The organism is Enterobacter sp. MGH 16 (assembly GCF_000493175.1).
GTDB classification, from domain to species: Bacteria; Pseudomonadota; Gammaproteobacteria; order Enterobacterales; family Enterobacteriaceae; genus Enterobacter; species Enterobacter roggenkampii.
In genome coordinates, this window is record NZ_KI535695.1 from 4142173 (window position 1) to 4199843 (window position 57671).

Consider the following 57671-nt stretch of genomic DNA (forward strand, 5'->3'; position numbering starts at 1 on the left):
GAAAGTGCCTGAGCGAATTCGACGATACCGGCTTTATCAGAAACACTGAGCAGAGCGCGGCGGACTGGACGACGTTGTTGCATGGTAAATCCCCTGGATTTCACGATTACAGAGAGCGTTAGATGAATTTTCCTGTGAAAAACTCATCTAACACACCTGACGAGGCATCCTTGTAAAGCGCGAGCATTTTAACGAAAACGTTTGCGCAACGCTCGCACATTTTCACTTTTTCGTATCATTGTGGATAAGTCTGTGCGTAAAAAGGTATAAGGCGGGGTTTTGCTGTGGAATGCAGCAGTCAATCATTTTTCTGTCATTTAGCGGTTGCGGCCTGCGGAGAACTCCCTATAATGCGCCTCCATCGACACGGCGGATGTGAATCACTTCACACAACAAGCGGTTCGGTTGAAGAGAAAAAATCCTGAAATAACGGGTTGACTCTGAAAGAGGAAAGCGTAATATACACCACCTCGCAACGGTGAGCGAAAGCCGCGTTGCACTGCTCTTTAACAATTTATCAGACAATCTGTGTGGGCACTCAAAGTGACATGGATTCTTAACGTCCTCGGACGAAAAATGAATACCAAGTCTCTGAGTGAACATACGTAATTCATTACGAAGTTTAATTCACGAGCATCAAACTTAAATTGAAGAGTTTGATCATGGCTCAGATTGAACGCTGGCGGCAGGCCTAACACATGCAAGTCGAGCGGTAACACAGGGAGCTTGCTCCTGGGTGACGAGCGGCGGACGGGTGAGTAATGTCTGGGAAACTGCCTGATGGAGGGGGATAACTACTGGAAACGGTAGCTAATACCGCATAACGTCGCAAGACCAAAGAGGGGGACCTTCGGGCCTCTTGCCATCAGATGTGCCCAGATGGGATTAGCTAGTAGGTGGGGTAACGGCTCACCTAGGCGACGATCCCTAGCTGGTCTGAGAGGATGACCAGCCACACTGGAACTGAGACACGGTCCAGACTCCTACGGGAGGCAGCAGTGGGGAATATTGCACAATGGGCGCAAGCCTGATGCAGCCATGCCGCGTGTATGAAGAAGGCCTTCGGGTTGTAAAGTACTTTCAGCGGGGAGGAAGGCGTTGAGGTTAATAACCTCAGCGATTGACGTTACCCGCAGAAGAAGCACCGGCTAACTCCGTGCCAGCAGCCGCGGTAATACGGAGGGTGCAAGCGTTAATCGGAATTACTGGGCGTAAAGCGCACGCAGGCGGTCTGTCAAGTCGGATGTGAAATCCCCGGGCTCAACCTGGGAACTGCATTCGAAACTGGCAGGCTAGAGTCTTGTAGAGGGGGGTAGAATTCCAGGTGTAGCGGTGAAATGCGTAGAGATCTGGAGGAATACCGGTGGCGAAGGCGGCCCCCTGGACAAAGACTGACGCTCAGGTGCGAAAGCGTGGGGAGCAAACAGGATTAGATACCCTGGTAGTCCACGCCGTAAACGATGTCGACTTGGAGGTTGTGCCCTTGAGGCGTGGCTTCCGGAGCTAACGCGTTAAGTCGACCGCCTGGGGAGTACGGCCGCAAGGTTAAAACTCAAATGAATTGACGGGGGCCCGCACAAGCGGTGGAGCATGTGGTTTAATTCGATGCAACGCGAAGAACCTTACCTACTCTTGACATCCAGAGAACTTTCCAGAGATGGATTGGTGCCTTCGGGAACTCTGAGACAGGTGCTGCATGGCTGTCGTCAGCTCGTGTTGTGAAATGTTGGGTTAAGTCCCGCAACGAGCGCAACCCTTATCCTTTGTTGCCAGCGGTTCGGCCGGGAACTCAAAGGAGACTGCCAGTGATAAACTGGAGGAAGGTGGGGATGACGTCAAGTCATCATGGCCCTTACGAGTAGGGCTACACACGTGCTACAATGGCGCATACAAAGAGAAGCGACCTCGCGAGAGCAAGCGGACCTCATAAAGTGCGTCGTAGTCCGGATTGGAGTCTGCAACTCGACTCCATGAAGTCGGAATCGCTAGTAATCGTAGATCAGAATGCTACGGTGAATACGTTCCCGGGCCTTGTACACACCGCCCGTCACACCATGGGAGTGGGTTGCAAAAGAAGTAGGTAGCTTAACCTTCGGGAGGGCGCTTACCACTTTGTGATTCATGACTGGGGTGAAGTCGTAACAAGGTAACCGTAGGGGAACCTGCGGTTGGATCACCTCCTTACCTTAAAGAACCTGCCTTTGTAGTGCTCACACAGATTGTCTGATGAATGATGAACTTCTGAATGTACTTTTGAGTGCATTAAGAAGTTTTGCTCTTTAAAAATCTGGATCAAGCTGAAAATTGAAACGACACATCTTAATGGTGTGTTCGAGTCTCTCAAATTTTCGCAATCAGAAGTGAAACATCTTCGGGTTGTGAGGTTAAGCGACTAAGCGTACACGGTGGATGCCCTGGCAGTCAGAGGCGATGAAGGACGTGCTAATCTGCGAAAAGCGCCGGCGAGGTGATATGAACCTTTGACCCGGCGATGTCCGAATGGGGAAACCCAGTGTGATTCGTCACACTATCGTTAACTGAATACATAGGTTAACGAGGCGAACCGGGGGAACTGAAACATCTAAGTACCCCGAGGAAAAGAAATCAACCGAGATTCCCCCAGTAGCGGCGAGCGAACGGGGAGCAGCCCAGAGTCTGAATCAGCTTGTGTGTTAGTGGAAGCGTCTGGAAAGTCGCACGGTACAGGGTGACAGTCCCGTACACGAAAGCACACAGGTTGTGAACTCGAAGAGTAGGGCGGGACACGTGGTATCCTGTCTGAATATGGGGGGACCATCCTCCAAGGCTAAATACTCCTGACTGACCGATAGTGAACCAGTACCGTGAGGGAAAGGCGAAAAGAACCCCGGCGAGGGGAGTGAAATAGAACCTGAAACCGTGTACGTACAAGCAGTGGGAGCACCTTCGTGGTGTGACTGCGTACCTTTTGTATAATGGGTCAGCGACTTATATTCTGTAGCAAGGTTAACCGTATAGGGGAGCCGAAGGGAAACCGAGTCTTAACTGGGCGTTAAGTTGCAGGGTATAGACCCGAAACCCGGTGATCTAGCCATGGGCAGGTTGAAGGTTGGGTAACACTAACTGGAGGACCGAACCGACTAATGTTGAAAAATTAGCGGATGACTTGTGGCTGGGGGTGAAAGGCCAATCAAACCGGGAGATAGCTGGTTCTCCCCGAAAGCTATTTAGGTAGCGCCTCGTGAACTCATCTTCGGGGGTAGAGCACTGTTTCGGCTAGGGGGCCATCCCGGCTTACCAACCCGATGCAAACTACGAATACCGAAGAATGTTATCACGGGAGACACACGGCGGGTGCTAACGTCCGTCGTGAAGAGGGAAACAACCCAGACCGCCAGCTAAGGTCCCAAAGTCATGGTTAAGTGGGAAACGATGTGGGAAGGCACAGACAGCCAGGATGTTGGCTTAGAAGCAGCCATCATTTAAAGAAAGCGTAATAGCTCACTGGTCGAGTCGGCCTGCGCGGAAGATGTAACGGGGCTAAACCATGCACCGAAGCTGCGGCAGCGACACTATGTGTTGTTGGGTAGGGGAGCGTTCTGTAAGCCGTTGAAGGTGGCCTGTGAGGGTTGCTGGAGGTATCAGAAGTGCGAATGCTGACATAAGTAACGATAAAGCGGGTGAAAAGCCCGCTCGCCGGAAGACCAAGGGTTCCTGTCCAACGTTAATCGGGGCAGGGTGAGTCGACCCCTAAGGCGAGGCCGAAAGGCGTAGTCGATGGGAAACAGGTTAATATTCCTGTACTTGGTGTTACTGCGAAGGGGGGACGGAGAAGGCTATGTTAGCCGGGCGACGGTTGTCCCGGTTTAAGCATGTAGGCGGAGGTTCCAGGTAAATCCGGTACCTTATTAACGCTGAGGTGTGATGACGAGGCACTACGGTGCTGAAGTAACAAATGCCCTGCTTCCAGGAAAAGCCTCTAAGCATCAGGTAACATCAAATCGTACCCCAAACCGACACAGGTGGTCAGGTAGAGAATACCAAGGCGCTTGAGAGAACTCGGGTGAAGGAACTAGGCAAAATGGTGCCGTAACTTCGGGAGAAGGCACGCTGATATGTAGGTGAAGCCCCTGCGGGTGGAGCTGAAATCAGTCGAAGATACCAGCTGGCTGCAACTGTTTATTAAAAACACAGCACTGTGCAAACACGAAAGTGGACGTATACGGTGTGACGCCTGCCCGGTGCCGGAAGGTTAATTGATGGGGTTAGCGGCAACGCGAAGCTCTTGATCGAAGCCCCGGTAAACGGCGGCCGTAACTATAACGGTCCTAAGGTAGCGAAATTCCTTGTCGGGTAAGTTCCGACCTGCACGAATGGCGTAATGATGGCCAGGCTGTCTCCACCCGAGACTCAGTGAAATTGAACTCGCTGTGAAGATGCAGTGTACCCGCGGCAAGACGGAAAGACCCCGTGAACCTTTACTATAGCTTGACACTGAACACTGGTCCTTGATGTGTAGGATAGGTGGGAGGCTTTGAAGTGTGGACGCCAGTCTGCATGGAGCCGTCCTTGAAATACCACCCTTTAATGGCTGGTGTTCTAACGTAGACCCGTGATCCGGGTTGCGGACAGTGTCTGGTGGGTAGTTTGACTGGGGCGGTCTCCTCCCAAAGAGTAACGGAGGAGCACGAAGGTTAGCTAATCCTGGTCGGACATCAGGAGGTTAGTGCAATGGCATAAGCTAGCTTGACTGCGAGAGTGACGGCTCGAGCAGGTGCGAAAGCAGGTCATAGTGATCCGGTGGTTCTGAATGGAAGGGCCATCGCTCAACGGATAAAAGGTACTCCGGGGATAACAGGCTGATACCGCCCAAGAGTTCATATCGACGGCGGTGTTTGGCACCTCGATGTCGGCTCATCACATCCTGGGGCTGAAGTAGGTCCCAAGGGTATGGCTGTTCGCCATTTAAAGTGGTACGCGAGCTGGGTTTAGAACGTCGTGAGACAGTTCGGTCCCTATCTGCCGTGGGCGCTGGAGAATTGAGGGGGGCTGCTCCTAGTACGAGAGGACCGGAGTGGACGCATCACTGGTGTTCGGGTTGTCATGCCAATGGCACTGCCCGGTAGCTAAATGCGGAAAAGATAAGTGCTGAAAGCATCTAAGCACGAAACTTGCCCCGAGATGAGTTCTCCCTGAGACTTTAAGTCTCCTGAAGGAACGTTGAAGACGACGACGTTGATAGGTCGGGTGTGTAAGCGCAGCGATGCGTTGAGCTAACCGATACTAATGAACCGTGAGGCTTAACCTTACAACGCCGAAGGTGTTTTGGCGACGAGACAAATTTTCAGCCTGATACAGATTAACAGAATTTGCCTGGCGGCTTTAGCGCGGTGGTCCCACCTGACCCCATGCCGAACTCAGAAGTGAAACGCCGTAGCGCCGATGGTAGTGTGGGGTCTCCCCATGTGAGAGTAGGGAACTGCCAGGCATCAAACAAGAAGAACCCCGTACCGAAAGGTGCGGGGTTTTTTGCTTTTGTTTTTCTTCCTCTCCCTCTCCCTGAAACTTTCTCACCTTCGCCTTGCAGACTCGACATTCCGATCATTTCTGGGTATCGTTAGCTGTCTGGATGTCTAAACGTTTATACGTATGTTGTGAGGATATAAAGTTATGCCGATTCGGGTGCAGGACGAGCTACCAGCCGTCAATTTCTTGCGTGAAGAAAATGTCTTTGTGATGACGACTTCACGTGCGACAGGTCAGGAAATTCGCCCGCTGAAGGTGCTTATTCTCAATCTGATGCCCAAAAAGATCGAAACAGAAAACCAGTTCCTGCGTCTGCTGTCGAACTCCCCGCTGCAGGTTGATATTCAACTGCTGCGGATCGACGCTCGTGAGTCTCGCAACACGCCTTCTGAGCACCTGAACAACTTCTACTGCAACTTTGATGACATTCAGGGTGAAAACTTCGACGGATTGATTGTGACCGGCGCGCCGCTCGGCCTGGTGGAATTTAACGATGTCGCTTACTGGCCGCAGATCAAACAGGTGCTGGAATGGGCAAAAGATCACGTCACGTCCACGCTGTTTGTCTGTTGGGCGGTACAAGCCGCACTGAATATTCTGTATGGCATCCCCAAGCAAACCCGCACTGAAAAGCTCTCCGGCGTATACGAACATCATATTCTCCATCCCCATGCGTTGCTGACGCGCGGGTTTGATGATTCTTTCCTGGCTCCGCATTCTCGCTACGCCGATTTCCCGGCCCAGCTGATTCGTGATTACACCGATCTGGAGATCCTGGCCGAAACGGAAGATGGGGACGCTTACCTGTTTGCCAGTAAAGATAAGCGCATTGCCTTTGTGACCGGACATCCTGAGTACGATCCGCACACCCTGGCGTCAGAGTATTTCCGTGATGTTGAAGCGGGTCTTAACCCGGATGTCCCTTACAACTATTTCCCGAAAGACGATCCGCAAAACAAACCGAGAGCGACCTGGCGCAGCCACGGGAATTTGCTTTTTACTAACTGGCTCAACTATTACGTCTACCAGATAACACCATACGATCTGCGTCACATGAATCCAACGCTGGAGTAATCGTCTGCACTAAACGATCCTAAAGCGTTTCAGCTATTCAAATCAGGCACCTTCGGGTGCCTTTTTTATTTCCGAAATGTCACTCATCATTCTTTAAAAATTTAATTTCAATAAAATCAATCAATTAATTGCAATTTACAATTAAAATGGAAATTGTTTTTGATTTTAGAAAAAATAGAGATAGTCTTAATTCTGCTGAGCGAAAACTACCCAACGATCTTTCGTTCGCGTCGGGAGCGTGATTTTGGATCTTTGATGAGGAGCAGAGTAATGACTCAACAGGCAACGACGGTCGATGAACTGGCCTTTACCCAGCCGTATGGCGAGCAAGAACAGCAAGTATTAACGGCAGAAGCGGTAGAATTTCTGACTGAACTGGTGACCCGCTTTACGCCGCAGCGCAATAAGCTGCTGGCGGCACGTATTCATCAGCAGCAGGAAATTGATAACGGCAAGTTGCCTGGTTTTATTTCGGAAACTGCTTCCATTCGTCGTGGTGAGTGGAAAATCCGCGGCATCCCTGAAGATTTACAGGATCGTCGCGTTGAGATCACCGGTCCGGTAGAACGCAAAATGGTGATCAACGCCATGAACGCCAACGTTAAAGTCTTTATGGCCGATTTTGAAGACTCGCTGGCGCCGGACTGGCGTAAGGTCATCGAGGGGCAAATCAACCTGCGCGACGCCGTAAACGGCACCATCAGCTATACCAATGAAGCCGGCAAAATATACCAGCTCAAACCGAACCCGGCGGTGCTGATCTGTCGCGTGCGCGGCCTGCACCTGCCCGAAAAACATGTCACCTGGCGTGGAGAAGCCATTCCAGGAAGCCTGTTTGATTTTGCACTCTATTTCTTCCACAACTACAAAGCCCTGCTGGCGAAAGGCAGCGGCCCGTATTTCTACCTGCCTAAAACGCAGGCCTGGCAGGAAGCGGCCTGGTGGAGCGAGGTCTTCAGCTATGCGGAAGATCGTTTCAACCTGCCGCGCGGCACCATCAAAGCCACCCTGCTGATTGAAACGCTGCCCGCCGTATTCCAGATGCATGAAATCCTGCATGCGCTGCGCGACCACATTGTCGGTCTGAACTGTGGACGCTGGGACTATATTTTCAGCTATATCAAAACCCTGAAAAATTATCCCGATCGCGTGCTCCCCGATCGTCAGGTTGTCACCATGGACAAACCGTTCCTGAGCGCCTATTCGCGTCTGCTGATCAAAACCTGCCACAAGCGCGGTGCCTTTGCGATGGGCGGCATGGCAGCCTTTATCCCGAGCAAAGACGCAGAGCGCAACAATCAGGTACTCAACAAGGTGAAAGCCGACAAAGAGCTTGAAGCACGTAACGGCCACGACGGGACGTGGATCGCCCATCCGGGTTTGGCCGATACGGCGATGGAGGTCTTTAACCGCGTGCTCGGCGACAACAAAAACCAGCTGTTTGTCACCCGTGAAGATGATGCACCAATCGCAGAAGAACAGCTGCTGGCGCCGTGCGCGGGCGAACGGACGGAAGAGGGGATGCGGGCCAACATTCGCGTCGCGGTGCAGTACATCGAAGCGTGGATCTCCGGCAACGGCTGCGTGCCGATCTACGGCCTGATGGAAGATGCTGCGACGGCGGAGATCTCACGTACCTCTATCTGGCAGTGGATCCACCATCAAAAAACGCTCAGCAACGGCAAACCGGTGACCAAGACCCTGTTCCGCCAGATGCTGGCCGAAGAGATGCGGGTGATCCAGGACGAACTGGGCGAACACCGCTTCAGCAGCGGGCGTTTTGACGACGCTGCCCGCCTGATGGAGCAAATCACCACATCAGATGACTTAATCGACTTCCTGACCCTGCCGGGCTACCGCTTCCTGGCGTAACTCACCACATAACAATATGGAGCATCTGCACATGAAAACCCGTACCCAACAAATCGAAGAATTAAAGAAAGAGTGGACACAACCTCGCTGGGAAGGCATCCGCCGCCCGTACAGCGCGGAAGACGTGGTGAAATTACGCGGCTCGGTCAATCCGGAATGTACGCTGGCGCAAAATGGCGCGGCGAAAATGTGGAAGCTGCTGCACGGTGGCTCTAAAAAGGGCTACATCAACAGCCTCGGCGCGCTGACCGGCGGTCAGGCGCTGCAGCAGGCGAAGGCCGGTATTGAGGCTATCTACCTCTCCGGCTGGCAGGTCGCGGCGGACGCCAACCTGGCCTCCAGCATGTACCCGGATCAGTCGCTCTATCCGGCTAACTCCGTGCCGTCGGTCGTGGATCGGATCAACAACACCTTCCGTCGTGCAGATCAGATCCAGTGGGCGGCGGGCATCGAACCTAACGATCCGCGCTTTATTGACTATTTCCTGCCGATCGTTGCAGATGCGGAAGCGGGCTTCGGCGGCGTGCTGAACGCCTTCGAGCTGATGAAATCGATGATTGAGGCCGGTGCAGCGGCCGTTCACTTCGAAGATCAGCTGGCGTCAGTGAAGAAATGCGGACACATGGGCGGTAAGGTGCTCGTTCCGACTCAGGAAGCCGTGCAGAAGCTGGTTGCCGCGCGTCTGGCTGCTGACGTGCTCGGCGTGCCAACGCTGGTCATTGCCCGTACCGATGCGGACGCGGCTGACCTGATCACCTCTGACTGCGATCCGTACGACAGCGAGTTCATCACCGGCGAGCGCACCAGCGAAGGGTTCTATCGCACCCATGCGGGCATTGAGCAGGCGATCAGCCGCGGTCTGGCGTACGCGCCGTACGCGGACCTGGTCTGGTGTGAAACCTCTACGCCGGATCTGGCGCTGGCAAAACGCTTTGCCGACGCCATTCATGCGAAGTACCCGGGCAAACTGCTGGCCTACAACTGCTCGCCGTCCTTCAACTGGCAGAAAAAGCTGGATGACAAAACCATCGCCAGCTTCCAGCAGCAGCTGTCCGACATGGGCTACAAATACCAGTTCATTACGCTGGCAGGCATCCACAGCATGTGGTTCAACATGTTCGACCTGGCGCACGCCTATGCGCAGGGTGAGGGCATGAAGCACTACGTTGAGAAGGTGCAGCAGCCGGAATTTGCGGCGGGGAAAGATGGTTACACCTTCGTCTCACACCAGCAGGAGGTGGGCACCGGCTACTTTGATAATGTGACCACGATTATTCAGGGCGGCACCTCCTCCGTCACCGCCTTAACGGGTTCAACGGAAGAAGCACAGTTCTAATCTTTTCCCCCTCTCCCCCCTGGGGAGAGGGTTGGTGGTGAGGGGGAATATATGTCGCGTGGCCTGGAATTACTGATTGCCCAAACTATTTTGCAGGGCTTCGATGCCCAGTATGGTCGTTTTCTGGAAGTAACCTCCGGCGCCCAGCAGCGCTTCGAACACGCAGACTGGCATGCGGTTCAGCAGGCCATGAAGCAGCGTATCCATCTTTATGACCACCACGTGGGTCTGGTGGTGGAGCAGCTGCGCTGTATTACCGACGGTAAAAGTCCGGACGCGGAATTTTTACTGCGCGTAAAAGAGCATTACACCCATCTGTTACCCGACTACCCGCGCTTCGAGATTGCGGAGAGTTTTTTCAACTCCGTCTATTGCCGGTTATTTGACCACCGCTCATTATCTCCTGAGCGGTTATTTATCTTTAGCTCCCAGCCCGAGCGGCGCTTTCGTACCATTCCGCGTCCGCTGGCGAAAGATTTCTTTCCCGAGCACGGATGGGAAAAGCTCCTGCATCGCGTGCTGACGGATTTGCCGCTGCGTCTGCCCTGGGAGAATAAAGCCCGGGATATCGGGTATATCCACGCCCATCTCAAAGAAGCATTCGGCGCGGAGGTGCTCAGCCACAGCCATTTGCAGGTGGCCAACGAGCTTTTCTACCGCAATAAAGCCGCCTGGCTGGTGGGCAAACTGGTTACGCCGACGGCCATTGTGCCGTTTCTGCTGCCCATTCATCGTACCGACGACGGGGAACTGTTTGTCGATACCTGCCTGACTACCAGCGCCGAGGCCAGCATCGTGTTTGGCTTCGCCCGTTCCTATTTTATGGTGTACGCTCCGCTGCCCGCCGCGCTGGTGGAGTGGCTGCGCGAGATCCTGCCGGGTAAAACCACCGCCGAGCTGTATATGGCCATTGGCTGCCAGAAGCACGCTAAAACGGAAAGCTACCGGGAGTACCTGCGCTATGTCACCACGGCCGATGAGCAGTTCATCGAAGCGCCCGGCATTCGTGGCATGGTGATGCTGGTGTTTACCCTGCCGGGCTTCGACCGGGTCTTTAAGGTGATTAAGGACAGATTCGCGCCGCAGAAAGAGATGACCGCCGCGCACGTCCGCGCCTGCTACCAGCTGGTTAAGGAGCACGACCGCGTCGGGCGCATGGCGGATACTCAGGAATTCGAAAACTTTGTGCTGGATAAGCAGCAGATCGATCCGGCGCTCATGGCGCTTTTACTGCAGGAAGCACCCGCCAAAATCACCGATCTTGGCGATAAAATCGCGATCAGCCATCTCTACATTGAACGTCGCATGGTGCCGCTGAATATCTGGCTGGAGCAGTCCGACGGTCAGGCTTTAAGAGATGCGATTGAAGAGTACGGCAACGCGATTCGCCAGCTTGCCGCCGCCAATATCTTCCCGGGCGATATGCTGTTCAAAAACTTCGGCGTCACCCGTCACGGACGGGTAGTGTTCTACGATTACGACGAAATTTGCTACATGACCGAGGTGAACTTCCGCGATATCCCACCGCCCCGCTACCCGGAAGATGAGCTTTCCAGCGAGCCGTGGTACAGCGTTTCGCCGGGCGATGTGTTTCCCGAAGAGTTTCGACACTGGCTGTGCGCCGATCCGCGCATCGGGCCGCTATTCGAAGAGATGCATGCCGATCTGTTCCGCGCCAGCTACTGGCGGGGACTGCAAACGCGGATCAAAAACGGGCACGTGGAAGATGTGTACGCTTACCGCCGTAAGCAGCGGTTTTGCATCCGGTTTTCAGAGGGCATCATGTAGGCCGGGTAAGGCGAAGCCGCCACCCGGCAATGCATGCTTAACGAATCCCACCGTACGCCAGCGTGACCTCTTTCGCCGCCTTAATCACCAGCGCACCCAACTCAGTGACCCGATCGTCGGTCATACGTGAAATCGGCCCGGAAATAGAGATGGCGGCAAACGGCTCGCGGTGCTCGTCAAAAATGCAGGCTGCGATACAGCGCAGGCCGAGGGCGTGCTCCTCGTCGTCAAACGAATAGCCGCGCTTGCGGGTCAGGGCCAGGTCTTCTTTCAGATGCACCGGCGAAACCAGCGTGGCGTGGGTATAAGCATGCAGTCCTTTACGGTGCAGCAGCCCCGTCACCTGCTCCTCGGTCAGCTGCGAGAGGAACGCTTTACCCGCCCCTGAGGCATGCATCGGCAGCTTGCCGCCAATCGGCGCGGACATGCGCATCAGCTGCGTGCATTGCACCTGGTCGATGATAATCGCCTGATGGTCGCTCTGGTCGAGCACGGCCAGATTCACGGTCTCGCCCGACTCTTCCATCAATTTGCGCAGAATCGGGTGCACAATCGCCAGCAGGTTACGGCTCTGCAGGAAGCTGCTGCCCACGATAAACGCATGCGCGCCCACCGCCCAGTGCCCCAGCTCGCCTACCTGGCGGACAAAGCCCAGCTGCTGCATGGTGGTCAGCAGGCGGTGCGTCGTGGAGTTCGGCAGGCCAGCCTGCTGGGCCAGCTCCGTCAGGGCCACGCTGCTGTGCGACTCGGCTATCCACTCCAGCAGCTTCAGACCGCGCGTGAGCGATTGAACCTGTCCACCCTGTTGTGCGGCAGCGGTGGTGGCAGCAGGTTTTCTGCCGCGTTTAGCGGGAACGGTCGCGACCATGACGATCTCCTTTTTCTGTATCGTGGAAATCATTTTCGTTTTATTTGGTGAATTTGCAACCGTTATCCTGACTGATCGGAGGAGTGATAGTGAACATGTCTCATGTTACCGCTGAGCGACTTTTCCACCCTGCGAGATTGTGCCAGTATGGAACGCAGCCTTTTGGCCTTGTTGAGCGTTGTCGGGAGCAAGTGTGAGCAGCAAAGTAGAGCAACTGCGTGCGCAGTTAAATGAACGAATTCTGGTGCTGGACGGCGGCATGGGCACCATGATCCAGGGCTATCGTCTGAGCGAAGGCGATTTCCGCGGCGAACGCTTCGCTGACTGGCCCTGCGACCTGAAAGGGAACAACGACCTGCTGGTGCTCAGCAAGCCGTCCGTGATCAAGGATATTCACAACGCTTACTTCGAAGCGGGTGCGGATATCGTTGAAACCAACACCTTTAACTCGACAACCATCGCCATGGCGGATTACCAGATGGAATCCCTGTCGGCGGAGATCAACTTTGAAGCCGCAAAGCTTGCGCGCGCCTGCGCCGACGAGTGGACGGCCCGCACGCCGGACAAGCCGCGCTACGTTGCCGGGGTGCTTGGCCCAACCAACCGCACCGCGTCGATTTCACCGGACGTCAACGACCCGGCGTTTCGTAATATCACCTTTGACCAGCTGGTTGTTGCCTACCGTGAATCGACCAGAGCGCTGGTGGAAGGCGGTTCCGATCTGATCCTGATTGAAACGGTATTCGACACTCTCAACGCCAAGGCCGCGATTTACGCGGTGAAAGAGGAGTTCGAGGCGCTGGGCGTTGACCTGCCGATTATGATTTCCGGCACCATCACCGATGCCTCCGGCCGTACCCTGTCCGGCCAGACCACCGAAGCGTTTTATAACTCCCTGCGCCACGCCGACGCGCTCTCCTTCGGCCTGAACTGCGCGCTGGGCCCGGACGAGCTGCGCCAGTACGTGCAGGAGCTGTCGCGCATTGCGGAATGCTACGTTACCGCGCACCCGAACGCCGGTCTGCCGAACGCCTTCGGTGAATACGATCTGGATGCCGACACCATGGCGGCACAAATCCGCGAGTGGGCCGAGTCTGGATTTCTCAACATCGTCGGCGGCTGCTGCGGCACCACGCCGGAGCACATCGCCGCCATGAGCAACGCCGTGGCCGGACTGCCGCCGCGCAGGCTGCCCGAGCTGCCGGTTGCCTGTCGCCTCTCGGGCCTTGAGCCGTTAACCATCGGCGACGACAGCCTGTTTGTGAACGTGGGTGAGCGTACCAACGTCACCGGCTCCGCGAAGTTCAAACGCCTGATCAAAGAAGAGAAGTACAGCGAAGCGCTGGATGTTGCCCGCCAGCAGGTTGAGAGCGGCGCGCAGATTATCGATATCAACATGGATGAGGGGATGCTCGACGCCGAAGCGGCGATGGTGCGTTTCCTCAACCTGATTGCCGGTGAGCCGGACATCGCCCGCGTGCCGATCATGATCGACTCCTCCAAATGGGAGGTGATCGAGAAGGGGCTGAAGTGCATTCAGGGTAAAGGCATCGTCAACTCCATCTCCATGAAAGAGGGCGTTGATACCTTTATTAATAACGCGAAGCAGGTCCGCCGCTACGGTGCTGCGGTGGTGGTCATGGCTTTTGATGAAGTGGGCCAGGCCGACACTCGCGCGCGTAAAATTGAGATTTGCCGCCGCGCGTACAAAATACTGACCGAAGAGGTAGGCTTCCCGCCGGAAGACATCATCTTTGACCCGAACATCTTCGCCGTGGCGACCGGCATCGAAGAGCACAACAACTACGCCCAGGACTTTATCGGCGCGTGCGAGGACATCAAGCGCGAACTGCCGCATGCCCTCATCTCCGGCGGCGTGTCGAACGTCTCGTTCTCGTTCCGCGGCAACGACCCGGTGCGTGAAGCGATCCACGCCGTGTTCCTCTACTACGCCATCCGCAACGGGATGGACATGGGGATCGTTAACGCCGGCCAGCTGGCGATTTACGACGACCTGCCCGCCGAGCTGCGCGACGCGGTGGAAGACGTGATCCTCAACCGCCGCGACGACGCGACCGAGCGGCTGCTTGACCTGGCAGAAAAATACCGCGGCAGCAAGTCGGATGACGCAGCCAACGTTCAGCAGGCCGAGTGGCGCGCCTGGGACGTGAAAAAACGTCTGGAATATTCGCTGGTAAAAGGCATTACCGAATTTATCGAGCTCGATACCGAAGAGGCGCGCCAGCAGGCAGCCCGCCCGATTGAGGTCATTGAAGGCCCGCTGATGGACGGCATGAACGTGGTCGGCGATCTGTTTGGCGAAGGCAAGATGTTCCTGCCGCAGGTGGTGAAATCCGCCCGCGTGATGAAGCAGGCCGTGGCGTACCTGGAGCCGTTTATCGAAGCCAGCAAAGAGAAAGGCTCCAGCAACGGCAAAATGGTCATCGCCACCGTGAAGGGCGACGTGCACGACATCGGCAAGAACATCGTCGGCGTGGTGCTGCAGTGCAATAACTACGAGATTATCGACCTTGGCGTGATGGTCCCGGCGGATAAAATCCTCAAGACCGCGCGCGAAGTGAATGCCGACCTGATTGGCCTCTCCGGGCTGATCACCCCGTCGCTGGACGAGATGGTTAACGTGGCGAAGGAGATGGAGCGTCAGGGCTTCACCATTCCGCTGCTGATTGGCGGCGCGACCACCTCCAAGGCGCACACGGCTGTGAAAATCGAGCAGAACTACAGCGGGCCGACGGTCTACGTGCAGAACGCCTCGCGCACGGTGGGCGTGGTCTCCGCGCTGCTCTCTGACACCCAGCGCGACGAGTTTGTTGAGCGCACCCGCAAAGAGTACGAAACCGTTCGCATCCAGCACGGGCGCAAGAAACCGCGCACCCCGCCCGTTTCACTCCAGGCGGCGCGCGATAACGATCTGGCGTTTGACTGGTCGAGCTATACACCGCCGGTCGCGCATCGCCTGGGCGTTCAGGAGGTCAGTGCCAGCATCGAAACGCTGCGCAACTACATCGACTGGACGCCGTTCTTTATGACCTGGTCGCTCGCGGGCAAATATCCGCGCATTCTGGAAGATGAGGTGGTGGGCGAGGAGGCGAAACGCCTGTTTAACGATGCCAACGACATGCTCGACAGGCTAAGCGCGGAGAAAACCCTCAACCCACGCGGCGTGGTGGGGCTGTTCCCGGCCAACCGCGTGGGTGACGACATCGAAATTTACCGCGATGAAACCCGCACTCACGTGCTGGCAGTCAGCCGCCATCTGCGCCAGCAAACCGAGAAAGTGGGCTTTGCCAACTACTGCCTGGCCGATTTTGTCGCGCCGAAGCTGAGCGGTAAAGCCGACTATATTGGCGCCTTTGCGGTAACCGGCGGTCTGGAAGAAGATGCGCTGGCGGACGCGTTCGAAGCGCAGCACGATGATTACAATAAAATCATGGTGAAAGCGATCGCCGACCGCCTGGCGGAAGCCTTCGCCGAGTACCTGCACGAGCGCGTGCGTAAGGTGCACTGGGGCTACGCGGCGAACGAAAACCTCAGCAACGAGGAGCTGATCCGCGAAAACTACCAGGGGATTCGTCCGGCACCGGGCTATCCGGCCTGCCCGGAGCACACCGAAAAGGGCACGATTTGGCAACTGCTGGACGTCGAAGCCCATACCGGGATGAAGCTCACCGAGTCGTTCGCCATGTGGCCGGGCGCGTCCGTCTCCGGCTGGTACTTCAGCCACCCGGACAGCAAGTACTTTGCCGTGGCGCAGCTTCAGCGCGATCAGATTGAAGATTACGCCCTGCGCAAAGGCATGAGCGTGTCAGAAGTAGAGCGCTGGCTGGCACCGAATTTAGGCTACGACGCAGACTAACGTCACTTTTCCTTACAACAAACAGGGCACCTCATGGGTGCCTTGTCTCTTTCTTACGCTTAACCCCTTATACTGAAATAAGGTTCTATCCCTGGCACCCGGTGGCGGTGCGCTTACCGGGCCTGTGCGTAGGTCGGATAAGGCGTCGCCGTCATCCGACATGGCAACGCGCAGGGAACCTCAGGAAAACCGATAAAGATAAGGAGGAAAACCATCCGTGCTGACCCTGTTACATCTGCTCTCTGCAGTCGCACTGCTCGTATGGGGCACCCATATCGTCCGTACCGGCGTGATGCGCGTATTTGGTGCCCGTTTACGTACCGTTCTCAGCAGCAGCGTTGAGAAGAAGCCGCTCGCCTTCTGCGCGGGCATTGGCGTAACGGCACTCGTTCAGAGCAGCAACGCCACAACCCTGCTTGTCACCTCTTTTGTGGCGCAGGATCTGGTGGCGCTGGCCCCGGCGCTGGTGATTGTGCTGGGGGCTGATGTGGGTACCGCGCTGATGGCGCGTATCCTGACCTTCGATCTCTCCTGGCTGTCGCCGCTGTTGATTTTTGTCGGCGTCATCTTCTTCCTCGGCCGCAAACAGACGCGGGCGGGCCAGCTTGGACGCGTGGGGATTGGCTTGGGGTTGATCCTGCTGGCGCTGGAGCTGATTGTGCAGGCGGTCACCCCGATTACCGAGGCCAACGGCGTGCAGGTCATCTTCGCATCCCTGACCGGTGACATCATGCTCGACGCGCTGATTGGCGCGGTGTTTGCCATCGTCAGCTACTCCAGCCTGGCCGCCGTGCTGCTGACGGCCACGCTCACCGCCGCCGGGGCGATCTCCTTCCCGGTCGCGCTGTGTCTGGTGATCGGTGCCAACCTCGGCTCTGGCCTGCTGGCGATGCTCAATAACAGCGCCGCCAACGCTGCCGCCCGCCGCGTGGCGCTCGGTAGCCTGCTGTTTAAGCTGGTGGGCAGCCTGATTATTCTGCCCTTTATCCATCCGCTGGCGAACCTGATGGATAACCTCCCGCTGCCGAAGGCGGAGCTGGTGATCTACTTCCACGTGTTCTACAACCTGGTGCGCTGCCTGGCGATGGTCCCTTTTGCCGGGGCGATGGCCCGCTTCTGCGAACGACTCATTCAGGACGAACCGGAGCTGGACGCCCGCCTGAAGCCGAAGCACCTTGATACCTCCGCGCTGGACACGCCGGCCCTGGCGCTGGCGAATGCCGCGCGCGAGACGCTGCGCATGGGCGACGCCATGGAAACCATGCTCGAAGGGCTGCAAAAGGTGATGCACGGCGAGCCGCGAGAGGAGAAAGAGCTGCGCAGACTGGCGGACGATATCAACGTGCTCTATACCGCCATTAAGCTTTACCTGGCCCGCATGCCGCAGGACGAGCTGGCGGAGGAGGAGTCCCGCCGCTGGGCGGAAATCATTGAGATGTCGCTCAACCTTGAGCAGGCCTCCGATATTGTTGAGCGCATGGGCAGCGAGATTGCCGATAAGTCGCTGGCCGCCCGCCGGGCGTTCTCCGTAGAAGGCTTAAAAGAGCTTGAAGCGCTGCACGAACAGCTGGTCAGCAACCTCAAGCTGGCGATGCTGGTCTTCTTCTCCAGCGACGTGCCGAGCGCGCGCCGCCTGCGCCGCAACAAGCATCGCTTCCGCATTCTTAACCGCCGCTACTCGCACGCCCACGTTGAGCGCCTGCATCAGCAGAACGTGCAGAGTATCGAGACCAGCTCACTCCACCTGGGGCTGCTGGGTGATATGAAGCGCCTCAACTCGTTGTTCTGTGCGGTGGCCTACAGCGTGATGGAACAGCCGGATGAAGATGACCAGCGGGATGAGTATTAATCCCCGGCGTGTTTGAGTGTTAGCCCAAAACCCAATGCTTTCATGACCGCGAGCGTGGTTTTGAGCGTTGGGTTTCCTTTATCACTGAATGACCGATAAAGCTGCTCACGTGATAAACCGGTTTGCTGTGAAATGTTCGACATGCCTTTGGCTCGCGCGACAACACCAAGGGCTTTAGCGATATATGTCGAGTCGCCTGTTTCTAGTGCATCAGCGATAAACACGGCGATTTCCTCGTCATCCACCAACGCGTTGGCTGGATCGTAAGGTGTTAATTTATGCATGCTCATTCACTCCTGCCATTGGGATACATTGCTCAGCATTTTTGCCATCAGTATGTCTCTGGCCTGGCTGCTTTTGTCACCACCACATAACAGCACGATGATGTAATTGCCCTGGTCTTTAAAATAGATCCTGTAGCCCGGACCAAAGTGGATCCTTAGCTCACTTATACCTTCTCCCACGGGTTTAACGTCGCCCGCTAAGCCATTTGCCAACCGAAAGAGGCGGGAAGCGATAATGGTCTTCGCTCGTCGATCTTTTAAGTTTTGCTCCCAGCGTCGGAAGGATTCTGTCTGAACAATCTCCTTCATATTACTCCCTGTGATTTATAAACTACAAACACTTCTCCATGGAGAGTAAAACTAAAAGGCTTGAACACATGGGTAAATGACAGGATGCAAAATCCTGAAAGCGTCTCGCAAACTAAAAAACCCGTCTCAGTTACCGTCGGCTAATCTTTTTTTCCAGTCCATACCTAAGGTATATTTCGCCCTTCACAGGAGAAACTATGCTGCCAACTCAATCAACCCGATTAAACAAATACATTAGCGAGAGCGGGATCTGCTCACGTCGCGAGGCGGACCGTTACATTGAACAAGGTAATGTGTTCCTCAACGGCAAGCGCGCCACGATTGGTGACCAGGTGATGCCTGGCGACGTGGTTAAAGTGAATGGTCAGCTCATCGAACCGCGTGATGCCGAAGACCTGGTGTTTATCGCGTTGAACAAACCGGTTGGAATTGTCAGCACCACGGAAGACGGTGAGCGGGACAACATCGTTGATTTCGTGAACCACAGCAGCCGTATCTTCCCGATTGGCCGTCTGGATAAAGACTCTCAGGGGCTGATTTTCCTCACCAACCACGGCGATCTGGTCAACAAGATCCTGCGTGCCGGTAACGATCACGAAAAAGAGTACATTGTGACGGTGAATAAGCCGGTCACGGACGACTTTATTCGCGGCATGGGCGCCGGTGTGCCGATCCTCGGTACCGTCACGAAAAAGTGTAAGGTGAAGAAAGAAGCGCCGTTCGCGTTCCGCATTACACTGGTGCAGGGCTTAAACCGCCAGATCCGCCGCATGTGCGAGTACTTCGGTTATGAAGTGACGAAGCTGGAGCGCACGCGCATCATGAACGTCAGCCTGTCCGGCATTCCGCTTGGCGAATGGCGCGACTTGACGGATGACGAACTGATTGAGCTGTTCAAGCTTATCGAGAATTCCTCGTCCGAAGCGAAGCCGAAGGCCAAAGCCAAACCGAAAACCCAGGCGATTAAACGTCCGGTCGTGAAGGCACCGCAGGCGGAAGAGAAAGGACGCGGCAAACCGGGTAACGGGAAGCGATTTACCCAGCCTGGCCGTAAAAAGAAAGGGCGCTAGCTAGCGCCTTCCACGAGTAGAGGTATTGGCCGACCAGGAAAAGGTCGTTTCAGTATCCGGCTTATAAGCCTGCTGCTTTTTCAGCTTGCGGGCTTTTTTCGCCTCGGCGTCACGCTGCGCCATCAGTTTGTCGATGTACTCTTTTTTCACCTGATTGGTTTCGGCGTTGGTCAGCGTACGGCCATGCGCGATGCGGGCGCGGTCGAGAAGCGTTTTCAGTTCGCGCTGCTCGGCTTCCGTCATGTCTTTCTGGGTCAAACGTGGTGTCGCCATTGCTGAAGCCTCATGAGAGAGAGGCTTCAGTGTAAAGCAAGCTGAGTCAATTAACCCTGCTTCACCGCATCTTTTTTCGTTTGTTCCTCAATCGGTTTGCCGGACCAGTAGCCCGCCAGCAGCGAGCCGGAGAGGTTATGCCAGACGGAAAATAGCGCACCCGGCAGGGCCGCCAGCGGCGAGAAGTAGATTTTGCCGAGCGCCGCCGCCAGGCCGGAGTTCTGCATCCCTACCTCGATTGCCAGCGTGCGGCAGGTCGATTCGTCGAAGCCAAACAGTTTCCCGCCCCAGTAGCCGCCCAGCAGGCCAATGGTGTTATGCAGCACCACCGCAACGATCACCACAAAGCCCACGGAAGCTATGTGCGAGGCGGAACCCGCCACCACTGCGCTGATGATCGCCAGAATACAGACCATCGAAAACGCGGGCAGGTACGGCTCAACGGCCTTCACCACGCGCGGGAACAGGTGGTGAATGACCAGCCCCAGCGCAATCGGGATTACTACAATCTGCAGAATGCTCAGCAGCATCCCCATCACGTCCACCTGAATATGCGCATCCACGTACAGGCGGGTTAACAGCGGCGTGGCAATCACGCCAACCAGCGTGGAGACGGACGAGATAGTGACGGAGAGCGCCACGTCGCCTTTCGCCAGATAGATCATGACGTTGGATGCCGTGCCGCTGGCGACGCTGCCCACCAGCACCATCCCGGCGGAGAGGTCGGGCGGCATCTTAAAGACCATCGCCAGCAGCCACGCCGCGAGCGGCATCACCAGGTAGTGGAGGAATATTCCTGCCGCGACGGGCGCAGGGCGAGACAGCACGCGCTTAAAATCGTCTACTTTCAGATGCACACCCATACCGAACATGATCAGCATCAGCAGCGTGGCGACCCACGGACCAATACCGGTGAACGTGGTGGGCGTGTAATACGCGAGTACGGAGAGCAGCAGCGCCCATAACGGGAACAGCCGCGTAATAGCGGATAACATAATGATTTCCTTGCGATGAATGTTGCGTGTGTTTGTTATAAAAAGCCGGGATCGAGCCCGGCTATAGTTATTGTTTATCGCGTAAGGAAGTAATATTCAAATGAATTATGACCGGATGCTTTCCCAGCTCAGACTAAAGCGAGCCAGATATTTGCGCAGTCGGTCGGAGTCGTTAGGATTGGCTTTTTTGAGCCGTGAAACGGCAAACAGCTCACGTCCGGCTTCAGACAACGATGCGCTGCGGCGACAAACCTCCAGCACCGTTTCCAGTTGCCGCTGGTCAAAGAGGTCAATCTCCATGTCAGTTGCAGGCTGTGGCACGTCAGTTTGCCAGTCGGTCTGAAGCCGGGAAATCTCCTCCAGCACCAGATCCTGAGTAATACGCCCTCGTTCCGCCAGCGTCGCCATGCGTGCGACGCTGGCGCTCAGTTCGCGAAAGTTGCCCCGCCACAGCGCTCTGCTGGAACAGGCAAAGGCCAGATAGCCTTCGCGTGCCTCTTTATCGAAGCGGATTTGCGTCTGGCTTTCGCGAGAGAAACGTTGAAGTTCGTAGTCAACATTCGGCGTGATGTCTTCTTTCCGTTGGGCAAGGCCGGGTAAGGCAAAGCTCCACATATTAATACGGGCATAGAGATCTTCACGAAAACGTCCTTCTGCCACCCACTGGCGCATATCACGGTGGGTTCCGGCGATAAGTTGAAAATCGCTGTGAACTTCTTTATCGGAGCCAAACGGGAAAAAAGTTTTCTCTTCAATGGCTTTGAGCAGCATCGCCTGTTCATCCAGGCCTAGTTCGGCAATCTCGTCGAGGAAAAGGACGCCGCCATCGGCTTCACGCAGCAGGCCGCTGCGCGCCGACAGTGCGCCGGTAAAGGCCCCTTTCACATGGCCGAACAGCGTGGACATGGCGTTATCACCGCGCAGGGTCGCGCAGTTGACGGAAACCAGCTTGCCGGAAACCTGATGGCGTGACTGCTTAAGCTGATAAATGCGGTTCGCGAGGAACGACTTGCCCGCGCCGGTGGGGCCGGTCAGCAGGATCGGGGCTGTTGAACGTAGCGCCACGCGTTCAATCTTGTCGATAAGACTGTTAAAGGTGGCATTTCGCGTCTCAATGCCCGCTTTCAGAAATGAGATTGACTGCTGCTGCTCGCGCTGAAAACGGTTGGTAAGGGTCGTGTAGCGGCTTAAATCCAGGTCGATAATTGAGTAAGTTCCGGCTGCAGTCTCCTCAGCAGAGGCTTCTTTTCTGGCAGGGCCAGTCTGCAAAAGGCTGGCGGGAAGATAGCGGGCTTCCGTCAGCAGGAACCAGCAGATCTGCGCCACATGCGTGCCGGTGGTGATGTGGACGAAATACTCTTCGCGATCGGTATCAAAAGTGTACTGGGTGGCGAAATCGAGAAACGCGGCATAAACCTCTTCGAAATCCCACGGGTCTTCAATGGTTACCGTGCTGGGACGCACCTCGGTGTGGGGGGAAACCAGCACAATATCTTCCGCCAGTTGCTGAGCCATGCCGAGATCTCGCGGTTGATGTAGCAGCTCCAGCCTGTCGACCGGGAAATCCGGCTGTTGGCACAGCCCGACGGTCGGTCGCCATTTGCGAAAGCGATTAGCCCGCTTTCCCCGTTTATCCATCACGGTGCCAAGCACCCCGATCACCACCTTCCGCTTCTTCATATTTATCCAGAAAGATAATTGTCGATATAGCAGGATAAGAAATGTTGAGCCGAACGGCAATGCATGAAAAGCGTGATAAATAAAAATCATTAATTATCAATAAAATAAAAAAATAAAACGGCGATTTTTGTTTTTGGCACGCTTCTGGCAATACAGATAACGTCACGACGTTGAGCACACTGGGGGTTAAGGCCCCGTCGGCGCACCTGGAACGGCAAGGCTGTTTTCCGGGGGCGTTCCGTCAACCAATGACAGACAGAAGGGTTCGATTCCCGATTCATTCTCCCAATGAAAACTGGTTGTAAACATCAAAGTAAAAACGGGGATTGCGCAGTCAGCAATCCCAATGAAGGTCGCCGGTAATGGCGCCGGATCGCAGGCGAAAAGGCATTCCCCTGTGATTTCGTGCCTGCACCCGCGCCTGACTTTAAGGAATATAAAATGGCTAAAAAAATCACGATAAAAAAAGGTCAGTTAGGACTGGTAGCAAAAGCTGGTGATTATTACCGGGTACTGGAGGCGGGTGAACACCGTCTGGGTTGGTTCAATACTGACGACGTGCTGGTGGTGAGCCAGGATGGCAGCGAGGTGCCGGATGCGCTGGCGGATTATCTGCGCCGCTTTCAGCCTGACTGGGTGGTACGTTACTGCCTGGCGGTCGACCTTACTGCGGATGAAATCGGGGTGTTATCGAACAACGGCGTATTGCAGGAAATTGTGCCGCCTTCGACTCGTCGTCTGTACTGGCAGCAGGATGCGGCGTTGACCCTGCAAAGAATTGATACCCGCGACGTGCGGGTACCGGTGGACGTGATGAATGCTGCTCTGCAACCGCGTCGCAATGGCGCGCTAAAGGGGCGCGACGCGATGCTGGTCGTACAGGTACCTGCCTGGCACGTCGGGGTGGTGAAAATCGACGGAGAAATTCAGGCGCTGTTACCGCCGGGACTGACGGCCTACTGGAAAATTAACCATCTGGTTGAGGCAGAGGTCGTGGATACGCGCCTTCAGGTGGTGGAAGTGAGCGGGCAGGAGATCCTGACGAAGGACAAAGTTAACCTGCGCCTGAACCTGGCGGCTAACTGGCGCTACAGCGACGTGCTGCAGGCCTGCGGACAGCTTACGAAACCGCTGGAACATTTGTACCGCGAACTCCAGTTCGCACTGCGTGAGGCGGTCGGCACCCGCACGCTCGATGAGTTACTGGAAGATAAGCAGATCATTGATGAGGTGGTCAGCAAACAGGTGCAAGGCCGCCTGTCATCCTTTGGAATGGAAATTGCGTCGCTTGGGGTAAAAGATATTGTTTTACCTGGTGATATGAAAACGATTTTATCCCGTCTGGTAGAGGCCGAAAAATCGGCCCAGGCGAATGTTATTCGCCGACGTGAAGAAACGGCGGCGACACGATCGCTGTTAAACACCGCAAAGGTGATGGAGAACAACCCGGTGGCGCTGCGTTTAAAAGAGCTGGAAACCCTTGAAAGGGTCGCGGAGCGTATCGACAAAATTTCAGTATTTGGTGGCCTGGACCAGGTATTACACGGCCTTGTTAACCTGAAAGGATAACGCAATGCAACAGAATGATTTTGAATTACTGACGGCGTCAAACGGCGCCCCGATCAAAATGTGGACTCACGGCGTTCCCGTGGAGCCAGAGGCACAGGCGCAGTTACTGAATACTGCAAAGATGCCGTTTATTTTCAAACACCTTGCGGTGATGCCCGACGTTCATCTCGGTAAAGGCTCAACCATTGGCAGCGTGATTCCGACCAAAGGGGCAATTATTCCTGCGGCGGTTGGCGTGGATATTGGCTGCGGGATGATTGCCGTTCGCACGTCGCTGGTGGCCGGTGATTTGCCGGATAATCTCAGCGGTTTACGTAGCGCCATTGAACAGGCAGTACCGCATGGGAGAACCAATACGCGTTCTCGACGGGATAAAGGCGCGTGGGAAACGCCACCGAAAGAAGTGGACGATCGCTGGTGGGTGCTGGCCCCACGTTTTAAACAACTCACGGATAAATACCCGCAGTTGCTGAAAACCAACAACTACCAGCATCTGGGCACGCTGGGTACCGGAAACCACTTTATTGAAATTTGCCTCGATGAGCAGCAGCGCGTCTGGGTGATGTTGCACAGCGGCTCGCGCGGCGTAGGAAACGCCATCGGTAATGTGTTTATCGCCCTGGCACAGCAGGATATGCAGCATCACCTGGGACATCTGCCGGATAAAAATCTGGCCTATTTTCAGGAGGGGAGTCGTCACTATGAGGACTACATCGAGGCGGTGGAGTGGGCGCAGGATTTTGCCCGCCACAATCGGGAAGTGATGATGTCGCGCGTGCTGGCGGCGCTCTCTCGCGAAGTGACAAAGCCCTTTATTACGCAGCAGGAGGCGGTTAACTGCCATCACAACTATGTGCAGAAAGAGCATCACTTTGGGGAAGAGGTACTGATCACGCGCAAAGGTGCGGTGTCGGCGCAGAAAGGGCAGATGGGAATTATTCCGGGCTCAATGGGCGCAAAGAGCTTCATCGTGCGTGGCCTCGGCAACGAGCAAAGCTTCTGTTCCTGCAGCCACGGCGCCGGGCGAGTGATGAGCCGAACGGCGGCAAAAAAACGCTATACCCTTAGCGACCATATTCAGGCGACCTCTCACGTAGAGTGTCGCAAAGACAATGAGGTGATCGATGAAACGCCGATGGCCTATAAAGACATTGATGCCGTGATGGCCGCGCAATCGTCGCTGGTGGAGATCGTTCACACCCTGCGTCAGGTAGTGTGTGTAAAAGGATAAAAAAATGAGCAACAACGATGTTGATAGCGCGATGCGCGCACGTGTCTGCGCGCAACTTCGCGATATAGAGCAGCGCTATAACGTGCGCGTGCTCTACGCCTGTGAATCGGGCAGCCGGGGATGGGGATTTGCCTCACCGGATAGCGATTATGATGTGCGGTTTTTGTACGTTCACCGCCCAGAATGGTATCTGCGCGTCGAATCCCAGCGGGATGTGATCGAGCTGCCGATAGATGATGAACTGGACGTTTGTGGCTGGGAATGGCGCAAGGTACTGGGCCTGCTGAAGGGGGCAAACCCGACGCTTATCGAGTGGCTGGATTCCCCTGTTGTTTATCAGGAGGATGAGACGGTAGTGGCCGAGTTGCGCGCGCTAATACCTGCGTGGTTTTCGCCATTGCGCGCCCGCTGGCATTACTACTCGATGGCCCGAAAAAACTTCCGTGGATATTTACAGGGGGAAACGGTTCGGCTGAAAAAGTACTTTTATGTTCTGCGACCTTTGCTGGCGGCGCGGTGGGTAGAAGCGGGGAAAGGCGTTCCACCGATGCGTTTTGCCGAACTGCTTGCCGGGAGCGAACTGTGTGCGCCGTTACGTGCGGAAATCGATGCATTACTGGAAATAAAACAGCGCGCAGGTGAAGCGGAATATGGTCCTAAACGGCCCTTACTCCACGCTTTTTTGCAAAGTGAGCTGGTGAGAGGAGAAGTGCCGCCTGTACTACCCGACAGCAGAGAAGGAAATTTAAAAGATCTGGATTCGCTGCTGATGAGAACAGTAATGAAAAGCTAAAGAATGGCCCGGTAGTGAAAACGCCCGGGCCATTCTTGCGCTTATTCAAACAAATTCTGATGAAGTTTCTGCACCACCTGCTCGGCCTGATCGGCTGGCACCAGGAAGCAGAGGTTATAGCTGGACGCACCGTAGCAAATCATGCGGATGTTGAACGGGTCGAGCACGCCAAACACCTCTTTGCCCACGCCGCAGGCGCGCGACAGCTTGTTGCCGATGATGGCAACCAGCGCCAGGTCTTCTTCGACTTCCACGCGGCACAGCTCGGACAGCTCAATCAGCAGCGACTGCGTCAGCAGGGTATCGCCGGTTGAGGTAGAGCCGGTGGTGTCCAGCGTCAATGCAATGCTCACTTCCGAGGTGGTGATCAGATCCACGGAGATATTGTGGCGCGCCAGAATACCAAACACTTCCGCCAGGAAACCGCGGGAGTGCAGCATATTGTGGCTGTGGAGCGTCACCAGCGTCTGGCGACGGCGCAGGGCCAGGGCGCGGAACAGCGGCGGGTTTTCCGTTTTCTTGCAGACCAGCGTGCCGCCCGCTTTTGGATCTTTACTCGAGCCGACGAAGACCGGAATATCGCTGCGTACGGCAGGCAGCAGCGTGGCCGGGTGCAGCACTTTCGCGCCGAAGGTGGCCATTTCCGCCGCTTCTTCAAACGCGATCACATCAATACGTTTCGCCGCGGAAACAACGCGCGGGTCGGTGGTGTAAATGCCCGGAACGTCAGTCCAGATATCGACGCGCGTAGCATGCAGGGCCTCGCCCAGCAGCGCGGCGGTATAGTCGCTGCCGCCACGGCCAAGCGTGGTGGTGCGGCCCTTTGCTTCGCTGCCGATAAAGCCCTGAGTGATCACGATGCCGTCTGCCAGGCGCGGGGCCAGCTGCTGATTGGTCAGCTCCGCCAGCGCTTCAACGTCCGGCTCGGCGCGGCCAAAGCGGTCGCTGGTACGCATGATTTTGCGTACGTCAAACCACTGCGCCTGAACGTTACGCTCGCGCATGATTTCCACAAATAGCAGGGTGGACATCAGCTCACCGTGGCTGACCAGCTCATCGGTCAGGGCGGTGGAGGTGGCCAGCGAGGCGGCTTCTGCCAGCGTGGTGATGTTTTCCAGCAGGCGTTCCACTTCCTCGCGGATGACGTTCGGGTTCTGCAGACGCTCAAGGATGTCGAACTGAATTTTGCGCAGTGCATCCAGCTTTACGAAACGTTCTGTCGCTTCCAGTCCTTCAGACAGAGAAACCAGCAGGTTCGTCACGCCGGCGGATGCAGACAGCACCACCAGGCGGGTATTCGGATCGGCCAGCACCACATCGGCGCTGCGGTTCATGGCATCGTAATCGGCCACACTGGTGCCGCCAAACTTGGCGACCACAAAACTCGTCATAACAACCTCGTGTCAGGGAATGAATAAGCGACCATGGCACAAGAATGAAACGAAAACAGGTGCAGGCGCAAAATACGGCCCTATAAATAAAATGTGGGGGAGGTCCTGTCAATGCTGGGATTATGCGGATTTTTTATGGGGGGGTACCCCTGAGAAACAGGACTTATAACAGGGCCAGATTTTATGCTTCGTTTTAGGGCATTTTGACCGACATTTCTCCGCTCCAGGAGGGCGCTTCAGCAGCTATACTTTTCGGGTCTTTTCACCTGTGTTTGATGCAGGCCAGGGCAATGGCATAAAAACCATCACAATTTTTATTTGCAGGCGCTACAATCGACCGCAGTCACAATTCTCAAATCAGAAGAGTATTGCTAATGAAAAACATCAACCCAACGCAGACCGCTGCCTGGCAGGCACTCCAGAAACATTTTGATGAAATGAAAGACGTCACCATCGCGGACCTGTTCGCGAAAGATGCCGATCGTTTCAGCAAGTTCTCCGCGACCTTCGACGACCTGATGCTGGTGGATTTCTCTAAAAACCGCATTACCGAAGAGACGCTGGCAAAACTGCAGGATCTGGCGAAAGAGACCGAGCTGGCGGACGCCATCAAATCCATGTTCTCCGGTGAGAAGATCAACCGCACCGAAGACCGTGCCGTGCTGCACGTAGCCCTGCGTAACCGTAGCAATACCCCAATCATCGTTGACGGCAAAGACGTCATGCCGGAAGTGAACGCGGTGCTGGAAAAGATGAAAACCTTCTCCGAAGCGATCATCTCCGGAATCTGGAAAGGCTACACCGGCAAAGCGATCACCGACGTGGTTAACATCGGTATCGGCGGTTCTGACCTCGGTCCGTTCATGGTGACCGAAGCGCTGCGCCCGTACAAAAACCACCTGAATATGCACTTTGTGTCTAACGTCGATGGTACCCACATCGCCGAAGTGCTGAAGAACGTGAACCCGGAAACCACCCTGTTCCTGGTTGCGTCGAAAACCTTCACCACTCAGGAAACCATGACCAACGCCCACAGCGCGCGCGACTGGTTCCTGAAAACCGCGGGCGACAACAAGCACGTGGCGAAACACTTCGCTGCGCTGTCCACCAACGGTAAAGCCGTCAGCGAGTTCGGTATCGACACCGCGAACATGTTCGAATTCTGGGACTGGGTCGGTGGCCGCTACTCTCTGTGGTCTGCAATCGGTCTGTCTATCATCCTGTCCGTGGGCTTCGACAACTTCGTTGAGCTGCTCTCCGGCGCGCATGCGATGGACAAACACTTCTCCACCACCGCACCAGAGAAAAACCTGCCGGTGCTGCTGGCGCTGATCGGTATCTGGTACAACAACTTCTTTGGCGCTGAAACCGAAGCGATCCTGCCGTATGACCAGTACATGCACCGCTTTGCTGCTTACTTCCAGCAGGGCAACATGGAATCCAACGGTAAATACGTGGACCGTAACGGCAACGCGGTGGATTACCAGACTGGCCCAATCATCTGGGGCGAGCCGGGTACTAACGGTCAGCACGCGTTCTATCAGCTGATTCACCAGGGCACCAAAATGGTACCGTGCGATTTCATCGCCCCGGCTATCACCCATAATCCGCTGTCCGACCACCATCCGAAGCTGCTGTCCAACTTCTTCGCCCAGACCGAAGCGCTGGCGTTCGGTAAATCCCGCGAGGTGGTTGAGCAGGAATACCGCGACCAGGGTAAAGATCCGGCAACGCTGGAGCACGTGGTGCCGTTCAAAGTGTTCGAAGGCAACCGTCCAACCAACTCCATCCTGCTGCGCGAAATCACGCCGTTCAGCCTTGGCGCGCTGATTGCCCTGTACGAGCACAAAATCTTCACGCAGGGCGCGATCCTGAACATCTTCACCTTTGACCAGTGGGGCGTTGAGCTGGGTAAACAGCTGGCAAACCGTATTCTGCCAGAGCTGGGTGACGATAACGCGATTACCAGCCATGACAGCTCGACCAATGGGTTGATCAACCGTTATAAAGCATGGCGTGCGTAATGAAAACGCCATGAAAACGTGCCGGCTTAATGCCGGCATTTTTTTATCAGATAATTCCTGATGTCTGTTAGTTAACTCAAATTCTGGTTCTGAGTTTAATCTGAAAAAGACGTTTAACCCGTTAATTGCTGCGGTTTATTTTAAGAAAATACGCAGATGAAAGTTAATAAATAGATATTATAAGTTGTTGTTTTATAGTTATTTAATATTTTTTCTCTTTGTCTTTCATTTCGATTTTATCCATTAGTCTGAAAACCCACCCTCTATTTCCCCTTACGGCAAACCCTCGGCATGAGTTGTGTATACTCGATTCCGCCTGAAATTCTTTTCGGGCAAATCTCCATTCATTCATTGAAGGGAAATTGTTATGAAGAAAGTACTGTATGGCATTTTTGCCATATCTGCGCTTGCGGCGACATCTGTTTATGCAGCTCCGGTTCAGGTCGGGGAAGCGGCAGGGTCGGCTGCGACGTCTGCGTCTGCGGGGAGTTCTACCGCAGCCAGCGCCAGCACCGTAAGTTCAGCCGTGGGTGTCGCGCTGGCGGCAACCGGTGGCGGTGATGGCTCCAACACCGGAACCACGACCACCACGACAACCAGCACCCAGTAATAGCGGGTGTTTTAATCATAACCACACTTCGGTGTGGTTATTTCGCCCCTTCGGAGAAGAGTCGTGAAGCGACCAGCAATCATTCTGATTTGCCTGCTGCTGCAGGCATGCTCGGCCACCACTAAAGGGCTGGGAAACTCACTGTGGGAAAGCCTGTTCGGCACACCGGGCGTGCATCTGACCGATGACGAGCTTCAGAACATGCCTTATGCCAGTCAGTACATGCAGCTTAACGATGGCCCGCAACTGTTTGTGGTGCTCGCTTTCGATGAAAACGGGCAGCAGAAATGGGTGACGCAGGATCAGGCCACCATCGTGACGCAGCATGGCCGTATCGTGAAAACCCTGTTGGGCGGCGATAACCTGCTGGAGGTGAATAATCTCGCTGACGATCCGCTGATCAAGCCGAACCAGATCGCCAACGGCGCGGGCTGGACGCGCACGATGGGCTGGACCGAACACAAGCAGGTGCGTTACGCCACGGCACGCTCGACCTTCCGCTGGGACGGTACCGACAGCGTGAAGGTCGGCAGCGACGAAACGCAGGTTCGCGTGCTGGATGAAGAGGTCACCACCGACCAGGCCACCTGGCACAACCGCTTCTGGATCGACGAGGAAGGGCAGATCCGCCAGTCCTTACAGTATCTCGGTGCCGGATTCTTCCCGGTCAAAACCACCCTGATCAAGGCGGCGAAATCATGAAAACGCTCATTCACGCTGCGCTTATCGCCAGTTTTGCCGCGCCGCTGGCATGGTCCGCGGGAACGGTAAAGGTCTACACGCCGGACAGTGAAAAACCTAAAACCTTAACCCACGCCGAACATCTGCTCGATCTCGTCGGACAGCCAAGGCTTGCCAACAGCTGGTGGCCAGGCGCGGTCATCGCTGAACGGCAGAAGACCGTGGAAGCGGAACAGCAGCACAAGGCGCTTCTTGCCAGGCTAACGGGACTCGCGGAACAGGAAGACGGCGACGACGCGGCGGCCATTAACAGCGTCCGTCAGCAGCTGCAGGCGCTGAAGGTGACGGGCCGACAGAACGTCAATCTTGACCCGGATGAGGTGCGCGTCACGGAAAACGGCAACCCGACCCTGGAAGGGGACTATACGCTCTGGCTTCCGGCGAAGCCGACGACGGTGACCGTGATGGGGCTGATCGGCAGCCCGGGTAACAAGCCCTTTACTCCCGGCCGCGACGTGGCGAGCTACCTCGACGAGCAGAGTCTGCTGAGCGGTGCGGATAACAGCTACGCCTGGGTGGTTTACCCTGACGGCCACACGCAAAAAGCGCCCGTTGCTTACTGGAATAAACGACATATCGAACCCATGCCGGGCAGCATTATTTTTGTCGGTTTTGCCGACCATTTCTGGACGAAGGCGTATGACGGGCTTAACGCCGATATCCTTCACTCCCTGATTCAGCGGATACCGGAATAATGAAAAGAACCTATCTCTACAGCATGCTGGCGCTCTGCGTGAGTGCCGCCTGCCATGCAGAAACGTATCCGGCACCCATTGGCCCGTCTCAGTCAGACTTCGGCGGCGTCGGTTTACTGCAAACGCCCACCGCGCGTATGGCGCGCGAAGGGGAAATTAGCCTTAACTACCGTGATAACGACCAGTATCGTTACTACTCGGCGTCGGTGCAGTTGTTCCCGTGGCTTGAAACCACGCTGCGCTATACCGACGTCCGTACGAAACAATACAGCAGCGTCGAGGCGTTCTCAGGCGATCAGACCTACAAAGATAAAGCCTTCGACGTCAAGCTGCGCCTGTGGGAAGAGAGCTACTGGATGCCGCAGGTCTCCGTGGGCGCCAAAGATATTGGCGGTACCGGCCTGTTTGATGCGGAATACATCGTGGCCAGCAAGGCGTGGGGGCCGTTCGACTTCTCGCTCGGTCTGGGATGGGGCTATCTCGGCACTAGCGGCAACGTGAAAAACCCGTTTTGCTCCTACAGCGATAAATACTGCTACCGCGATAACAGCTATCAGAAAGCGGGCTCCATCAACGGCGACCAGATGTTCCACGGCCCGGCCTCGCTGTTTGGCGGCGTGGAGTATCAGACGCCCTGGCAGCCGTTACGCCTGAAGCTGGAGTACGAGGGGAATGACTACTCACAGGACTTCGCCGGGAAGATTGAGCAGAAGAGCAAGTTTAACGTCGGCGCCATTTATCGCGTCACCGATTGGGCCGACGTTAACCTCAGCTACGAGCGCGGCAATACGGTGATGTTTGGCTTTACGCTGCGCACCAACTTCAACGACATGCGGCCGCACTACAACGACAACGCGCGGCCTGCATACCAGCCGGAGCCGCAGGATGCGATTCTGCAGCACTCCGTGGTGGCAAACCAGCTGACGCTGCTGAAATACAATGCCGGCCTGGCGGATCCAAAAATTCAGGTGAAAGGCGATACGCTGTACGTCACCGGCGAGCAGGTGAAATACCGCGACTCGCGGGAAGGGATCGAACGCGCCAACCGGATCATCATGAACGATCTCCCGGACGGGATCCGTACGATCCGCGTGACGGAGAACCGTCTCAACCTGCCGCAGGTGACGACGGAAACGGACGTTGCCAGCCTGAAGCGCCATCTGGAAGGCGAACCGCTCGGACATGAAACCGAGCTGGTGCAAAAGCGCGTTGAGCCGATCGTGCCGGAGACCACCGAGCAGGGCTGGTATATCGACAAGTCGCGCTTCGATTTCCATATCGATCCGGTGCTGAACCAGTCCGTCGGCGGGCCGGAAAACTTCTACATGTATCAGCTGGGCGTCATGGCGACGGCGGATCTGTGGCTCACCGACCACCTGCTGACCACCGGCAGCCTGTTTGGCAACATCGCCAACAACTACGACAAGTTCAACTACACCAATCCGCCAAAAGACTCGACGCTGCCGCGCGTGCGTACCCGCGTGCGTGAGTACGTGCAGAACGATGCCTACGTGAATAACCTGCAGGCCAACTACTTCCAGTACTTCGGCAACGGCTTCTACGGCCAGGTGTACGGCGGGTATCTGGAAACCATGTACGGCGGCGCGGGGGCAGAAGTGCTTTATCGTCCTGTCGACAGCAACTGGGCGTTCGGGATTGATGCCAACTACGTCAAACAGCGTGACTGGCGCAGCGCCCAGGACATGATGAAGTTCACCGACTACAGCGTCAAAACCGGCCACCTGACCGCCTACTGGACGCCGTCGTTCGCGCCTGACGTGCTGGTGAAAGCCAGCGTCGGCCAGTATCTGGCGGGCGATAAGGGCGGCACGCTGGATATATCCAAACACTTCGACAGCGGCGTCGTGGTGGGCGGCTACGCCACCATTACCAACGTCTCGCCGGACGAATATGGGGAAGGGGACTTCACCAAAGGGGTTTACGTGTCGATTCCGCTGGATCTGTTCTCATCCGGTCCAACCCGTAGCCGCGCGGCCATCGGCTGGACGCCGCTGACGCGTGACGGCGGTCAGCAGCTTGGACGTAAGTTCCAGCTGTACGACATGACCAGCGATAAGAACATTAACTTCCGCTGATGCTTCACGCCGGGCGGCACTGCGTTTGCCCGGCCTACGGTTTTTGTAGGCCCGGTAAGCGCAGCGCCACCGGGCGAATGCGCCAAACATAAACAAAAAATATAGATCCCCGTCACATTTTTGCGTTATACAGAAACCTCGCCCTGGAGAATGAGGTGCTGTATGACATCCCTGACTCGCCCGCGCGTTGAGTTTATCTCAACTGTCCTCCAGACCGTGCTGAACCTCGGTCTGCTGAGCCTTGGCCTGATCCTGGTCGTCTTTTTGGGTAAGGAGACGGTGCATCTGGCGGATGTGCTGTTTGCCCCTGAACAAACCAGCAAATATGCGCTGGTGGAAGGCCTGGTGGTCTACTTTCTCTACTTTGAATTTATCGCCCTGATTGTGAAGTATTTTCAGTCCGGCTTTCACTTCCCGCTGCGTTATTTTGTCTACATTGGGATCACCGCGATTGTGCGGCTGATCATCGTCGATCATAAATCCCCGCTCGATGTGCTGATCTACTCGGCGGCGATCCTGCTGCTGGTGATCACCCTCTGGCTGTGTAACTCGAAGCGGCTGAAACGCGAATAAAAAAATGGCGGCCCGGAGGCCGCCTAACAACAGTCACAAGTTGGGTCAATACAATACGTCTAAAGTTGAGGGTTGCAGTGGCATAACAAAATGAAACTTAACCTTTCACACCGCCCGCCGTCAGGCCGTTCACCAGCCAGCGCTGTGCCAGCAGGAACACCACGGTAATCGGGATGGCAGAGAGTACGGCCGCCGCGGCAAAGTCGCCCCACAGGTAGTTTTGCGGGTTGAGGTATTGCTGCATCCCTACGGCCAGGGTGTAGCTGTTCACATCACGCAGTAACAGTGAGGCAACCGGTACTTCGGTGATCGCAGCGATAAACGACAGGATAAACACTACCGCCAGAATCGGCACCGACAGCGGCAGCAGCACCAGGCGGAACGCCTGCCACGGGGTCGCGCCATCCAGCGCAGCCGCTTCTTCCAGCGAGCCGTCGATGGTTTCGAAATAGCCTTTAATGGTCCACACATGCAGTGCGATACCGCCAAGGTAGGCGAAGATCACGCCGCCGTGGGTGTTCAGACCGATAAACGGAATGTACTGGCCCAGGCGGTCAAACAGGGCATACAGCGCCACCAGCGACAGCACCGCCGGGAACATCTGGAAAATTAGCATCCCTTTCAGCAGCGTCGCTTTGCCCGGGAAACGCATACGGGCAAAGGCGTAAGCGCAGGTGGTGGACAGCGCCACGATACCAATGGCGGTAATACCTGCGATTTTCACCGAGTTCCACAGCCACAGCAGCACCGGGAACGGCGGCGGCGTGACGCGGCCATCCGCGTGTTCCACGCTGAAGCCCAGCGCGAGCTTCCAGTGCTCCCAGGAGATTTCGTCCGGGATCAGGCTCCCGGTGGCGAAGTTACCCGAACGCAGGGAGATGGCGATAACCATCAGCAGCGGGAACATGATCGCCGCGATAAAAATCAGCAGGCCCAGGTGCGTCGCCAGGAGGCGCAGTTTCTGAGATTTGGGTTGTACCATAGCCATGTTCAGTGCCCTCCTTAGTCAAATTTCATACGTGTGGCTTTCAGGTTCACAATCGCCAGGGCGCCCACCAGCAGGAAGATCAGGGTGGCAATCGCTGCCGCCAGACCGAAGTCCTGACCGCCGCCGCCTTCGAAGGCGATACGGTAGGTGTAGCTCACGAGCAGATCGGTATAGCCTGCCGGCGTGGTGGTGCCAAGACGGTCCGGGCCGCCGTTGGTCAACAGCTGAATCAGCACGAAGTTGTTAAAGTTAAAGGCGAAGCTGGCAATCATCAGCGGGGTGAGCGGCTTGATGAGCAGCGGCAGCGTAATCTTAAAGAAGTTCTGGAACGGACCCGCGCCGTCCATCGCCGAAGCTTCGTACAGGTCATCCGGGATGGCCTTCAGCAGCCCCATGCACAGGATCATCATGTACGGATAGCCCAGCCAGGTGTTCACGATGATGATCATCGAGCGGGCGGTGGTCGGGTCGCTGAACCAGGCCGGTTTGATGCCGAACAGCGCGCTCAGCATCATGTTGATTTCACCGAAGCTCTGGTTAAACAGCCCTTTGAAAATCAGAATCGAGATAAACGACGGTACGGCATACGGCAGAATCAGCAGCACGCGGTAAATCGCTTTGCCCTTCAGGGATTCCCACTGGACCAGACAGGCCAGCACCATGCCCACGGCCACGGTCAGGATCACGGTCAGTACGGAGAAGACCACCGTCCAGACGAAGATGGCGAAGAACGGTTTCTGAATGCCTTCGTCGGTAAATACGCGGGTAAAGTTGTCCCAGCCGATGGTGACGGTATAGCCCGGGCTGAGTTTGTCATCACCCCATTTGCCGTCGGCAGTAATGGATTGATAGAAACCAATGTCGTTATTCGGACGGTACTTCACGCCGCTCTGGTTGTTGGTCAGCGTGCCGTCATCCGCCAGGGTATAGAGCGGTTGGGTGCCGGAGAACTGGCGCAGCGAGCTCATGATCACTTTGCTGTCGTCTGGCAGCACGGCGGTGAGCTGGGTCAGCGCCTGACGGTTCTGGGTAATGACGCGCAGGTTGGCACGTTCACCTTCCGGCAGAGCCTGGGCCTCTTTTAAGGTCAGCTTCTGCTCGCCGCCAAATTTGAAGGCGTCAGAGACATAGTATTTCCCGCTTGCTTCGTCAGTAAGCGCTAACTTCCATTCGTTGCCTGCGGGATACAGGCCGAAGTTAAAGGTCTTGCCTGCCTGGTATGAGCGGTCCAGCAGGACCTGCTGCGCGCGTTCCTGCGCAAGCTGGTTGGTGCTGCTGTAGTTGGTAAACGCAATGGCGACGGTACAAATCAACGGGAACAGGACAAACAGCCCCATCCCGGCCACGCCCGGGTAGACATAGCGCCAGGCATAGGCTTTACGGTTGGCGAAAATATACAGGCCAGCAGAGCTTAAAATCAGCGTCATGATGGCGAACAGATATTCCCCTTGTACGTACATTAAAACAACAAGGTAACCCACCAGCAGGCACAGCAGACCGATCGCTGACCACTTCAGCGCGTCGCTTTGCCACCAGCGTTTCTTTTTAATGACATCCATGGGGTTCTTCCTCTACAACGGTGGAATCTTATCGTCAGGTGGCGCTGCGCTTACCTGACCTACGGATCGTGCCGTAGTCGTAGGGCGGGTAAGCGCACGCGCTACCCGCCGTTTTTCAGACTTACTTAGTAATACGACCCTGAGCATCTTTCAGTGCGGCATCGACAGTCTGACGACCGCTTGCAGCGTTGATAACCGCGGTACGGGTGGCGTACCAGAATGCGGCCATCTGTGGGATGTTCGGCATGATTTCGCCTTTCTGGGCGTTATCCATGGTGGCCGCGATACGTGGGTCTTTCGCCAGCTGATCCTGGAAGGATTTCAGCGCAACGGCACCCAGCGGTTTGTCCTTGTTCACTTCATCCAGACCCTGATCGGTCAGCAGGTAGTTTTCCAGGAACTCTTTCGCCAGCTCTTTGTTCGGGCTGGCGGCGTTGATGCCTGCGCTCAGCACGCCAACGAACGGTTTAGACGGCTTGCCTTTGAAGGTTGGCAGCAGCGTCACGCCGTAGTTGACTTTGCTCTTGTCGATGTTGGTCCAGGCCCACGGACCGTTGATGGTCATCGCGGTTTCGCCTTTGTTGAACGCCGCTTCCGCGATGGAGTAATCGGTATCCGCGTTCATGTGTTTGTTCTTGATCAGGTCGACCAGGAAGGTCAGGCCCGCTTTCGCGCCCGCGCTGTCGACGCCCACGTCTTTCACGTCGTATTTGCCGTTTTCAAACTTGAACGCGTAACCGCCGTCGGCAGCAATCAGCGGCCAGGTGAAGTACGGCTCCTGCAGGTTGAACATCAGGGCGGATTTACCTTTCGCCTTCAGCTCTTTATCCAGTTTCGGGATCTCTTCCCAGGTTTTCGGAGGGTTAGGGACCAGGTCTTTGTTGTAAATCAGAGACAGGGCTTCAACCGCGACAGGGTAAGCGATCAGCTTGCCGTTATAGCGAACGGCGTCCCAGGTGAACGGGAACAGTTTGTCCTGGAAAGCTTTGTCCGGGGTGACTTCAGCCAGCAGGCCAGACTGTGCGTAACCGCCAAAACGGTCATGCGCCCAGAAGATGATGTCCGGGCCGTCGCCGGTTGCCGCAACCTGCGGGAATTTCTCTTCCAGTTTGTCCGGGTGCTCTACGGTCACTTTGATGCCGGTGTCTTTCTCGAATTTTTTGCCCACTTCGGCCAGGCCGTTATAGCCCTTGTCGCCGTTAATCCAGATAACCAGCTTGCCTTCTTCAATTTTGGCGAGCGCCGGTGCGGAAATCATCATTGCTGCAAGGGCGGACAATGCGAAAACGCGTGCGCCAGTCTTGATATTCATATCTGCCATCCTTTTTGGTGATGTCTCGTGGTATGACTTCAGTGGTTCAACGTGACTCAGTCTCCTTATTTGACATCCTCTTTCCATCCTCCCAACCCCTACGCCCCACCCCCCGTTTGTGTGATCTCCGTTGCATAAATTTAAGTTATGAGTGCTGGCGCACATAAAAACGCACTGAATTTTGCAGGCGGCTTCACGAATTTTGCCTCAGCCCGCCCACGCCGGTCGCAGAGCCTGCTCTCTCATCCTCCCGCCTCCTCCCCCATAAAAAAGCCGGGGGGTGGAGGATTCGTGAAAGTAATGGATCCCCCATAGTCACCTTATCTTGAATGTTTCTGTCGGTGACAGGTTGTAACGAAGGGAGAAGGGCATGGCGAGCGTACAGCTGCGTAATGTAACGAAAGCCTGGGGTGACGTTGTGGTGTCGAAAGACATCAATCTGGACATCCACGAAGGTGAATTCGTGGTATTTGTCGGCCCATCAGGCTGCGGTAAATCAACCCTGCTGCGTATGATTGCCGGTCTTGAAACCATCACCAGCGGCGACCTGCTGATCGGTGATACCCGAATGAATGACATCCCGCCTGCCGAACGTGGCGTAGGCATGGTGTTCCAGTCTTATGCACTCTATCCCCATCTTTCCGTCGCCGAGAACATGTCCTTTGGTCTGAAGCTGGCCGGCGCAAAGAAAGAGGTGATTAACCAGCGCGTGACGCAGGTGGCGGAAGTGTTACAGCTGGCGCACCTGCTGGAGCGTAAGCCGAAAGCGCTTTCCGGCGGTCAGCGTCAGCGTGTGGCGATTGGCCGTACCCTGGTCGCCGAGCCGCGCGTCTTCCTGCTCGACGAACCGCTTTCCAACCTGGATGCCGCCCTGCGCGTCCAGATGCGTATCGAAATCTCCCGTCTGCACAAGCGTCTTGGCCGCACGATGATTTACGTCACCCACGATCAGGTCGAAGCGATGACCCTCGCCGACAAAATCGTGGTGCTGGATGCCGGCCGCGTGGCGCAGGTGGGCAAACCGCTGGAGCTGTATCACTACCCGGCAGACCGCTTTGTTGCGGGCTTCATTGGCTCGCCAAAGATGAACTTCCTGCCCGTCAAAGTGACCGCGACAGCCATTGAACAGGTACAGGTGGAGCTGCCAAACCGCCAGCAGGTCTGGCTGCCGGTCGACAGCGCCAACGTACAGGTGGGGGCAAACATGTCCCTCGGTATTCGTCCTGAGCATTTACTGCCGAGCCACATTGCCGATGTGACGCTGGAAGGTGAGGTTCAGGTCGTCGAACAGCTTGGTCACGAAACACAGATTCATATCCAGATCCCCGCCATCCGTCAGAACCTGGTCTACCGCCAGAATGACGTGGTGTTGGTAGAAGAGGGTGCCACATTCGCTATCGGCTTGCCGCCAGAGCGCTGCCATCTGTTCCGTGAGGATGGCACCGCATGTCGTCGGTTGCATAAAGAGCCAGGCGTTTAAGCATTCCCAAAAGAAGACACGAAACCGACAGGTGAAGTGTTCAAAGAAAAGCAATGATCTCAGGAGATAGAATGATGATTACTCTGCGCAAACTTCCTCTGGCAGTTGCCGTCGCAGCGGGCGTAATGTCTGCTCAGGCACTGGCCGTGGATTTCCATGGTTATGCTCGTTCCGGTATCGGCTGGACGGGTAGTGGCGGCGAACAGCAGTGCTTCCAGGCAACCGGTGCCCAAAGTAAATACCGTCTGGGTAACGAATGTGAAACCTATGCGGAACTGAAGCTGGGCCAGGAAGTGTGGAAAGAAGGCGACAAGAGCTTCTACTTCGACACCAACGTAGCGTACTCCGTGGCGCAACAGAACGACTGGGAAGCTACCGACCCGGCGTTCCGTGAAGCCAACGTGCAGGGTAAAAACCTGATTGAGTGGCTGCCAGGTTCCACCATCTGGGCCGGTAAGCGCTTCTATCAGCGTCATGACGTTCACATGATCGACTTCTATTACTGGGATATTTCAGGTCCTGGTGCCGGTATCGAAAACGTCGATCTGGGCTTCGGTAAACTGTCTCTGGCAGCGACCCGTTCTCAGGAAGCAGGTGGCTCATACATCTTCACCAGCAACGATATCTATCATGACTTCAAAGACACCGCTAACGACGTCTTCGATGTGCGCTTAGCGCAGATGGAAATCAACCCGGGCGGCACGCTGGAGTTGGGTGTTGACTATGGCCGAGCTAACAAAACTGACGGTTACAGCTTCGCTGACGGCGCATCTAAAGATGGCTGGATGTTCACCGCTGAACATACCCAGAGCATGCTGAAAGGCTACAACAAGTTTGTTGTCCAGTACGCTACCGATGCAATGACCACTCAGGGCAAAGGTATTCCGCAGGGTTCCTTCACCGGCAACAACTATGACAAAGACGCTGAAATTGGTGTTGTAAATAACAAGATTAACAACAACGGTTCCCTGGTTCGTATTCTCGACCACGGTGCGATCTCTCTGGGTGACAGCTGGGATCTGATGTACGTCGGTATGTATCAGGATATCGATCGTGACGACAACAACGGTACGACCTGGTACACCGTGGGTGTGCGCCCAATGTATAAATGGACGCCAATCATGAGCACCTTGCTTGAAGTTGGCTACGACAACGTTAAGTCGCAGAAAACTGACGATACCAACAACCAGTACAAAATTACCCTTGCACAGCAATGGCAGGCCGGTAACAGCATCTGGTCCCGTCCAGCGATCCGTGTCTTCGCAACTTACGCGAAGTGGGATGAGAAATGGGGTTATGACAACGGCATTGCAAAAAGCGATACCAAAGCCACAACCTACAGCCGCGGTGACAACGACGAGTGGTCCTTCGGCGCCCAGATGGAAATCTGGTGGTAATCCCGTCTTAACCTGACGTAATGACCAAACTGAGGGGCGCAAGCCCCTCAATCCTTGGGACGGCGCGCTATTGCCTGGCTACCGCTGACCTGTGCATTTTGAGGTGATAACAATGAAAATGAACAAAACTCTCCTTGCCCTTTGTTTATCCGCAGGGTTGCTGGCGAGCGCGCCTGCTGTAACGCTCGCTAATGTGAATTTCGTTCCGCAAAACACAACATCCGCGCCGGCCATTCCGGCAGCTGCGTTGCAACAGCTGGTCTGGACGCCTGTCGATCAATCTAAAGCCCAAACGACCCAGCTCTCGACGGGTGGGCAACCGCTTAATGTTCCGGGTATTAGTGGTCCGGTGGTCGCGTACAGCGTGCCCGCTAACATTGGCGAACTGACGTTAACGCTCTCCAGTGAAGTCAATAAACAGACCAGCGTCTTTGCGCCGAACGTGCTGATTCTTGACCAGAACATGACGCCTTCTGCGTTCTTCCCGAGCGAATATTTTACCTATCAGGAACCGGGCGTCATGAGCGCCGATCGCCTGGAAGGGGTAATGCGCCTGACGCCTGCGCTGGGTCAGCAGAAAATTTATGTACTCGTCTTCACCACGGAAAAAGATTTGCAGCAAACCACCACGCTGCTTGATCCTGCGAAGGCCTATGCCAAAGGCGTAGGTAACGCCGCACCGGATATCCCGGATCCGATCGCCCGCCACACCACTGACGGCCTTGTGAAGCTGAAAGTGTCGACCAGCAGTGCGTCCAGCGTCCTGGTCGGCCCGCTGTTTGGCTCCTCCGGTACCGGCCCTGTCACCGTGGGCAACACCGCTGCGCCTGCCTATACCGCGCCCGCTGCCACGACAGCCGCACCGGTAGCGACCGCAGCGCCGGCCCCGGCGAAGAAAGCGGAGCCGGTACTGAACGACACCGAAGAATACTTCAACAATGCCATCAAGCAGGCGGTGAAGCGCGGCGATGTCGATAAAGCGCTGAAGCTGCTTGATGAAGCCGAACGTTTAGGTTCAACCACTGCCCGTTCCACCTTTATCAGCAGTGTAAAAGGCAAGGGGTAACCGTTTCCCCACAATGCTGATTTGTTAGTCGTTTGGTGCGCCTGAGTGGGCGCACTTTTTTTCGTCTCCGCCGGGCTGTTGCACTCTTGTTGCGATCGTGATCCTTAAATAACGTTTGGCCCCCCTCAATCCGCGTTTCTGCGATACAATGCCTGTACGTTATGTATCGGAGAGTCTGGCATGTCACACCCTGCGCTAACGCAACTGCGTGCGCTGCGCTATTTCGACCAAATACCTGCGCTTGATCCGCAGCAGCTGGACTGGCTGTTGCTGGAAGATTCCATGACAAAACGTTTTGAGCAGCAGGGAAAAACGGTCACGGTGACCCTGATTCAGGAAGGGTTTGTCTCCGGCGATGAGATCGCCAACGAGCTGCCGCTGCTGCCGCACGAGCCACGTTACTGGCTGCGTGAAATTTTACTCTGCGCTGACGGCGAGCCGTGGCTTGCCGGACGGACGGTGGTGCCCGAGTCCACCCTTTCCGGGCCCGAGCTGGCGCTGCAGCGTCTGGGGAAAACGCCGCTGGGGCGTTACCTCTTCACCTCGTCAGAACTTACCCGGGATTTTATTGAAATTGGTCGTGATGCCGAACTGTGGGGGCGTCGTTCCCGCCTTCGCCTGAGCGGTAAACCGTTAATTCTGACGGAGCTTTTTTTACCGGCATCACCGTTGTACTAAGAGGAAGAAAAAATGGAGTGGAGCCTGACGCAGAATAAGCTGTTGGCGTATCACCGCTTAATGCGTACCGATAAACCGATTGGCGCGTTACTGCTGCTGTGGCCGACCTTATGGGCGCTGTGGGTCGCCACGCCGGGCGTGCCGCCGCTGTGGATCCTGGGCGTGTTTGTTGCTGGCGTCTGGCTGATGCGCGCAGCGGGCTGCGTGGTCAATGATTATGCCGATCGTAAATTCGACGGCCATGTAAAGCGGACTGCCGGTCGTCCGTTACCCAGCGGACAGGTGACCGGGAAAGAAGCCCGCGTGCTGTTTGCTGTTCTGGTGCTGCTCTCTTTCCTGCTGGTGTTAACCCTGAACACCATGACCATACTGCTTTCCGTTGCGGCGCTGGCACTGGCCTGGGTTTATCCGTTTATGAAGCGCTATACCCACCTGCCTCAGGTGGTGCTGGGCGCCGCGTTTGGCTGGTCGATTCCAATGGCGTTTGCGGCAGTTAGTGAGTCCTTACCGCTCAGCTGCTGGCTGATGTTCCTGGCGAACATACTTTGGGCCGTGGCTTACGACACGCAATACGCGATGGTTGACCGCGACGATGACCTGAAAATTGGCATCAAATCCACCGCCATCCTCTTTGGCCGTCAGGACAAGCTGATTATCGGGATTCTGCAGGTCGCCGTGCTGGCGCTGATGGTGGCGATTGGCCGCCTGAACGGGCTGAACTGGGCGTTTTACTGGTCGGTGCTGGTGGCGGGGCTGCTGTTTGCGTACCAGCAAAAGCTGATTGCGAAGCGCGAACGCGACGCCTGCTTCAAGGCGTTTATGAACAATAACTACGTCGGTCTGGTGCTCTTTTTAGGGCTGGCGATGAGCTACTTCTTATAAAAAAAGCCGGGTGGCGGCTTCGCCTTACCCGGCCTACGTTTTAGCAGGATATGTAGGCCCGGTAAGCGTCAGCGCCACCGGGCGTTTTTTTACCGGCGACGCAGCAGCCGCAGCGCGTTCGCCGTCACCAGCACCGTCGCGCCGGTATCCGCCAGCACCGCCAGCCACAGTCCGGTCATGCCGAGCAGGGTGGTCACCAGGAAAATCCCCTTCAGCCCCAGCGCGATGCCGATGTTCTGGCGGATGTTGGCACGCGTCGCCCGCGCAAGATCGATCATCTGCGCCAGTCCGGTCAGGCGGTTGTGGGTCAGCGCCGCGTCCGCCGTCTCTAGCGCCACGTCGGTGCCGCTGCCCATCGCAATGCCGATGGTGGACGCCTTCATCGCCGGGGCATCGTTAATCCCGTCTCCGACCATCGCCAGCGGGGCGTGCGCGTTCAGCTCCGTTACCGCGCTGACCTTATCCGCCGGCAGTAATCCGGCCTTAAAAGCCAGCCCCAGCTCACCGGCAATGGCCGCCGCTGCGCGAGGGTTATCGCCGGTGAGAATCACCCCCTGCACGCCCAGCTGATGCAGCGCCGCCACGGCTTCTTTTGCGTCATCGCGCAGGGTGTCGCGCAGCGCCAGCATCCCTTTTGCGACGCCGTTCTGCATAACGGTCACGACAGTTTGTCCGGTCTGTTCTAACGCCTCCACCTCAGGATGAGAAGACTTGCCCGCCGCGACAATCAGAACTTTTTTACCGTCAACGGTGGCCTCAATCCCGGAGCCTACCAGCGCCCGCTGAGCGGTTGCCGGTGGGATATTCAGCCCGCGCGACTGCGCTTCCCGCACTATCGCCTGCGCCAGCGGGTGAGTGGAGCCCTGCTCAACGGCGGCGGCCAGGGTCAGCAGTTCATCTTCACTGATGCCCTGCGAATACACGCCGGTCACCTGCGGCTTGCCGACGGTCAGCGTGCCGGTTTTATCGAAGGCGATATGCTGCACCTGACTCAGCTGCTCCAGCGCCGCGCCGCCCTTAATCAGCGCCCCGCGACGTGCCGCCGCCGCCAGGCCGGAGGTAATGGCCGCCGGGGTGGAGATGACCAGCGCGCACGGGCAGCCGATCAGCAGTAGCGTCAGCCCTTTATAAATCCAGCCCTCCCACGGCGCGCCAAAGAACAGCGGTGGGACGACGGTGACCAGCAGGGCAACCAGCATAATGGCGGGCGTGTAGATGCGGCTGAAGCGGTCGATAAAGCGTTCGACCGGCGCGCGGCGCTCTTCGGCCTCTTCAATCAGCTTCAGGATGCGGTCGATGGCGCTGTCACCCGGCTCGGAAAGCACGGTGAGCTGCACCAGACGGTCGACGCTGGTGGCGCCAGCAGGCACTTTTTCACCTGCGGCACGTTCAACCGGAATGGACTCACCGGTCAGGGCACTTTCATCAAAGCTCGCGGTGGCGGTAAGCAGCGCGCCGTCGGCAGGCAGGCGTCCGCCTGCCGCAACTTCTATCACGTCGCCCGGACGCAGGGTCGTGATGGCGACCGTTTCACGCGTGCCGTTTACTACGCGCGTGGCGGTTTCCGGCTTCAGCGCCATCAGCGCGCTGACCCCTTTACGCGCCCGGCTCGCCGCCCAGCCCTCAAGACGTTCACCGATTAAGAACAGCAGCAATACCATCGCCGCTTCTGCCGTCGCGCCAATAAACAGCGCGCCGATGGCCGCCACGCTCATCAGCGTTTCAATGGCGAACCAGCTGCCGCTTTTCATCAGACGCAGCGCCTGGCGGGCAATCGGAAACAGCCCGACCAGCGTGGTGGCGATAAACGCCAGGTTGCCGAACGGATGGTTGATCTGTTCCAGCCCCCAGCTCAGGGCCATCATGATGATCAGGGTAATGAGCGGCAGGTTTTCTTTCAGTGAAGAGGCTTTTTCCGCGGGCGCGGCTTCACTACGCAGGCTGTAACCCGCCTTGCTTACCGCGTCTTCAACCTGTTTGCTGACGTCGTTATCGGCGCTAACCAGCAGCTTTTCGGTGGCGAACAGCACCTGAACGTGGCTGACGCCCGGCACCTGTTTCACCGCATTTTCCACTTTGCGGGCGCAGGCAGCGCAGTCCATGCCGTTAACGACCCAGCTGTAGCGGTTGCCGCTTTCAGGAAGCGTTTGAGTTTGCGTTTCGCACGCGCCTTCGCAGCAGCAGTCATCTTTCGACGGAACGGGACTGAGCTTAAGCGCCGAGAATTGAGGGACTTTTTTGGGTGTTTCTGGAGTCGACATGGCAGTCTCCGGCAATGATAATTTTCTCATTAACCGCAGCATACACTCTGGAGTCGACTCCAGAGTCAAGCGTTATTTAGATATACAGCGAACGCACAATCAGGAAGTGCCCGGCAAAGTAGCAGGCGGCGGCAATCGCGTTATCCGCCCGGAAACGGCGGCGATAGTGGCTACCCAGCCACACGATATTCCCAATCAGCAGCAGCGCGGCCCCGAAGAAAGCGGACATCGCCGGAGCGGTCGGACGGAAGAACCACAGTTCACCTGCCAGCCATACCATCACCAGCGTCATGGCGATAAACGTGCAGATCGGCAACCGCATCTCTTCCAGACGCGACCAGATCACCGCGATCAGCAGGGCACCAATCACCAGCAGGACCAGCGGCAGCGGCCAGAAGAAAGAGAGCGTCATCTGGCTGGCGAAGTAAATGGTATACAGCAGATGCGACAGGAAAAATGCCCCTACGGCATACAGCAGGCGCTGGCGCGGCAGCAGGGTTAAGGCATCGCCAATCAGAGAGGCGCATAGCCCGGCGAGGACCAGATAGCTGACGGCATTAAACATCGGTGCTTGCCAGGCCAGCAGCAGGAGCAGCAACAGCGTGACGGGTTTAAACAGCCAGCGCTGCCAGGTGGGACCACGGTACGACGCATCGACATAAAGCCATGCGGAAAAACAGACAGCGATAAATGACCAAAGCATATTAACTCCCTGTATCTGTTAAGTCTGAATAATCAGTTTCTGATCCAGTGTAGTGACGCGGGCGGGCGTTTGGCAATGCCGGGGAAGGCAGGGTATCCTGAATTCCGCATAATCTGATGGGATAGTTGAATGAGCAAGATGCCGCTGTTTTTCATTATCGTGGTGGCGATTATCGTCATTGCCGCCTCGTTCCGCTTCGTGCAGCAGCGCCGCGAGAAGGCGGATAACGATGCCGCGCCGCTGATGCAAAAGCGCGTGGTGGTGACGAACAAACGCGAAAAGCCGCTCAATGACCGCCGCTCGCGCCAGCAGCAGGTGACGCCTGCGGGCACAACAATGCGTTATGAAGCGAGCTTTAAGCCGGAAACGGGCGGCCTGGAGATGACCTTCCGCCTGGAGGCGCAGCAGTACCACCAGCTGACGGTGGGGGAAAAAGGAACGCTGAGTTACAAAGGATCGCGGTTTGAGGGGTTTGTTCCGGAGTTGTAACGCCGGGCGGCACTGCGTTTGCCCGGCCTACGTGGTTTCGTAGGCCCGGTAAGCGAAGCGCCACCGGGCGACTAAACGCACCTTACTTCTTCACCTGCGCCTTAAACTTCTTCATCCACACCAGCAGCTCAAACACGCCGAAAATAAACACGCGCAGCTGCTGCCAGCCCGTCATCTGCGGGCCGTCTTTCGGCAGACCGTTTTTCAGCATCACCATCTGCAGGGCGTGCATGAACGAGGTGAAAATCAGCGCGACGTTAACAAAAATATTCATCGGGCGCGGGAACGGGTGCACCAGGTTGAGCAGCAAAAACGCCCAGACGCCCAGCATCAGCAGACGTCCCAGATTAATCAGTACCGGCATCGGATCCTCCTTGTGCCTGACGGTGATACAGACGATAAGCAACCTGACCTGCCACTTTTTCACGGTGCAGATCCCAGTGAGCGGGAACCGGCGGCAAACCGTTTTCCACTTCGCTTTCCACGTAAATCAATGCGTCATCCGCCAGCCAGCCGTTTTGCTCCAGCAGGGATAACGTATCTTCCAGCAGCCCCTTGCGGAACGGCGGGTCGACAAACACCACGGTGTGCGGCGTGCCCTTTTGCGCGAGGAAGCTCAGCGTGTTGGTGTTAACCACTTTCGCGTTGCTCGCTTTCAGCGTCGCCAGATTTTGCTGCAGCGTCTGCGCCACGCCGCGCTCCATCTCCAGCAGCGTGGCGCTGGCAGCATAGCGCGACAGCGCTTCCAGCCCGAGCGCGCCGCTACCGGCGAAGCAGTCCAGGCAGCGGGCGTCTACCATTGACGGGGCCAGCCAGTTAAACAGCGTCTCGCGCACGCGGTCGGTAGTAGGGCGTAAACCGGGGCTGTCCGGCACCGGTAATTTCCGGCCTCGCCACTGACCGCCGATAATACGAATTTGACCGGCCGGGGCGCGGTTGGGTTTCTTCATCTCAGGAAAGCTCTGTTAACAATTGGCCTGCGATTGCGGGCGGTGATGTCAATTAAGTAAAGTGTTAGACTATTTCATCATTTTTTTAGCTTCCATGTATATAGCGCCGCGAGGAGTGTAGTCGCAGATGGCAAAACAAAAAAAACGTGGCTTCTTTTCCTGGCTGGGCTTCGGTGAAAAAGAGCAAGAAACAGAACAGAAAACCGAAGAGCAACAAGCCGTTGAAGAGCCATCGCAGCCTGAAACGCCAGTAGAAACCGCCGCGGTTGTCGATGCGGAAGAAACGGCGCACAGCAAAGAAGAGGTTGAAACCTTTGCTGAAGAGGTGGTTGAGGTCACTGAACAGGTTCAGGAGAGCGAGAAGCCAGAACCGGTTGTCGTAGAAGCCGCTATCGAAGCGCCACAGGCCGCTATCGAACACGAAGAGCTTCCGCTGCCGGAAGAGGTCAAAGACGAAGCGGTGTCTGCCGAAGAGTGGCAGGCCGAAGCGGAAACCGTTGAAATCGTTGAGGCGGTGGAAGAAGAAGCGGCGCTCGAGCCGGAGCTGACCGACGAAGAGCTGGAAGCCCAGGCGCTGGCGGCGGAAGCGGCTGAAGAAGCGGTCATCGTTGTGCCGGTAGAAGAGCAGGCCGAAGAAGAGATCGTTCAGGAGCAGGAAAAACCGACCAAAGAGGGTTTCTTCGCGCGCCTGAAGCGCAGCCTGCTTAAAACCAAAGAAAACTTAGGTTCCGGATTTATCAGTCTGTTCCGCGGCAAGAAGATCGACGACGATCTGTTTGAAGAGCTGGAAGAGCAGCTGCTGATTGCGGACGTTGGGGTGGAAACCACCCGTAAGATCATTGCCAATCTGACCGAAGGGGCGAGCCGCAAGCAATTGCGTGACGCCGAAGCGCTGTACGGCCTGCTGAAAGACGAGATGGGTGAAATTCTCGCAAAAGTTGACGAACCGCTTAATATTGAAGGCAAAACGCCATTTGTTATTCTGATGGTCGGCGTGAACGGCGTGGGTAAAACCACCACCATCGGCAAGCTGGCGCGTCAGTTCGAGCAGCAGGGCAAATCGGTGATGCTGGCGGCGGGCGATACCTTCCGTGCGGCGGCGGTTGAGCAGCTGCAGGTCTGGGGCCAGCGCAACAACATCCCGGTGATTGCTCAGCATACCGGCGCGGATTCCGCATCCGTGATCTTTGACGCCATCCAGGCGGCGAAGGCGCGCAACGTGGACGTGCTGATTGCCGATACCGCAGGGCGTTTGCAGAATAAATCGCACCTGATGGAAGAGCTGAAGAAAATCGTTCGCGTCATGAAGAAGCTGGACGAAGACGCACCGCATGAAATTATGCTGACCATTGATGCCAGCACCGGACAGAACGCCATCAGCCAGGCGAAGCTGTTCCATGAAGCGGTAGGACTGACGGGGATCACGCTGACCAAACTGGACGGCACCGCGAAAGGCGGGGTGATCTTCTCCGTGGCCGACCAGTTCGGCATTCCTATCCGTTACATCGGTGTGGGCGAGCGTATTGAGGATTTACGTCCGTTTAAGGCGGACGACTTTATTGAGGCATTATTTGCCCGAGAGGACTAACAATGATTCGCTTTGAACACGTCAGCAAGGCCTATCTCGGTGGGAGACAAGCGCTGCAGGGGGTGACCTTTCACCTGCAGCCGGGCGAGATGGCATTCCTGACCGGCCATTCCGGCGCGGGGAAAAGTACCCTGCTCAAGCTTATCTGTGGGATCGAGCGGCCAAGCGCCGGAAAAATCTTTTTCAGCGGCCATGAGATCAGCCGTCTGAAAAACCGTGAGGTGCCGTTCCTGCGTCGTCAGATCGGCATGATTTTCCAGGATCACCACCTGCTGATGGATCGCACCGTTTTCGATAACGTGGCCATTCCGCTGATTATTGCCGGCGCCAGCTATGACGATATCCGCCGCCGCGTCTCTGCGGCGCTGGATAAGGTCGGGCTACTGGACAAAGCGAAGAACTTCCCGATCCAGCTCTCCGGCGGTGAACAGCAGCGCGTGGGTATCGCCCGCGCGGTGGTGAACAAGCCTGCCGTGCTGCTGGCGGATGAACCGACCGGTAACCTGGACGATGCCCTGTCAGAAGGGATTTTGCGTCTGTTTGAGGAGTTTAACCGCGTAGGGGTTACCGTATTGATGGCAACGCACGACATCGGGCTGATTTCCCGTCGTTCGTACCGCATGCTGACCCTGAGCGACGGGCATTTGCACGGAGGCCACGGTGAACAAGCGTGATGCAATAAACCAGATTCGGCAGTTCGGGAACCGGTTTGACCGTTTCCGTAAGCCGCAGGGCGGGGGTGACGGCAATCGTAATGCGCCGAAGCGCCAGAAGGCCGCGCCAAAACCGGCCTCCCGCAAAACCAACGTCTTTAACGAGCAGGTGCGCTACGCGTTCCACGGCGCGCTGCAGGACCTGAAAAGCAAACCGCTGGCGACGTTCCTGACGGTGATGGTAATCGCCATCTCCCTGACGCTGCCAAGCGTCTGCTACATGGTTTACAAGAACGTCAACCAGGCGGCGTCGCAGTATTATCCGTCTCCGCAGATCACGGTCTATCTGGATAAAGCGCTCGACGATAACGCGGCCGCGCAGGTGGTTGGGCAAATTCAGGCCGAGCAGGGCGTGGAGAAGGTCAACTATCTCTCACGTGAAGACGCGCTGGGTGAGTTCCGCAACTGGTCAGGCTTTGGCGGTGCGCTGGATATGCTTGAAGAGAACCCGCTGCCCGCCGTGGCGGTGGTGATCCCGAAGCTGGATTTCCAGGGGACCGATTCGCTTAACACCCTGCGCGATCGCATCACGCGCATTAAGGGCATTGATGAAGTGCGCATGGATGACAGCTGGTTTGCGCGTCTCGCTGCTCTGACCGGGCTGGTAGGCCGCGTCGCGGCGATGATTGGCGTGCTGATGGTGGCGGCGGTCTTCCTCGTCATCGGCAACAGCGTTCGTCTGAGCATCTTCGCTCGTCGCGATACCATCAACGTGCAGAAACTGATTGGTGCGACGGATGGCTTCATCCTCCGACCGTTCCTTTACGGTGGCGCACTGCTCGGTTTTTCCGGCGCATTTCTTTCACTGATATTGTCAGAAATTTTGGTGATGCGGCTTTCCTCTGCCGTGACTGAAGTGGCGCAGGTTTTCGGAACCAAGTTTGATATCAGTGGTTTAGGGTTCGATGAGTGCCTGTTACTGCTGCTGGTGTGTTCAATGATTGGGTGGGTGGCAGCGTGGCTGGCAACCGTTCAACATTTACGTCACTTTACTCCCGACTAATAAAAGCGTGATATAATCTTTCCCTGCACCGAGATGTTCGCTCTGCAGGGAAAGCGTCCCTGTTGTCTCTTCCCCTGTTATCATCTCCATGTCACATTTTGTGCGTAATTTATTCACCGTTGCACCTGGAACTTGTGGATAAAATCACTGTCTGATAAAAGAGTGAATGCTAATCTCGTTGCTCAAACGCTTTGGCATGGTTGTTGCCTGACGGGGACAGCCTGGACCAGAAGAAACACTGAGAGGAATGAATGACCAAAGAAATGCAAACTTTAGCTTTAGCCCCTGTTGGTAACCTGGAATCCTATATCCGGGCTGCGAACACCTGGCCGATGTTAACGGCCGAGGAAGAAAAGGAGCTTGCTGAAAAGCTGCATTACCAGGGCGATCTGGAAGCAGCGAAAAAGCTGATCCTGTCTCACCTGCGCTTTGTTGTTCACATTGCTCGTAATTATGCGGGCTATGGCCTGCCGCAGGCGGACTTGATTCAGGAAGGTAACATCGGCCTGATGAAGGCTGTGCGTCGCTTTAACCCGGAAGTGGGGGTGCGACTGGTCTCCTTCGCCGTCCACTGGATCAAAGCAGAAATTCATGAATACGTGCTGCGCAACTGGCGTATCGTGAAAGTCGCCACGACAAAAGCGCAACGCAAACTGTTCTTCAACCTGCGTAAAACCAAGCAGCGTCTGGGCTGGTTTAATCAGGATGAAGTGGAAATGGTGGCGCGCGAGCTGGGTGTTTCCAGCAAAGACGTGCGTGAGATGGAATCCCGTATGGCCGCGCAGGACATGACCTTCGATATGTCCTCCGACGACGACGCATCTGACAGCCAGCCGATGGCACCGGTTCTGTATCTGCAGGATAAAACCTCTAACTTTGCCGACGGCATCGAAGAGGACAACTGGGAAGATCAGGCCGCGAACAAGCTGAGCTATGCGATGGAAGGCCTCGACGAACGTAGCCAGGATATTATCCGCGCCCGCTGGCTGGACGAAGACAACAAGTCAACGCTGCAGGAGCTGGCCGACCGCTACGGCGTCTCTGCGGAACGTGTCCGTCAGCTTGAAAAGAACGCCATGAAGAAACTTCGCGCCGCTATCGAAGCGTAATTAACGCGAAGTACACCGAGAACCCCTGGATGAGAGTCTGGGGGTTTTGTTTTTTTAGCGCCCGCTCTGGCGAATTCCCTCCCCCTGGCAAACACTTACTGATGCGCTAAGCAGGCGACTTTCTCAGGGGGACAGGGTGAAAAACAACGAACTGAACGACCGGCGGTTACAGGCGACGCCGCGCGGCATTGGCGTGATGTGTAACTTCTATGCCGATAAAGCCGAAAACGCCACGGTGTGGGACGTGGAAGGCAATGAGTACATCGACTTCGCCGCCGGGATCGCGGTGCTGAATACCGGCCATCGCCATCCTAAAGTCATTTCCGCCATCGAAAAACAACTCCACGCGTTTACCCACACGGCCTACCAGATTGTGCCGTATGAAGGCTACGTGGCGCTTGCCGAGCGCATCAACCAGCGCGTGCCGATTGACGGCCCGGCCAAAACCGCGTTCTTCTCGACGGGGGCTGAGGCGGTCGAAAACGCGGTGAAAATTGCCCGCGCCTTTACCAGACGCCCCGGCCTTATCACCTTCGGTGGCGCGTTCCACGGCCGCACCTTTATGACCATGGCGCTGACCGGCAAAGTTGCGCCGTACAAGCTCGGCTTTGGACCTTTCCCCGGCTCGGTGTATCACGCCCAGTATCCGAATGAACTGCATGGCGTCAGCACGGCGGAAGCGTTGAAAACCCTGGAACGTATCTTTAAAGCGGATATTGCCCCTGACCAGGTCGCGGCGATTATTCTCGAACCGGTTCAGGGAGAGGGCGGTTTCAACATCGCCCCGGCTGATTTTATGCAGGCGCTGCGCGCCCTGTGCGATACCCACGGCATTTTGCTGATTGCCGACGAGGTGCAAAGCGGCTTCGCCCGCACCGGCAAGCTGTTCTCGATGGAACATCACTGCGTGAAGCCCGATCTGATCACCATGGCGAAAAGCCTGGCGGGCGGGATGCCGCTCTCTGCGGTGTCGGGACGTGCTGAGGTGATGGATGCGCCCGCGCCGGGTGGGCTGGGCGGTACCTACGCGGGTAACCCGCTGGCGATTGCGGCGGCGCACGCCGTGCTGGACGTGATTGACGAAGAGGATCTCTGCACGCGATCGGCGCATCTTGGCCATCACCTGGTGGAAGTGTTGAACAAGGCGAAGGAACACTGCCCGTATATCGCGGATATCCGCGCGCAGGGCTCGATGGTGGCGGTGGAGTTTAACGATCCGCAAACGGGTCAGCCTTCGCCGGAATTTACCCGCCAGGTGCAGGAGCGTGCACTGCAGGAAGGTCTGCTGCTTCTGAGCTGCGGCGTCTACGGCAACGTCATTCGTTTCCTGTATCCGCTGACGATTCCCGAAGTGCAGTTCCGTAAAGCGCTGGACATTATCTCCGCGTCGCTGACACGTTAAAGCCACATGCCCGGCGGAACTCTCTGCCGGGCTTATCATATATTCATTTCAAATTTGCTATTCCAAAATCATAAAAATGGGGTATGTTTTAGCAGAGTATGCTGAAAAAGCGCGAACAGCACACCTATAAATGAAATAAAGCGCTGCACAACAACATCACAACAATCGTAATAACCATAATAATGGGGAATCTCAGGATGAACATGAAGGGTAAAGCGTTACTGGCAGGATGTATCGCGTTGGCATTCAGCACCATGGCGCAGGCAGACATCAAAGTGGCTGTGGTTGGTGCCATGTCCGGTCCGGTAGCGCAGTACGGCGACCAGGAGTTTACTGGCGCAGAACAGGCGGTTGCAGACATTAACGCTAAGGGCGGTATCAAGGGCGAAAAACTGCAGATCGTAAAATATGATGATGCCTGTGACCCGAAACAGGCGGTCGCGGTCGCGAACAAAGTGGTGAACGACGGGATTAAATACGTTATCGGTCACCTGTGCTCTTCTTCTACTCAGCCCGCGTCTGACATCTACGAAGACGAAGGTATCCTGATGATCACCCCGGCGGCGACCGCACCAGAGCTGACCGCACGCGGTTACAAGCTGACCCTGCGCACCACCGGTCTGGACTCTGACCAGGGCCCAACCGCGGCGAAATACATCGTTGAAAAAGTGAAGCCGAAACGCATTGCCATTGTTCATGACAAGCAGCAGTACGGTGAAGGTCTGGCGCGTTCAGTGCAGGACAACCTTAAGAAAGCCAATGCCGACGTGGTGTTCTTCGACGGGATCACCGCCGGTGAGAAAGATTTCTCCACGCTGGTTGCGCGTCTGAAGAAAGAGAATATCGACTTTGTTTACTACGGCGGCTACCACCCGGAAATGGGCCAGATCCTGCGCCAGGCGCGCGCGGCCGGTCTGAAAACCCAGTTCATGGGCCCGGAAGGGGTGGCGAACGTTTCTCTGTCTAACATCGCGGGTGAATCCGCCGAAGGCCTGCTGGTGACCAAACCGAAGAACTACGACCAGGTCCCTGCGAACAAACCTATCGTAGATGCCATCAAGGCGAAGAAACAGGATCCAAGCGGCGCGTTCGTCTGGACCACCTACGCGGCGCTGCAGTCGCTGCAGGCGGGCCTGAACCAGTCAGCCGATCCGGCTGAGATTGCCACCTGGCTGAAAGCGAACACCGTCGAAACCGTTATGGGGCCTCTCTCCTGGGACGCGAAGGGCGACCTGAAGGGCTTCGAATTCGGCGTGTTTGACTGGCATGCTAACGGCACGGCGACAGACGCCAAATAATTTTCCCGTCGCCTTTCGCGCCGCAGGTGCGTTGGCTGCGTTATTCAACCCCGGGCACTTACTTATGTAAGCTCCCGGGGATTTCATAACTTGCCGCCTTCCTGCAACACGAAATGCTTGCGAAAATGCGGTAGAAATTGTAGGCCGGGCAAGGCGTAGCCGCCACCCGGCTTTCTTTTAGCGCTTCTCCCACCCGCTCTCCTGCGCCGTAAACCCTAACGCCTGCATAAACGCCGCCATCACGCCGCGGTCTTCCACGCCCACGTCGGCCATCCACCATGAGGTCACGCCCGGGTTTTCGCGGAGCACTTCTTCAATTAAATACTGCCCCACGCCGCGACGGCGGGTCACGTCACGCACGCGCAGCGAGTCCAACGCCCCTTCCGTGCCGCTCAGCGTTACGCGAACGGCGGCCAGAAGACGCTCGTTAAAGCGCGCGGCATAGATACGGTGATTTTCGTCGACGGCCAGCGACGAAGGGGAATATTCCGGCCAGATCTTGCCCAGGTCGATATGATCCTGGTCGCTAAAGGTCACCAGACGCACGATAGTCAGTTTCATTAGCTGCTTGTCCAAATCAAATTGAGTAGAGGCAGTGTACTCAATTTATTCGCTCAGCGGCTTCCTCTTTTTATCGCCGTTTGCCAGGTGATTAGTTTTTTGGCAGCGCGTTGGGCAGTTTGAAAACACATGGATCGAAAAATAAGCAGGATTTTAACCTGAATGGCAGTGATTTATTCGGCGCTTTATACCGTTATTTTATGCTGCAAACTGCACTTTTATTTGTTTATCTCTGCCTGATTTCAGAATATTATCTTTGCTTAATCGCCTGAAAAATAGAGATTTTAGTCTGGTTTTTGACAAAAACCTGCGCTAAACCATTAAAGGCACTGGTAAAAATAGCGTTGTTCATTAAAAGTACAGAATGCTTTTTAACCATAATAAAACAAAATATAAACACGACATCACGAATGGGGATTCAGAGATGAAAAGGAACGCGAAGACGTTAATCGCGGGGATGGTCGCACTGTCGATCTCGCATGCCGCCATGGCGGAAGACATAAAAGTTGCGGTAGTGGGGGCGATGTCCGGCCCTGTTGCCCAGTGGGGTGACATGGAGTTCAACGGTGCGCGCCAGGCCATCAAAGACATCAACGCTAAGGGCGGCATCAAGGGCGACAAGCTGGTGGGCTTGGAGTATGACGACGCCTGCGATCCGAAACAGGCCGTCGCGGTCGCCAACAAAATCGTCAACGATGGCATCCAGTATGTGATCGGCCACCTGTGCTCATCGTCCACCCAGCCCGCGTCTGACATCTACGAAGACGAAGGCATTCTGATGATCACCCCTGGCGCCACTAACCCTGAGCTGACCCAGCGCGGCTACCAGCACATCATGCGCACCGCCGGTCTGGACTCCTCTCAGGGGCCTACCGCCGCCAAATACATCCTTGAAACCGTCAAGCCGCAGCGTATCGCCATTATTCATGACAAGCAGCAATACGGCGAAGGCCTGGCGCGCTCCGTTCAGGACGGCCTGAAAAAAGGCGGCGCGAACATCGTCTTCTTCGACGGCATTACCGCCGGTGAGAAAGACTTCTCCGCGCTGATCGCCCGTCTGCAAAAAGAGAATATCGACTTTGTTTACTACGGCGGCTACTACCCGGAGATGGGGCAGATGCTGCGTCAGGCGCGCGCCACCGGTCTGAAAACTCAGTTTATGGGGCCAGAGGGCGTGGGCAATGCCTCCCTGTCCAACATCGCCGGGGATTCTGCCGAAGGCATGCTGGTGACGATGCCAAAACGCTATGACCAGGATCCGGCCAACAAGGCTATCGTGGATGCGCTCAAGGCGCAGAAGAAAGATCCGAGTGGTCCGTACGTCTGGATCACCTATGCCGCCGTACAGTCTCTGGCCACCGCGCTGGATCGTACCGGCAGCAAAGAACCGCTGGATCTGGTGAAAGATTTAAAAGCACACGGGGCGAACACCGTGATTGGGCCGCTGAACTGGGATGAGAAAGGCGATCTGAAGGGATTTGAGTTTGGTGTCTTTAAGTGGCACGCCGACGGTTCGTCTTCGGCCGCCAAATAATTATCCCACCGCCCGGCATGACGGGCGGGTATAAAAAGGTTTGCATATGTCCGAGCAGTTTCTCTATTTCCTGCAGCAGATGTTTAACGGCGTCACGCTGGGAAGCACCTACGCGCTGATCGCCATCGGCTATACGATGGTTTACGGCATTATCGGCATGATCAACTTCGCCCACGGCGAGGTCTACATGATCGG

45 protein-coding genes, 3 rRNA genes and 1 other annotated feature (2 of these 49 only partly in view) are annotated in these 57671 nt (G+C 56.2%); of the genes, 33 read left to right on the plus strand and 15 right to left on the minus strand.

Translation table 11 applies throughout. The features are described from left to right. Positions 1-37: a sequence feature (23S ribosomal RNA rRNA prediction is too short), on the plus strand; it begins 331 nt to the left of the window's first position. Positions 38-644: 607 nt separating this feature from the next. The 7 genes from L362_RS03550 (at position 645) to aceK (ending at position 11575) form a co-directional block, all read left to right on the plus strand. Further along, positions 645-2184, plus strand: a 16S ribosomal RNA gene (locus L362_RS03550). A gap of 198 nt (positions 2185-2382) precedes the next feature. Then, a 23S ribosomal RNA gene (locus L362_RS03545) occupies positions 2383-5287 on the plus strand. Between the two features lie 64 nt (positions 5288-5351). Continuing rightward, positions 5352-5467: ribosomal RNA gene (rrf, locus tag L362_RS03540) — 5S ribosomal RNA — on the plus strand. Together the 16S, 23S and 5S rRNA genes form the textbook arrangement of a ribosomal RNA operon. 182 nt (positions 5468-5649) lie before the next feature. Next, entirely contained in the window at positions 5650-6579 is a 930-nt protein-coding gene (gene metA / locus L362_RS03535) for a homoserine O-acetyltransferase MetA (RefSeq protein WP_008503405.1), read from the plus strand. A gap of 270 nt (positions 6580-6849) precedes the next feature. Then, positions 6850-8451 (plus strand): malate synthase A, encoded by a 1602-nt coding sequence (gene aceB, locus L362_RS03530; RefSeq protein ID WP_021242714.1) that lies wholly within the window; start codon positions 6850-6852, stop codon positions 8449-8451. Positions 8452-8482: 31 nt separating this feature from the next. After that, a complete protein-coding gene (gene aceA, locus L362_RS03525) occupies positions 8483-9787 on the plus strand; it encodes an isocitrate lyase (RefSeq protein ID WP_008503407.1) in 1305 nt (434 codons plus the stop codon). 51 nt (positions 9788-9838) lie between these two features. Beyond that, positions 9839-11575 carry a bifunctional isocitrate dehydrogenase kinase/phosphatase gene (gene aceK / locus L362_RS03520; RefSeq protein ID WP_021242715.1) on the plus strand — a complete coding sequence of 579 codons (1737 nt, stop codon included), beginning with the start codon at positions 9839-9841 and terminating at the stop codon, positions 11573-11575. Positions 11576-11612: 37 nt separating this feature from the next. Here the strand turns inward: aceK and iclR are convergent, their stop codons facing one another. Then, a complete protein-coding gene (iclR, locus tag L362_RS03515; RefSeq protein ID WP_023293555.1) occupies positions 11613-12443 on the minus strand; it encodes a glyoxylate bypass operon transcriptional repressor IclR in 831 nt (276 codons plus the stop codon). Positions 12444-12636: 193 nt separating this feature from the next. On the opposite strand from iclR, the gene metH reads away from it, so the two are divergent. Together metH and L362_RS03505 are read left to right on the plus strand one after the other, a co-directional pair. Next, entirely contained in the window at positions 12637-16320 is a 3684-nt protein-coding gene (gene metH, locus L362_RS03510; RefSeq protein ID WP_023345249.1) for a methionine synthase, read from the plus strand. A gap of 217 nt (positions 16321-16537) precedes the next feature. Then, the gene (locus L362_RS03505) at positions 16538-18169 is read left to right on the plus strand and encodes a Na/Pi cotransporter family protein (protein ID WP_023345250.1); all 1632 of its coding nucleotides are present in this window, start codon (positions 16538-16540) and stop codon (positions 18167-18169) included. Here the strand turns inward: L362_RS03505 and L362_RS03500 are convergent. After that, a complete protein-coding gene (locus L362_RS03500; protein WP_021242718.1) occupies positions 18166-18453 on the minus strand; it encodes an addiction module antidote protein in 288 nt (95 codons plus the stop codon). The genes L362_RS03505 and L362_RS03500 overlap by 4 nt on opposite strands. A gap of 6 nt (positions 18454-18459) precedes the next feature. Next, the gene (locus L362_RS03495) at positions 18460-18762 is read right to left on the minus strand and encodes a type II toxin-antitoxin system RelE/ParE family toxin (RefSeq protein ID WP_023293553.1); all 303 of its coding nucleotides are present in this window, start codon (positions 18760-18762) and stop codon (positions 18460-18462) included. A gap of 197 nt (positions 18763-18959) precedes the next feature. On the opposite strand from L362_RS03495, the gene rluF reads away from it, so the two are divergent. Continuing rightward, a complete protein-coding gene (gene rluF, locus L362_RS03490) occupies positions 18960-19832 on the plus strand; it encodes a 23S rRNA pseudouridine(2604) synthase RluF (RefSeq protein WP_008503414.1) in 873 nt (290 codons plus the stop codon). Here the strand turns inward: rluF and L362_RS03485 are convergent, their stop codons facing one another. From L362_RS03485 to rtcR, 3 genes are all read right to left on the minus strand, one after another. Next, complete coding sequence (locus L362_RS03485; protein WP_014830263.1) at positions 19833-20105, minus strand: YjbD family protein; 273 nt, start codon at positions 20103-20105, stop codon at positions 19833-19835. It lies immediately after the preceding gene. A 50-nt stretch (positions 20106-20155) separates the two neighbouring features. Beyond that, on the minus strand, positions 20156-21100 hold the full coding sequence (gene panS / locus L362_RS03480) for a ketopantoate/pantoate/pantothenate transporter PanS (RefSeq protein WP_023293551.1): 945 nt from the start codon (positions 21098-21100) through the stop codon (positions 20156-20158). 105 nt (positions 21101-21205) lie between these two features. Next, positions 21206-22780 (minus strand): RNA repair transcriptional activator RtcR, encoded by a 1575-nt coding sequence (gene rtcR, locus L362_RS03475; RefSeq protein ID WP_023345251.1) that lies wholly within the window; start codon positions 22778-22780, stop codon positions 21206-21208. Between the two features lie 441 nt (positions 22781-23221). Here rtcR and L362_RS03470 point away from each other — a divergent pair, with 441 nt between their 5' ends. Genes L362_RS03470 through L362_RS03460 form a run of 3 tightly spaced genes read left to right on the plus strand, consistent with a single transcriptional unit; the run spans position 23222 to position 26373 of the window. Then, a complete protein-coding gene (locus tag L362_RS03470) occupies positions 23222-24349 on the plus strand; it encodes a slipin family protein (RefSeq protein ID WP_023293548.1) in 1128 nt (375 codons plus the stop codon). A 4-nt stretch (positions 24350-24353) separates the two neighbouring features. After that, positions 24354-25580, plus strand: coding sequence for an RtcB family protein (locus L362_RS03465; protein ID WP_021242724.1), 1227 nt, complete (start codon positions 24354-24356; stop codon positions 25578-25580). Between the two features lie 4 nt (positions 25581-25584). Beyond that, positions 25585-26373, plus strand: coding sequence for a nucleotidyltransferase domain-containing protein (locus L362_RS03460; RefSeq protein WP_023326480.1), 789 nt, complete (start codon positions 25585-25587; stop codon positions 26371-26373). Between the two features lie 41 nt (positions 26374-26414). Here L362_RS03460 and lysC read toward each other — a convergent pair whose 3' ends face one another. After that, the gene (gene lysC / locus L362_RS03455; protein ID WP_008503421.1) at positions 26415-27764 is read right to left on the minus strand and encodes a lysine-sensitive aspartokinase 3; all 1350 of its coding nucleotides are present in this window, start codon (positions 27762-27764) and stop codon (positions 26415-26417) included. Between the two features lie 374 nt (positions 27765-28138). Here lysC and pgi point away from each other — a divergent pair, with 374 nt between their 5' ends. The 6 genes from pgi to psiE all read left to right on the plus strand — a co-directional run bounded on the left by pgi (position 28139) and on the right by psiE (position 34503). Then, the gene (pgi, locus tag L362_RS03450; RefSeq protein WP_023345252.1) at positions 28139-29788 is read left to right on the plus strand and encodes a glucose-6-phosphate isomerase; all 1650 of its coding nucleotides are present in this window, start codon (positions 28139-28141) and stop codon (positions 29786-29788) included. A 367-nt stretch (positions 29789-30155) separates the two neighbouring features. Next, positions 30156-30398 carry an exopolysaccharide production protein YjbE gene (gene yjbE, locus L362_RS03445; protein ID WP_008503423.1) on the plus strand — a complete coding sequence of 81 codons (243 nt, stop codon included), beginning with the start codon at positions 30156-30158 and terminating at the stop codon, positions 30396-30398. A gap of 63 nt (positions 30399-30461) precedes the next feature. Next, a complete protein-coding gene (locus L362_RS03440; protein WP_023345253.1) occupies positions 30462-31100 on the plus strand; it encodes a YjbF family lipoprotein in 639 nt (212 codons plus the stop codon). After that, positions 31097-31834 (plus strand): capsule biosynthesis GfcC family protein, encoded by a 738-nt coding sequence (locus tag L362_RS03435; RefSeq protein WP_023345254.1) that lies wholly within the window; start codon positions 31097-31099, stop codon positions 31832-31834. The genes L362_RS03440 and L362_RS03435 overlap by 4 nt, the downstream gene beginning before the upstream one ends. After that, positions 31834-33930 (plus strand): YjbH domain-containing protein, encoded by a 2097-nt coding sequence (locus L362_RS03430; protein WP_023345255.1) that lies wholly within the window; start codon positions 31834-31836, stop codon positions 33928-33930. The genes L362_RS03435 and L362_RS03430 overlap by 1 nt, the downstream gene beginning before the upstream one ends. Before the next feature lie 162 nt (positions 33931-34092). After that, the gene (gene psiE / locus L362_RS03425; RefSeq protein ID WP_021242727.1) at positions 34093-34503 is read left to right on the plus strand and encodes a phosphate-starvation-inducible protein PsiE; all 411 of its coding nucleotides are present in this window, start codon (positions 34093-34095) and stop codon (positions 34501-34503) included. Between the two features lie 97 nt (positions 34504-34600). Here psiE and malG read toward each other — a convergent pair whose 3' ends face one another. The 3 genes from malG to malE form a co-directional block, all read right to left on the minus strand. After that, complete coding sequence (gene malG, locus L362_RS03420; protein WP_008500077.1) at positions 34601-35491, minus strand: maltose ABC transporter permease MalG; 891 nt, start codon at positions 35489-35491, stop codon at positions 34601-34603. Positions 35492-35505: 14 nt separating this feature from the next. Further along, the gene (gene malF / locus L362_RS03415; protein ID WP_023345256.1) at positions 35506-37050 is read right to left on the minus strand and encodes a maltose ABC transporter permease MalF; all 1545 of its coding nucleotides are present in this window, start codon (positions 37048-37050) and stop codon (positions 35506-35508) included. A gap of 121 nt (positions 37051-37171) precedes the next feature. Beyond that, a complete protein-coding gene (malE, locus tag L362_RS03410; protein ID WP_008500079.1) occupies positions 37172-38362 on the minus strand; it encodes a maltose/maltodextrin ABC transporter substrate-binding protein MalE in 1191 nt (396 codons plus the stop codon). Positions 38363-38732: 370 nt separating this feature from the next. Here malE and malK point away from each other — a divergent pair, with 370 nt between their 5' ends. From malK to ubiA, 5 genes are all read left to right on the plus strand, one after another. Next, on the plus strand, positions 38733-39842 hold the full coding sequence (gene malK, locus L362_RS03405; protein WP_008500080.1) for a maltose/maltodextrin ABC transporter ATP-binding protein MalK: 1110 nt from the start codon (positions 38733-38735) through the stop codon (positions 39840-39842). Between the two features lie 71 nt (positions 39843-39913). After that, positions 39914-41239 carry a maltoporin gene (locus L362_RS03400; RefSeq protein WP_008500081.1) on the plus strand — a complete coding sequence of 442 codons (1326 nt, stop codon included), beginning with the start codon at positions 39914-39916 and terminating at the stop codon, positions 41237-41239. A gap of 112 nt (positions 41240-41351) precedes the next feature. Next, positions 41352-42305, plus strand: a complete 954-nt coding sequence (malM, locus tag L362_RS03395; RefSeq protein ID WP_023345257.1) for a maltose operon protein MalM — start codon at positions 41352-41354, stop codon at positions 42303-42305. A gap of 180 nt (positions 42306-42485) precedes the next feature. After that, the gene (gene ubiC / locus L362_RS03390) at positions 42486-42983 is read left to right on the plus strand and encodes a chorismate lyase (RefSeq protein ID WP_021242729.1); all 498 of its coding nucleotides are present in this window, start codon (positions 42486-42488) and stop codon (positions 42981-42983) included. 12 nt (positions 42984-42995) lie between these two features. Then, positions 42996-43865, plus strand: coding sequence for a 4-hydroxybenzoate octaprenyltransferase (gene ubiA, locus L362_RS03385; protein ID WP_023293539.1), 870 nt, complete (start codon positions 42996-42998; stop codon positions 43863-43865). Positions 43866-43954: 89 nt separating this feature from the next. Here ubiA and zntA read toward each other — a convergent pair whose 3' ends face one another. Both zntA and L362_RS03375 read right to left on the minus strand, forming a co-directional pair. After that, a complete protein-coding gene (zntA, locus tag L362_RS03380; RefSeq protein ID WP_023345258.1) occupies positions 43955-46126 on the minus strand; it encodes a Zn(II)/Cd(II)/Pb(II) translocating P-type ATPase ZntA in 2172 nt (723 codons plus the stop codon). Positions 46127-46202: 76 nt separating this feature from the next. Then, a complete protein-coding gene (locus tag L362_RS03375) occupies positions 46203-46829 on the minus strand; it encodes a lysoplasmalogenase (RefSeq protein ID WP_008500086.1) in 627 nt (208 codons plus the stop codon). 129 nt (positions 46830-46958) lie between these two features. Here L362_RS03375 and L362_RS03370 point away from each other — a divergent pair, with 129 nt between their 5' ends. Then, positions 46959-47318, plus strand: a complete 360-nt coding sequence (locus L362_RS03370; RefSeq protein ID WP_008500087.1) for a DUF2500 domain-containing protein — start codon at positions 46959-46961, stop codon at positions 47316-47318. A gap of 82 nt (positions 47319-47400) precedes the next feature. On the opposite strand, the gene L362_RS03365 is transcribed toward L362_RS03370, so the two are convergent. Continuing rightward, a complete protein-coding gene (locus tag L362_RS03365) occupies positions 47401-47682 on the minus strand; it encodes a DUF1145 family protein (RefSeq protein ID WP_008500088.1) in 282 nt (93 codons plus the stop codon). After that, positions 47666-48268: a 16S rRNA (guanine(966)-N(2))-methyltransferase gene (rsmD, locus tag L362_RS03360; protein WP_023345259.1), complete on the minus strand. Its 603-nt coding sequence runs from the start codon at positions 48266-48268 to the stop codon at positions 47666-47668. Before rsmD ends, L362_RS03365 begins: the two co-directional genes overlap by 17 nt. A gap of 127 nt (positions 48269-48395) precedes the next feature. Here rsmD and ftsY point away from each other — a divergent pair, with 127 nt between their 5' ends. The 6 genes from ftsY (at position 48396) to livJ (ending at position 55381) form a co-directional block, all read left to right on the plus strand. Further along, complete coding sequence (ftsY, locus tag L362_RS03355) at positions 48396-49856, plus strand: signal recognition particle-docking protein FtsY (protein ID WP_023345260.1); 1461 nt, start codon at positions 48396-48398, stop codon at positions 49854-49856. Between the two features lie 2 nt (positions 49857-49858). Further along, on the plus strand, positions 49859-50530 hold the full coding sequence (ftsE, locus tag L362_RS03350; protein WP_008500091.1) for a cell division ATP-binding protein FtsE: 672 nt from the start codon (positions 49859-49861) through the stop codon (positions 50528-50530). Further along, positions 50517-51572: a permease-like cell division protein FtsX gene (gene ftsX / locus L362_RS03345; RefSeq protein WP_023326488.1), complete on the plus strand. Its 1056-nt coding sequence runs from the start codon at positions 50517-50519 to the stop codon at positions 51570-51572. Before ftsE ends, ftsX begins: the two co-directional genes overlap by 14 nt. A 251-nt stretch (positions 51573-51823) precedes the next feature. Continuing rightward, on the plus strand, positions 51824-52681 hold the full coding sequence (rpoH, locus tag L362_RS03340) for an RNA polymerase sigma factor RpoH (RefSeq protein ID WP_008500093.1): 858 nt from the start codon (positions 51824-51826) through the stop codon (positions 52679-52681). Between the two features lie 136 nt (positions 52682-52817). Next, the gene (locus L362_RS03335) at positions 52818-54083 is read left to right on the plus strand and encodes a 4-aminobutyrate--2-oxoglutarate transaminase (protein WP_021242734.1); all 1266 of its coding nucleotides are present in this window, start codon (positions 52818-52820) and stop codon (positions 54081-54083) included. A gap of 197 nt (positions 54084-54280) precedes the next feature. Further along, a complete protein-coding gene (gene livJ, locus L362_RS03330) occupies positions 54281-55381 on the plus strand; it encodes a branched chain amino acid ABC transporter substrate-binding protein LivJ (RefSeq protein WP_072163886.1) in 1101 nt (366 codons plus the stop codon). Positions 55382-55558: 177 nt separating this feature from the next. Here the strand turns inward: livJ and panM are convergent, their stop codons facing one another. Further along, a complete protein-coding gene (gene panM, locus L362_RS03325; protein WP_008500097.1) occupies positions 55559-55942 on the minus strand; it encodes an aspartate 1-decarboxylase autocleavage activator PanM in 384 nt (127 codons plus the stop codon). A 424-nt stretch (positions 55943-56366) separates the two neighbouring features. Between panM and livK the strand changes: the two genes are divergently transcribed. Beyond that, positions 56367-57476: a high-affinity branched-chain amino acid ABC transporter substrate-binding protein LivK gene (gene livK, locus L362_RS03320; RefSeq protein ID WP_023345261.1), complete on the plus strand. Its 1110-nt coding sequence runs from the start codon at positions 56367-56369 to the stop codon at positions 57474-57476. 46 nt (positions 57477-57522) lie between these two features. Then, positions 57523-57671, plus strand: the 5' portion of a protein-coding gene (gene livH / locus L362_RS03315; protein ID WP_008500099.1) for a high-affinity branched-chain amino acid ABC transporter permease LivH. The gene runs 778 nt beyond the window's last position; 149 of the gene's 927 nt are visible here — the first part of the coding sequence; the start codon lies at positions 57523-57525; its stop codon lies off the right edge, out of view.

Coding starts and splice junctions, on each gene's coding strand:
- aceB (WP_021242714.1), top strand. CDS start 6,850: ATGACTCAACAGGCAACGACGGTCGATGAACTGGCCTTTACCCAGCCG.
- malK (WP_008500080.1), top strand. CDS start 38,733: ATGGCGAGCGTACAGCTGCGTAATGTAACGAAAGCCTGGGGTGACGTT.
- L362_RS03460 (WP_023326480.1), top strand. CDS start 25,585: ATGAGCAACAACGATGTTGATAGCGCGATGCGCGCACGTGTCTGCGCG.
- ftsY (WP_023345260.1), top strand. CDS start 48,396: ATGGCAAAACAAAAAAAACGTGGCTTCTTTTCCTGGCTGGGCTTCGGT.
- yjbE (WP_008503423.1), top strand. CDS start 30,156: ATGAAGAAAGTACTGTATGGCATTTTTGCCATATCTGCGCTTGCGGCG.
- panS (WP_023293551.1), bottom strand. CDS start 21,100: ATGTTATCCGCTATTACGCGGCTGTTCCCGTTATGGGCGCTGCTGCTC.
- rluF (WP_008503414.1), top strand. CDS start 18,960: ATGCTGCCAACTCAATCAACCCGATTAAACAAATACATTAGCGAGAGC.
- L362_RS03495 (WP_023293553.1), bottom strand. CDS start 18,762: ATGAAGGAGATTGTTCAGACAGAATCCTTCCGACGCTGGGAGCAAAAC.
- malG (WP_008500077.1), bottom strand. CDS start 35,491: ATGGCTATGGTACAACCCAAATCTCAGAAACTGCGCCTCCTGGCGACG.
- L362_RS03375 (WP_008500086.1), bottom strand. CDS start 46,829: ATGCTTTGGTCATTTATCGCTGTCTGTTTTTCCGCATGGCTTTATGTC.
- aceK (WP_021242715.1), top strand. CDS start 9,839: ATGTCGCGTGGCCTGGAATTACTGATTGCCCAAACTATTTTGCAGGGC.
- L362_RS03500 (WP_021242718.1), bottom strand. CDS start 18,453: ATGCATAAATTAACACCTTACGATCCAGCCAACGCGTTGGTGGATGAC.
- ftsE (WP_008500091.1), top strand. CDS start 49,859: ATGATTCGCTTTGAACACGTCAGCAAGGCCTATCTCGGTGGGAGACAA.
- zntA (WP_023345258.1), bottom strand. CDS start 46,126: ATGTCGACTCCAGAAACACCCAAAAAAGTCCCTCAATTCTCGGCGCTT.
- ubiA (WP_023293539.1), top strand. CDS start 42,996: ATGGAGTGGAGCCTGACGCAGAATAAGCTGTTGGCGTATCACCGCTTA.
- panM (WP_008500097.1), bottom strand. CDS start 55,942: ATGAAACTGACTATCGTGCGTCTGGTGACCTTTAGCGACCAGGATCAT.
- L362_RS03365 (WP_008500088.1), bottom strand. CDS start 47,682: ATGCCGGTACTGATTAATCTGGGACGTCTGCTGATGCTGGGCGTCTGG.
- L362_RS03470 (WP_023293548.1), top strand. CDS start 23,222: ATGGCTAAAAAAATCACGATAAAAAAAGGTCAGTTAGGACTGGTAGCA.
- L362_RS03465 (WP_021242724.1), top strand. CDS start 24,354: ATGCAACAGAATGATTTTGAATTACTGACGGCGTCAAACGGCGCCCCG.
- L362_RS03485 (WP_014830263.1), bottom strand. CDS start 20,105: ATGGCGACACCACGTTTGACCCAGAAAGACATGACGGAAGCCGAGCAG.
- rtcR (WP_023345251.1), bottom strand. CDS start 22,780: ATGAAGAAGCGGAAGGTGGTGATCGGGGTGCTTGGCACCGTGATGGAT.
- L362_RS03400 (WP_008500081.1), top strand. CDS start 39,914: ATGATGATTACTCTGCGCAAACTTCCTCTGGCAGTTGCCGTCGCAGCG.
- malM (WP_023345257.1), top strand. CDS start 41,352: ATGAAAATGAACAAAACTCTCCTTGCCCTTTGTTTATCCGCAGGGTTG.
- L362_RS03435 (WP_023345254.1), top strand. CDS start 31,097: ATGAAAACGCTCATTCACGCTGCGCTTATCGCCAGTTTTGCCGCGCCG.
- iclR (WP_023293555.1), bottom strand. CDS start 12,443: ATGGTCGCGACCGTTCCCGCTAAACGCGGCAGAAAACCTGCTGCCACC.
- metA (WP_008503405.1), top strand. CDS start 5,650: ATGCCGATTCGGGTGCAGGACGAGCTACCAGCCGTCAATTTCTTGCGT.
- livK (WP_023345261.1), top strand. CDS start 56,367: ATGAAAAGGAACGCGAAGACGTTAATCGCGGGGATGGTCGCACTGTCG.
- lysC (WP_008503421.1), bottom strand. CDS start 27,764: ATGACGAGTTTTGTGGTCGCCAAGTTTGGCGGCACCAGTGTGGCCGAT.
- ubiC (WP_021242729.1), top strand. CDS start 42,486: ATGTCACACCCTGCGCTAACGCAACTGCGTGCGCTGCGCTATTTCGAC.
- rpoH (WP_008500093.1), top strand. CDS start 51,824: ATGACCAAAGAAATGCAAACTTTAGCTTTAGCCCCTGTTGGTAACCTG.
- rsmD (WP_023345259.1), bottom strand. CDS start 48,268: ATGAAGAAACCCAACCGCGCCCCGGCCGGTCAAATTCGTATTATCGGC.
- malF (WP_023345256.1), bottom strand. CDS start 37,050: ATGGATGTCATTAAAAAGAAACGCTGGTGGCAAAGCGACGCGCTGAAG.
- pgi (WP_023345252.1), top strand. CDS start 28,139: ATGAAAAACATCAACCCAACGCAGACCGCTGCCTGGCAGGCACTCCAG.
- aceA (WP_008503407.1), top strand. CDS start 8,483: ATGAAAACCCGTACCCAACAAATCGAAGAATTAAAGAAAGAGTGGACA.
- L362_RS03370 (WP_008500087.1), top strand. CDS start 46,959: ATGAGCAAGATGCCGCTGTTTTTCATTATCGTGGTGGCGATTATCGTC.
- malE (WP_008500079.1), bottom strand. CDS start 38,362: ATGAATATCAAGACTGGCGCACGCGTTTTCGCATTGTCCGCCCTTGCA.
- L362_RS03430 (WP_023345255.1), top strand. CDS start 31,834: ATGAAAAGAACCTATCTCTACAGCATGCTGGCGCTCTGCGTGAGTGCC.
- livJ (WP_072163886.1), top strand. CDS start 54,281: ATGAACATGAAGGGTAAAGCGTTACTGGCAGGATGTATCGCGTTGGCA.
- psiE (WP_021242727.1), top strand. CDS start 34,093: ATGACATCCCTGACTCGCCCGCGCGTTGAGTTTATCTCAACTGTCCTC.